This window comes from Bordetella sp. (assembly GCF_051960075.1).
GTDB lineage: Bacteria > Pseudomonadota > Gammaproteobacteria > Burkholderiales > Burkholderiaceae_B > Bordetella.
Genome location: NZ_JBQCER010000011.1, coordinates 54,373 through 94,981 on the forward strand (window position 1 = coordinate 54,373; position 40,609 = coordinate 94,981).

At 65.7% G+C, this 40,609-nt stretch carries 38 protein-coding genes (1 of these 38 cut by a window edge); 28 read left to right on the plus strand and 10 right to left on the minus strand.

What is annotated here, in order from left to right; genetic code table 11:
- The 3 genes from ruvC to ruvB form a co-directional block, all read left to right on the plus strand.
- Positions 1 to 169: the 3' portion of a crossover junction endodeoxyribonuclease RuvC gene (gene ruvC, locus ACTHJ1_RS01380; RefSeq protein WP_440186649.1), read on the plus strand. Its footprint begins 374 nt before the window's first position; the window shows 169 of its 543 coding nt (coding positions 375-543); its start codon lies beyond the left edge, outside the window; it ends in the stop codon at positions 167 to 169.
- Positions 170 to 210: 41 nt separating this feature from the next.
- Entirely contained in the window at positions 211 to 783 is a 573-nt protein-coding gene (gene ruvA / locus ACTHJ1_RS01385; RefSeq protein WP_440186651.1) for a Holliday junction branch migration protein RuvA, read from the plus strand.
- A gap of 410 nt (positions 784 to 1,193) precedes the next feature.
- Complete coding sequence (gene ruvB / locus ACTHJ1_RS01390; protein WP_440186653.1) at positions 1,194 to 2,273, plus strand: Holliday junction branch migration DNA helicase RuvB; 1,080 nt, start codon at positions 1,194 to 1,196, stop codon at positions 2,271 to 2,273.
- A gap of 37 nt (positions 2,274 to 2,310) precedes the next feature.
- Here ruvB and ACTHJ1_RS01395 read toward each other — a convergent pair whose 3' ends face one another.
- Together ACTHJ1_RS01395 and ACTHJ1_RS01400 are read right to left on the minus strand one after the other, a co-directional pair.
- Complete coding sequence (locus ACTHJ1_RS01395; RefSeq protein WP_440186655.1) at positions 2,311 to 3,714, minus strand: ATP-binding protein; 1,404 nt, start codon at positions 3,712 to 3,714, stop codon at positions 2,311 to 2,313.
- Positions 3,714 to 4,412 carry a response regulator gene (locus tag ACTHJ1_RS01400; protein WP_440186657.1) on the minus strand — a complete coding sequence of 233 codons (699 nt, stop codon included), beginning with the start codon at positions 4,410 to 4,412 and terminating at the stop codon, positions 3,714 to 3,716. The genes ACTHJ1_RS01395 and ACTHJ1_RS01400 overlap by 1 nt, the downstream gene beginning before the upstream one ends.
- Positions 4,413 to 4,858: 446 nt before the next feature.
- Here ACTHJ1_RS01400 and recQ point away from each other — a divergent pair, with 446 nt between their 5' ends.
- Positions 4,859 to 6,670, plus strand: a complete 1,812-nt coding sequence (gene recQ, locus ACTHJ1_RS01405; RefSeq protein WP_440186659.1) for a DNA helicase RecQ — start codon at positions 4,859 to 4,861, stop codon at positions 6,668 to 6,670.
- A gap of 23 nt (positions 6,671 to 6,693) precedes the next feature.
- Here the strand turns inward: recQ and ACTHJ1_RS01410 are convergent, their stop codons facing one another.
- Both ACTHJ1_RS01410 and ACTHJ1_RS01415 read right to left on the minus strand, forming a co-directional pair.
- The gene (locus ACTHJ1_RS01410) at positions 6,694 to 7,728 is read right to left on the minus strand and encodes a cytochrome d ubiquinol oxidase subunit II (protein WP_440186661.1); all 1,035 of its coding nucleotides are present in this window, start codon (positions 7,726 to 7,728) and stop codon (positions 6,694 to 6,696) included.
- Positions 7,725 to 9,065: a cytochrome ubiquinol oxidase subunit I gene (locus ACTHJ1_RS01415; RefSeq protein WP_440186663.1), complete on the minus strand. Its 1,341-nt coding sequence runs from the start codon at positions 9,063 to 9,065 to the stop codon at positions 7,725 to 7,727. Before ACTHJ1_RS01415 ends, ACTHJ1_RS01410 begins: the two co-directional genes overlap by 4 nt.
- 130 nt (positions 9,066 to 9,195) lie before the next feature.
- On the opposite strand from ACTHJ1_RS01415, the gene ACTHJ1_RS01420 reads away from it, so the two are divergent.
- From ACTHJ1_RS01420 to minE, 4 genes are all read left to right on the plus strand, one after another.
- Entirely contained in the window at positions 9,196 to 11,031 is a 1,836-nt protein-coding gene (locus tag ACTHJ1_RS01420; RefSeq protein WP_440186665.1) for a glutamine--tRNA ligase/YqeY domain fusion protein, read from the plus strand.
- On the plus strand, positions 11,031 to 11,807 hold the full coding sequence (gene minC, locus ACTHJ1_RS01425) for a septum site-determining protein MinC (protein ID WP_440186667.1): 777 nt from the start codon (positions 11,031 to 11,033) through the stop codon (positions 11,805 to 11,807). Before ACTHJ1_RS01420 ends, minC begins: the two co-directional genes overlap by 1 nt.
- Before the next feature lie 138 nt (positions 11,808 to 11,945).
- Positions 11,946 to 12,761, plus strand: coding sequence for a septum site-determining protein MinD (gene minD, locus ACTHJ1_RS01430; protein ID WP_440186669.1), 816 nt, complete (start codon positions 11,946 to 11,948; stop codon positions 12,759 to 12,761).
- Positions 12,762 to 12,764: 3 nt separating this feature from the next.
- Positions 12,765 to 13,028, plus strand: a complete 264-nt coding sequence (gene minE / locus ACTHJ1_RS01435; protein ID WP_440186671.1) for a cell division topological specificity factor MinE — start codon at positions 12,765 to 12,767, stop codon at positions 13,026 to 13,028.
- A 9-nt stretch (positions 13,029 to 13,037) separates the two neighbouring features.
- Here the strand turns inward: minE and ACTHJ1_RS01440 are convergent, their stop codons facing one another.
- Positions 13,038 to 13,961 (minus strand): LysR family transcriptional regulator, encoded by a 924-nt coding sequence (locus ACTHJ1_RS01440; protein ID WP_440186673.1) that lies wholly within the window; start codon positions 13,959 to 13,961, stop codon positions 13,038 to 13,040.
- 145 nt (positions 13,962 to 14,106) lie between these two features.
- On the opposite strand from ACTHJ1_RS01440, the gene ACTHJ1_RS01445 reads away from it, so the two are divergent.
- Positions 14,107 to 14,865, plus strand: coding sequence for an SDR family NAD(P)-dependent oxidoreductase (locus ACTHJ1_RS01445; RefSeq protein WP_440186675.1), 759 nt, complete (start codon positions 14,107 to 14,109; stop codon positions 14,863 to 14,865).
- A 65-nt stretch (positions 14,866 to 14,930) separates the two neighbouring features.
- Here the strand turns inward: ACTHJ1_RS01445 and ACTHJ1_RS01450 are convergent, their stop codons facing one another.
- Positions 14,931 to 15,149 carry a hypothetical protein gene (locus ACTHJ1_RS01450; protein ID WP_440186677.1) on the minus strand — a complete coding sequence of 73 codons (219 nt, stop codon included), beginning with the start codon at positions 15,147 to 15,149 and terminating at the stop codon, positions 14,931 to 14,933.
- 105 nt (positions 15,150 to 15,254) lie between these two features.
- Complete coding sequence (ettA, locus tag ACTHJ1_RS01455; protein ID WP_440186679.1) at positions 15,255 to 16,928, minus strand: energy-dependent translational throttle protein EttA; 1,674 nt, start codon at positions 16,926 to 16,928, stop codon at positions 15,255 to 15,257.
- Positions 16,929 to 17,088: 160 nt separating this feature from the next.
- Between ettA and ACTHJ1_RS01460 the strand changes: the two genes are divergently transcribed.
- The 3 genes from ACTHJ1_RS01460 to ACTHJ1_RS01470 are packed head-to-tail and all read left to right on the plus strand — an operon-like array spanning position 17,089 to position 19,617.
- Positions 17,089 to 17,958 carry a metal ABC transporter solute-binding protein, Zn/Mn family gene (locus tag ACTHJ1_RS01460; protein WP_440186681.1) on the plus strand — a complete coding sequence of 290 codons (870 nt, stop codon included), beginning with the start codon at positions 17,089 to 17,091 and terminating at the stop codon, positions 17,956 to 17,958.
- Complete coding sequence (locus ACTHJ1_RS01465; protein WP_440186683.1) at positions 17,959 to 18,792, plus strand: metal ABC transporter ATP-binding protein; 834 nt, start codon at positions 17,959 to 17,961, stop codon at positions 18,790 to 18,792. It abuts the gene before it with no gap.
- 33 nt (positions 18,793 to 18,825) lie between these two features.
- A complete protein-coding gene (locus tag ACTHJ1_RS01470; RefSeq protein ID WP_440186685.1) occupies positions 18,826 to 19,617 on the plus strand; it encodes a metal ABC transporter permease in 792 nt (263 codons plus the stop codon).
- Positions 19,618 to 19,621: 4 nt separating this feature from the next.
- Here the strand turns inward: ACTHJ1_RS01470 and ACTHJ1_RS01475 are convergent, their stop codons facing one another.
- A complete protein-coding gene (locus ACTHJ1_RS01475; RefSeq protein WP_440186687.1) occupies positions 19,622 to 20,332 on the minus strand; it encodes a FadR/GntR family transcriptional regulator in 711 nt (236 codons plus the stop codon).
- A gap of 98 nt (positions 20,333 to 20,430) precedes the next feature.
- On the opposite strand from ACTHJ1_RS01475, the gene ACTHJ1_RS01480 reads away from it, so the two are divergent.
- The 5 genes from ACTHJ1_RS01480 (at position 20,431) to ACTHJ1_RS01500 (ending at position 26,769) form a co-directional block, all read left to right on the plus strand.
- Positions 20,431 to 21,453, plus strand: coding sequence for a zinc-binding alcohol dehydrogenase family protein (locus tag ACTHJ1_RS01480; RefSeq protein ID WP_440186689.1), 1,023 nt, complete (start codon positions 20,431 to 20,433; stop codon positions 21,451 to 21,453).
- A 15-nt stretch (positions 21,454 to 21,468) separates the two neighbouring features.
- On the plus strand, positions 21,469 to 22,593 hold the full coding sequence (locus ACTHJ1_RS01485; RefSeq protein WP_440186691.1) for a mannitol dehydrogenase family protein: 1,125 nt from the start codon (positions 21,469 to 21,471) through the stop codon (positions 22,591 to 22,593).
- A 71-nt stretch (positions 22,594 to 22,664) separates the two neighbouring features.
- A complete protein-coding gene (locus tag ACTHJ1_RS01490; protein WP_440186693.1) occupies positions 22,665 to 23,915 on the plus strand; it encodes an MFS transporter in 1,251 nt (416 codons plus the stop codon).
- A gap of 59 nt (positions 23,916 to 23,974) precedes the next feature.
- Positions 23,975 to 25,522: a UxaA family hydrolase gene (locus ACTHJ1_RS01495; protein WP_440186695.1), complete on the plus strand. Its 1,548-nt coding sequence runs from the start codon at positions 23,975 to 23,977 to the stop codon at positions 25,520 to 25,522.
- Between the two features lie 50 nt (positions 25,523 to 25,572).
- Positions 25,573 to 26,769, plus strand: coding sequence for an alpha-hydroxy acid oxidase (locus ACTHJ1_RS01500; RefSeq protein ID WP_440186723.1), 1,197 nt, complete (start codon positions 25,573 to 25,575; stop codon positions 26,767 to 26,769).
- 54 nt (positions 26,770 to 26,823) lie between these two features.
- On the opposite strand, the gene ACTHJ1_RS01505 is transcribed toward ACTHJ1_RS01500, so the two are convergent.
- Entirely contained in the window at positions 26,824 to 27,441 is a 618-nt protein-coding gene (locus tag ACTHJ1_RS01505; protein ID WP_440186697.1) for a TetR/AcrR family transcriptional regulator, read from the minus strand.
- Positions 27,442 to 27,649: 208 nt separating this feature from the next.
- Here ACTHJ1_RS01505 and ACTHJ1_RS01510 point away from each other — a divergent pair, with 208 nt between their 5' ends.
- From ACTHJ1_RS01510 to ACTHJ1_RS01520, 3 genes are all read left to right on the plus strand, one after another.
- Positions 27,650 to 28,216 carry an isochorismatase family protein gene (locus tag ACTHJ1_RS01510; protein WP_440186699.1) on the plus strand — a complete coding sequence of 189 codons (567 nt, stop codon included), beginning with the start codon at positions 27,650 to 27,652 and terminating at the stop codon, positions 28,214 to 28,216.
- Positions 28,217 to 28,288: 72 nt separating this feature from the next.
- Positions 28,289 to 29,521 carry an MFS transporter gene (locus ACTHJ1_RS01515; RefSeq protein ID WP_440186701.1) on the plus strand — a complete coding sequence of 411 codons (1,233 nt, stop codon included), beginning with the start codon at positions 28,289 to 28,291 and terminating at the stop codon, positions 29,519 to 29,521.
- 14 nt (positions 29,522 to 29,535) lie between these two features.
- On the plus strand, positions 29,536 to 30,003 hold the full coding sequence (locus ACTHJ1_RS01520) for a hypothetical protein (protein ID WP_440186703.1): 468 nt from the start codon (positions 29,536 to 29,538) through the stop codon (positions 30,001 to 30,003).
- An 18-nt stretch (positions 30,004 to 30,021) separates the two neighbouring features.
- On the opposite strand, the gene ACTHJ1_RS01525 is transcribed toward ACTHJ1_RS01520, so the two are convergent.
- Positions 30,022 to 30,471 (minus strand): MarR family winged helix-turn-helix transcriptional regulator, encoded by a 450-nt coding sequence (locus ACTHJ1_RS01525; protein ID WP_440186705.1) that lies wholly within the window; start codon positions 30,469 to 30,471, stop codon positions 30,022 to 30,024.
- Positions 30,472 to 30,684: 213 nt separating this feature from the next.
- Between ACTHJ1_RS01525 and ACTHJ1_RS01530 the strand changes: the two genes are divergently transcribed.
- From ACTHJ1_RS01530 to ACTHJ1_RS01565, 8 genes are all read left to right on the plus strand, one after another.
- On the plus strand, positions 30,685 to 32,895 hold the full coding sequence (locus tag ACTHJ1_RS01530; RefSeq protein WP_440186707.1) for a thiamine pyrophosphate-dependent enzyme: 2,211 nt from the start codon (positions 30,685 to 30,687) through the stop codon (positions 32,893 to 32,895).
- Positions 32,896 to 32,924: 29 nt separating this feature from the next.
- Positions 32,925 to 34,490 carry an indolepyruvate oxidoreductase subunit beta family protein gene (locus tag ACTHJ1_RS01535; RefSeq protein WP_440186709.1) on the plus strand — a complete coding sequence of 522 codons (1,566 nt, stop codon included), beginning with the start codon at positions 32,925 to 32,927 and terminating at the stop codon, positions 34,488 to 34,490.
- Between the two features lie 22 nt (positions 34,491 to 34,512).
- Positions 34,513 to 35,475: a PDR/VanB family oxidoreductase gene (locus ACTHJ1_RS01540; RefSeq protein WP_440186711.1), complete on the plus strand. Its 963-nt coding sequence runs from the start codon at positions 34,513 to 34,515 to the stop codon at positions 35,473 to 35,475.
- Positions 35,476 to 35,493: 18 nt separating this feature from the next.
- On the plus strand, positions 35,494 to 36,819 hold the full coding sequence (locus ACTHJ1_RS01545) for an aromatic ring-hydroxylating dioxygenase subunit alpha (RefSeq protein WP_440186713.1): 1,326 nt from the start codon (positions 35,494 to 35,496) through the stop codon (positions 36,817 to 36,819).
- Positions 36,816 to 37,307: an aromatic-ring-hydroxylating dioxygenase subunit beta gene (locus ACTHJ1_RS01550; RefSeq protein ID WP_440186715.1), complete on the plus strand. Its 492-nt coding sequence runs from the start codon at positions 36,816 to 36,818 to the stop codon at positions 37,305 to 37,307. The genes ACTHJ1_RS01545 and ACTHJ1_RS01550 overlap by 4 nt, the downstream gene beginning before the upstream one ends.
- A 16-nt stretch (positions 37,308 to 37,323) precedes the next feature.
- Positions 37,324 to 38,958 carry an AMP-binding protein gene (locus ACTHJ1_RS01555; RefSeq protein WP_440186717.1) on the plus strand — a complete coding sequence of 545 codons (1,635 nt, stop codon included), beginning with the start codon at positions 37,324 to 37,326 and terminating at the stop codon, positions 38,956 to 38,958.
- Positions 38,958 to 40,124, plus strand: a complete 1,167-nt coding sequence (locus ACTHJ1_RS01560; RefSeq protein ID WP_440186719.1) for a thiolase family protein — start codon at positions 38,958 to 38,960, stop codon at positions 40,122 to 40,124. Before ACTHJ1_RS01555 ends, ACTHJ1_RS01560 begins: the two co-directional genes overlap by 1 nt.
- On the plus strand, positions 40,121 to 40,609 hold a 489-nt coding region (locus ACTHJ1_RS01565; protein ID WP_440186721.1), incomplete at its 3' end, for a Zn-ribbon domain-containing OB-fold protein. The genes ACTHJ1_RS01560 and ACTHJ1_RS01565, both read left to right, overlap by 4 nt.

Genomic DNA, 40,609 nt, shown 5'->3' on the forward strand with positions numbered 1-40,609 from the left:
GGTGCAGCGCCTGCTGTCCCTGAACGGCACGCCCGCCCCCGACTCGGCGGACGCCCTGGCCTGCGCCATTTGCCACGCTCACGTGGCGCCCATGCAGCAGCGGCTGACTCAGGCGCAAGGCTCGCCCAGTTCGCGCGCCCGCGTACGGGCCGGGCGGCTGCGCGGCTAGGCATACGACCGAATCGCCGGGTCAGCGTAGAATCTCGCCGCATGATCGGACGCATCACCGGAACCCTGCTCGAAAAGGCCCCACCCACCGTCTGCGTGGACGTCGGCGGCGTGGGCTATGAAATCGACGTGCCCATGAGCACGCTCTACACCCTGCCCGAGAACGGCGCGAAGGTGACGCTCTACACCCATCTGGTTGTTCGGGAAGATGCGCATTTGCTGTTCGGCTTCGCCAGCGCCGGCGAGCGCGGCGCCTTCCGGCAATTGATCAAGGTCACCGGCATCGGCGCGCGCATCGCGCTGGCGGTGCTCTCGGGCATGTCGGTGGCCGAGCTGGCCCAGGCCGTCACGCTGCAGGAATCCGGGCGGCTCACGCGCGTGCCCGGCATCGGCAAGAAGACCGCCGAGCGCCTGCTGCTGGAACTGCGCGGCAAGCTGGGCGCCGACATCGGCGCCGTCGCCCACGCCGTGCCCGACAACCAGACCGACATTCTCAACGCCTTGCTCGCCCTGGGCTATTCCGACAGGGAATCCGCGGCCGCGCTCAAGCAGTTGCCCGAAGGGGTGGGCGTGTCGGATGGGATCAAGCTGGCCCTCAAGGCGCTGGCGCGCTGACTACGGCCTTATAAGCAGAGGCCGCAGAACTGCCGGGTCAAGTCCGGCGGACAATCAGCCCGCAAGCAGCATGCCGTAAGCAGCCAGGTCTACGTTGCCGCCGCTCAGGACCACGCCCACCCGCGCACCGGCAGGCAGCGGCTTCGACATCGGCATAGCTGGGCAACGCGGGGAACGACATGGAAGGTTCCTCGAAAATGGCATGGCAGCGATTTTCGAGCCTACCTGATTGCCCCGTGGCTACCGCCTCGCGTTTATCTATGGCGTGGCGCATCTGGCCGCCCTTGTTGCGTCGGGGTGCGACGTCTTGCTGCGGTTCCGGGCCGGGATCCGCATGCCCACGCCCTGCGCAAACCGCGGACGACATCGCCGACAAAATCCAGGCGCGCAAGGGTGCGGTACGATGCGCCATGGCCATCCAGAACGACTCGCTCAGCTCTCTGCCCGAACCCGCGCGCCTGGTCGCGCCGCAGCCCGTTTCGCCCAACGAGGAATCCATCGAGCGGGCTCTGCGCCCGAAGGCGCTGCAGGAATACGTCGGACAATCCCGGGCGCGCGAGCAACTGGAAATCTTCATCGCCGCGGCGCGCCAGCGCAGCGAGTCGCTCGACCACGTGCTGCTCTTCGGCCCGCCCGGCCTGGGCAAGACCACGCTGGCCCACATCATCGCCCACGAGATGGGCGTGCAACTGCGCCAGACCTCGGGCCCCGTGCTTGAGCGCCCAGGCGATCTGGCCGCGCTGCTGACCAACCTCGAACGCAACGATGTGCTCTTCATCGACGAGATCCATCGGCTCTCTCCAGTCGTCGAAGAAATCCTCTATCCCGCGCTCGAAGACTTTCAGATCGACATTCTCATCGGCGAAGGCCCGGCTGCCCGCAGCGTCAAGCTCGATCTGCAGCCCTTCACGCTGGTGGGCGCCACGACGCGCGCCGGCATGCTCACCAATCCGCTGCGCGACCGCTTCGGCATCGTCTCGCGGCTCGAGTTCTACACCGCCGAAGAGCTCTCGCGCATCGTCACACGCAGCGCGGGCCTGCTCAATGCAACGATCACGCCCGAAGGCGCGCAGGAAGTGGCGCGCCGTTCGCGCGGTACGCCGCGCATCGCCAATCGCCTGCTGCGCCGCGTGCGCGACTACGCCGAGGTAAAGGCCAGCGGAATCATCGACGCCGACGTGGCCGGCCGCGCGCTAGCCATGCTGGAGGTCGATCCGCAGGGCCTGGATCTGATGGACCGCAAGCTGCTCGAAGCGGTGGTGCACAGGTTCGACGGCGGTCCGGTGGGCGTGGAAAGCCTGGCCGCAGCCATCGGCGAAGAACGCGACACCATCGAAGATGTGATCGAGCCCTATTTGATCCAGCACGGCTATCTGCAGCGGACGCCGCGCGGGCGCATGGCCACGCAGACGACCTGGCGCCATCTGGGGCTTACGCCGCCGGCGGGACGAGGCAACGGAGATGGCGGCGATAGCCGCGATCTGTTTTGATTTTCTGATTTGTCTTTCGGGCGCCGGCGTTTGAGTTTTAGACCGACGCCGGAATAGGCAGCCTGATCCGCACCAGCAGGCCGCCACCGTCGGCGTCGAGCAGTTCCAGCTTGCCGTGATGCGCCAGCGCAATGGCCTCGGCCAAGGCCAGGCCCAGACCCACATTGCCCGAACGCGTACGTGCGCCATCCAGCCGGGCGAAGGGACGCAGCGCTTCCTGGCGGCGTTCGGGTTCGATGCCCGGGCCGTGATCGGACACGTCCAGCACGGCCGCGTTGCCTTCCTGGCGCAGAACCACATTGATGGGCGTGGCGCCATGATGCAAGGCATTGCCGACGAGATTGTCGAGCAGGCGTCCCAAGGCCACGGCGTCGCCGTTGATGATCATATTGGCATCGTCGGGCGCTTCCAGCGTGATGTCGGTGCCGGCGTCGCTCCAGGCATGCACGCGCTCGGCCAGCCACTCGGGCACGGAGAGCGGCGCGTAGTTGTAGCCGGCCGGGTCGGTGCCGCGCACGAAGCCGATGAACTGGTCGACCATGTACTGCATGTCCTGCAAGTCTTTGCGCAGCCCCTCTTTGATGGATGAATCCTCGGCCATTTCGATGCGCAGCCACATGCGCGACAAGGGGCCCTTGAGGTCGTGCGGCAGGCCTGACAGCAGGGTACGGCGCACGGAATCGGATTCGGCCAGGGCATCGAGCATGGCGTTGAAGCGTTCACCCACCACGCGGATCTCGCGCGGGCCGGCTGGCTCGACGCGCTGCGGCTGACCGGCGGCCAGATGGTCGGCGGCCTCGGCCAGGCGTGTCATGGGCCGGGTAATGTGCCAGGAAAACCCCACTGACAGGATCAGCACCAGCCCCATGCCGCCCAGCCAGATGGCCAGGAGGGAGGTGGAGAACGCGGGCGTCAGGCGTTCGATGGGGATGACCAGCCACTCGTGCAGCTGCGGCATGTCCTCGAAGGTGGGATCGGGCGCCAGCGAAATGAAGACCTCGGGTCGCGGGCCGCGCGACAGGGCCACCCGCGTGCCGTCGTTGAGCCGCTGATTGAGCATGAGCAGAGGACCGCGCATGGCATCGCGGATGCCGTCGTATTCGGGCGGCAGCGGCGGCGGCTCGTGGTCGTGCCAGCGGCGATCGGGGCGCCGCTGCAGACGGGCTTCCGGCGGAAGCAGACGCGACCACAGGTGCCATTGGCCCTGCGAGGCCACGCGCACGAAACTGGATCGGTCTTCGGCGGGAATCTGCGCCAGGGCGGCGCGCAAGGTGCGAATGGTGGTGGCCACGTACTCGATGGCCACTTTGTCCAGAAACTGATTACGCAGATACGTGACCGTGGCCAGCGTTGCCGCCTGGGCCAGCAGCGCCGAGCCCAGAACCAGCAGGATGAGGCGTGCGCGCAGCGACCGCGGCACCAGAAAACGCAGAAAACCCATCAGGGAGAGAACCGATAGCCGATGCCCCAGACGGTCTGGATCCAGCGCGGTTGCTTGGGGTCGTCTTCGATGGCGCGCCTCAGCCGCAGGATGGCGATATCGATGGCACGATCGTTGCGCTCGCCATCGTCGTCGCGCGCCAGTGACAGCAGGCGCTCGCGCGACAGGGGCTTGCCGGCGTTCTTGACCAAGGCTTCGAGCAGGTTGATTTCGCCCCCGGTGAGTTTGACCAGCGTGTCGTCGCGCGTGAGCTGGCGCGTGGCCGGGTCGAACACGAAGGGGCCGAAAGGCACAGGCGCATCTTTGGTGAGCGCCGAGGGGCCGCGCTTGCGGCGCAGAACGGCCTCGATGCGCGCCAGCAGTTCGCGCGGATCGAAAGGCTTGCCCAGGTAATCGTCGGCGCCCGCCTCCAGGCCGATGATGCGATCGACGGCTTCGTCGCGCGCGGTGAGCAGGATGACGGGAATGTCCTCGCCTTGCTCGCGCAGGCGGCGGCAGGCATCGGCGCCGTCACCGCCGGGCAGCATGCGATCCAGGACCAGCAGATCGGGCGAATAGCGGGCGATGCGCGCCGGCAGGTCGCTGGCGTCGGGGGCCAGCAGCGTGTCGTAGCCGTGCCGATTGAGATAGTCGGCCAGCAGCTGGCGCAGGGCGGGGTCGTCGTCGACGACTAGCAGTTTGGTGTGAGTCGATTCCATGGACCGAATAGTCGCGCCTGGGCTTGATAGGCGCAAGGGGGCGGGTAATGTATTGAAAATATTACCGTCTTCGGAAACGGGCTTGAATTATCAACCTGTCATCGGGTTCTTGGAATTGTCATTTTTCTTGAGGTTTTTGTTCCTTTCTTTCTTAACCCGTCCTGTGTCCAATGGGTATGCCCTGCTCGCTTCGAAGTGCCGGGTTTGGCCGCCGCCTTAGGCGGCCAAAGTCCGCTACGCGGACTGCCCCGCCACTTAGGCGCTCCCAGGGCATACCCATTGGACACAGGACTACATCAGAGGTGATGCCGGCAGAAACGGCGACAACGCAGCACTTTGAGACGCTGTGAGCACCTGCGCCGCGGGCGTAGAGCGCCGGTGCGGCTAAAGAACCCGCAATCGATAAATGCGTAAAATTTCCCCCATGCACTCCTCCCGCTTCCCTCATGTCTGACTCCCGCGCCCTGGACGTTCTGCGGCGCGTCTTCGGTTACGAATCCTTCCGCGGTGAACAGCAGGCCATCGTCGATCACGTGATCGGCGGCGGCGATGCCCTGGTTCTCATGCCCACCGGCGGCGGCAAATCGCTCTGTTATCAGATCCCGTCGCTGGTGCGCGAAGGCACCGGTGTGGTGGTGTCGCCGCTCATCGCGCTGATGCAGGATCAGGTCGATGCGCTGACCGAACTGGGCGTGCGGGCAGCCTTTCTCAATTCCACGCAGGATTGGCAACAGGTCAAGGACGTCGAGCGTGCCTTCCTGACCGGCGAACTGGATCTGCTCTACGTGGCGCCCGAGCGCCTGATGACCGACCGCTGCCTGCAACTGCTGGAACGCGGCCGGATTGCGCTGTTTGCCATCGACGAAGCGCATTGCGTGTCGCAATGGGGGCATGATTTCCGGCCCGAGTATCTGCAGCTTTCCATGCTGCACGAGCGCTGGCCGGAAGTGCCGCGCATCGCCCTCACCGCGACGGCCACGGCCATGACGCAGGCGGAAATCGCGCAGCGCCTGGCGTTGGATGCGGCGCGTCATTTCGTGGCGAGTTTCGATCGACCCAATATCCGCTATCGCATCGTCGAGAAGAACGAGGTGCGCAAGCAACTGCTGGAGCTGATCCGCGGCGAGCATCAGGGCGATTCAGGTGTGGTGTATTGCCTGTCGCGCAATCGGGTTGAAGAAACCGCGGATTTTCTCTGTGAACACGGTATCGACGCCCTGCCCTATCACGCCGGGCTGAGCGCCGCGGTGCGCGCGGCCAATCAGTCGCGTTTTCTGCGCGAGGACGGCGTGGTGATGGTGGCCACCATCGCTTTCGGCATGGGCATCGACAAGCCGGACGTGCGCTTCGTCGCGCACATCGACCTGCCCAAATCGGTGGAAGGCTACTACCAGGAAACCGGCCGGGCCGGGCGCGACGGCCTGCCCGCTTCGGCCTGGCTGGCCTACGGCTTGCAGGACGTGGTGCAGCAGCGCCGCATGATCGACGAATCGCCGGGCGACGAGGTGTTTCGCCGCCGCCTGGGGCAGAACCTGGATGCCATGCTGGGCCTGTGCGAGACGGTGGAATGCCGACGCGTCCGCCTGCTGGCCTATTTCGGTCAGACGATCGCCGCCTGCGGCAATTGCGACGTCTGCCTGGAACCGCCCCAGGCCTGGGACGGCACGGTCGCAGCGCAGAAGGCCTTGTCGGCGGTGTATCGCCTGCAGCAACGCGGACAGCGCTACGGCGCGGGACACCTGATCGACATCTTGCGCGGCAAGAGCACAGACCGCACAAGGCAGCACGATCACGAATCCTTGAGCGTGTTCGGCGTGGGTCAGGATCTATCCGAGCAAACCTGGCGCGGCGTGCTGCGCCAGTTGCTGGCGCAGGGTTTGCTGATGGTCGATGGCGAAGGCTACGGCACTTTCGGCCTGACCGAGGCCAGCCGGAACGTGCTCAAGGGCGAGCAGAAAATCATGCTGCGCCGGGATCTCGAAAAAAAGGAAAAAGCGCCGCGCGGCAACTCGCGCGCCAAGATGCCGGCGGCGGACTTGCCGCCCGAAGCGCTGCCGCTGTTCGAGACGTTGCGCGCCTGGCGCGGCGAAGTGGCCAAGAGCCACGGCGTGCCGGCCTATGTGATTTTTCACGACGCCACGCTGCGCGAGATTGCCCTGGCGCGGCCGGCTTCGCTGGACGAACTTGGCCACATCAGCGGCGTGGGCGCACGCAAGCTGGAGGCCTACGGCGCGGACATACTCAGCCAGGTCCGCTGAGCGCCCGGGGCTTGCCGCTTCTTTTAAAGAGTACCGCGCGCCTTGCCGAACACGGTGCGGTAGGCCAGCACGTTGAACACCAACACCACCGGCACGCCGACGATCACGCCGGCCAGGGTCATGCGCATCGAGGCCACCGACCCTGCGCTGTCCCAAAGCGTCATATCGTCCAGCACCAGGTACGGGAAAAAGCTGTAGGCCAACCCGCTCAGCATCAGCAGATAAAGCCCCACGCACAGCGTGAAGGGCAGCCAGCTGCGATGCTGGTCGGACTTGGACGCCAGCCGGGCCAGTGCGATTTCCATGCCGACGAAGCACATCAGCATCACGACCCAGATCGTGGCCGAAATACCCAGATGCTGCACGTCGCTCCATTTTGCGAACACGCCCGAGTTGACCAGACCCAGCGTCACGGCGATCGCCACCATGCCCACCGCCGTCCAGCGCACCGTGTGGCGCGCCCAGGCGATCGCGCGGCGCTGCAGATCGCCTTCCACCCGCATCACCAGCCAGCAGGCGCCCAGAAGCGCATAGGCCGCCACCGCGCACAGACCCACAAACAGCGAAAAACCCAGATAGCCCGGATCTGTCTGGTAACTGGTCACGACGCGGCCCAGGGCAGCGCCCTGCCCCAGCGCCGCCAGCAGCGACCCGAGCCAGAAGCCCAGCATCCAGCGCGGCTTGTGCCTGGCGCTGGCGCGCAGGCGAAATTCGAAGGCAACGCTGCGCAGCATCATGCCCAGGGTCATGCAGGCCAGCGGCGCGTACAGGTTGCCCAGCACCTGCCCCCAGGCAAAAGGGAAGGCCGCGCAGAACAGGCCCACGCCCAGAAGCGGCCAGAACTCGTTGGCATCGCGCCAGGCACTGAGCATGGACAACATCTGCGGCCGCGATTCCGCCGGCGCCAATTGCAGCAGCAGCCCCACGCCGATGTCGAAGCCGTCGAACACCAGGCCCGCCGCGAGCAGCAGAAGCAGAATGGCCAGAAAGACCAGCGGCATCCAGAAAGCGGGATCGCTGATCGCGAGCCCTTGCGAAGCAGCCAGTTCCGCGATCATGCCGCGCCTCCTGTCGTCTTGCGCACAGGCACCACGCCATAGCGCACCGCGTGCAGCAGCATGCCGAGAAAGGCTGCGATCAGCACCACGTACAGCGCGGTATAGCCCGCGATGCTGAGCAGCAAGGTGCTCGACGTCGCCTGGCTGAACACGTCGCTCAGATTGATGCTGCGATTGACCGCGTAGGGCAGCAGCCCGACCAGCGACACGCACCAGCCCAGAACCACCAGCAGGCTGCCCGAGAAACTCATGCCCACCAGGACTTTTCGCCAGAACAGTCCCAGGGCGGCCAGATCCATGCGCCGCCTGAGGGTGCGCATCAACGTCAGCACCGATGCGACACTCATCATCAGGGCCAGCAGCGCCGAAACGCGCAGCAGCCAGAAGGACAGCGCCACCGGCGGGCGCGGGCCGGTGAATTTGTCCAGCCCCAGATAGCCCTTGCTGTCGTGGCCCAGCCAGCGGCCGCCTGTATCGTGTATGGCCAGCAGGACCCGGTTGGTTTGCGTGGCGGCGTCGGGCCAGCCCAACAGGATCAGTTCGGGCTCGTCGCCGCTATGCCAATAGCCGGCCAGCGTGGCGGCCTTGACGGGCTGATAGCGGCTGATGACGTCGCCCATGCCCGAAGCCGCCAGGGCCTGCAGCAGGGAGGCCAGCACGGCCACGATCAACGCCGTCTTGAAGGCGCAGCGCTCGCCGTCGCCGGGCGGGCGGCGCAGCGCCTGCAGCGCCGTGACGCCCATGATGAGGAATGAGGCCGCCAGCGCCGCGCCGAGCACGGTCAGCGACAGACTCCAGCCGAAGGAGGGATTGAAAATCACCTGGAACCAGTCATAGACCTGGTAGCGCCCGTCTACCATGGCGACGCCATCCGGCGTCTGCATCCACGAGTGCACCGCCGCCATCCAGGCCGTGGCCAGAAGCAGGCCCAGGGCCACCATGAAGACGGACAGGGTATGGACGGTGTCGGACACCCGGCGCTGGCCGAACAGCATCACGCCCAGAAAGCACGACTTGAGGACGAAGACCGACAGCACGGCGTAGCCCAGAAGCGGCCCGGCCACATTGCCTATCTTGTCCATGAGACCGCCCCAGAGACTGCCCAACTGGGCCAGAACCGGCAGGCAGGCGGCCAGGGCCAGCGCAAAGCACAGGGCGAATATGCGCACCCAGAACCGGTAGGCCGCCGTCCAGCCGGCGTCGCCGGTCAACCGGACGCGCAGCTTGAAAAACAGCAGCATCCATGACAATGCCAGGGCCAGGGCCATGAACAGGGCCAGAAAACTGAAGCTGGCGAGGAATTGGATCTCGGCCAGCAGGAGCGGGGTCATATCCATGATGGGCGCTAGTGTAGAGCCTGTTATGTCGCGCGAAAGACCCAACTGCGCGATTCCCCGATCGATCTGTCACCGCCCTCGGGGCGCGGACGTGGCAAAATTGACCCTTTGTTGCCGTTTTTCTAAAAGCATGACCCATCCTGGCAAACCCAGCGAAGCAAATCCGACGCCCGGCGCATCGACGCCCGGCGCATCCGACAACGCATCTGCCCATGCATCGGTCAATCACGCGGCCAGCAACTATCTGCGCCCCATCATCGAGGCCGACCTGGCAGCCCAACGCTACCGGGACAAGCGCTGGTCGGGCCGTCCGGGCCCGGCCTCTGCGCAAAACCTGGGTCAGCCCGACCCCGCCAGGATCCGCACCCGCTTCCCGCCCGAACCCAACGGCTATCTGCACCTGGGCCATGCCAAGAGCATCTGCCTGAACTTCGGCCTGGCCGGCGAGTACGGCGGCGTCTGCCACCTGCGCTTCGACGACACCAACCCCGAGAAGGAAGATCAGGAGTACGTCGACGCCATCGCGGAGGCCGTGCACTGGCTGGGTTTCGACTGGAAGGCCGACGGCAACGACAACCAGTATTACGCCAGCGATTACTTCGGCTGGATGTACGAATTCGCCGAAGCGCTGATTCAGGCAGGCCACGCCTACGTCGATGCCCAGACGCCCGAGGAGATCCGCGCCAACCGCGGCACGCTCACCGAGCCGGGCGTGAATTCGCCCTGGCGCGACCGCCCCGCCGCGGAGTCGCTGGCCTTGCTGCGCGAAATGCGCGACGGCAAGCATCCCGACGGCAGCCTGGTGCTGCGCGCCAAGGTCGACATGGCATCGCCCAACATCAATCTGCGCGACCCGGTCATCTACCGCGTGCGCCATGCCCACCATCACCGCACGGGCGACGCGTGGTGCATCTATCCCATGTACACCTACGCGCATCCCATCGAAGATGCGCTCGAAGGCATCACGCACAGCGTCTGCACGCTTGAATTCGAAGATCAGCGCCCCTTCTACGACTGGCTGCTGGCCCGCCTGGCCGAAATGGGCAAGCTGAACCAGCCCCTGCCGCGCCAGTACGAATTCGCCCGGCTCAACGTGACCTATGTGGTCACCAGCAAGCGCAAGCTGCTGCAGCTGGTCAAAGAAGGGCATGTCGACGGCTGGGATGATCCGCGCATGCCGACCCTCTTCGGCCTGCGCCGGCGCGGCTACACGCCGTCGGCCATCCGCCTGTTCTGCGACCGCACCGCCGTGACCAAGTCCGATTCGCGTATCGACTACAGCCTGCTGGAGCAGGCCGCGCGCGACGATCTCGATCCTGTCGCGGCGCGCTCGGTAGCGGTGCTGGACCCGCTCAAGCTGGTCATCACCAACTACCCCGAAGGCCGGTTCGAGATGTGCCAGGCTCCACGCAATCCGCATGCGCCCGAAGCCGGCAACCGCGAATTTCCCTTCGCGCGAGAACTCTGGATCGAGCGCGACGACTTCCGCGAAGAAGCACCCAAAAAGTACTTCCGCCTCTTCCCAGGCAACCTGGTGCGGCTGAAATACGGCTATGTGGTCAAGTGCACCGGCTACGCCAAGGACGCCGCGGGCAACATCACCGAAGTGCATGCCGAATACCTGCCCGAAACCCGCAGCGGCACGCCCGGCGCCGACAGCGTCAAGGTCAAGGGCAACATCACCTGGGTCAGCGCGGCGCATGCCGTGCCGGCCACCGTGCATCTGTACGACCGCCTTTTCGCCGATGCCACGCCCGACGCCGGCGACAAAGACTTCCTCGCCTGCCTGAACCCCAATTCGCGCCAGACCGTGCAGGCCTGGCTCGAACCCGGCACGGTCGCCACGCCCGGCGCCACGTGGCAGTTCGAGCGCCTGGGCTATTTCACGGCCGACCGCATCGACTCCACGCCCGAAGCCCCAGTGCTCAATCGCGTCGTCACCCTGCGCGATTCGTGGGGGGCGTGATGAGCGAAGATCCCGCGTTGGATTTCAAGAGCGCAACGCTTTATGCGGTACGCCTGGTGCTGCACAGCGCCGACCCGCAGCGTCTTGAAGAAGCGCTGGCGCAGCGCATGAAAGACGCCGGCGGTTTTTTTGAAAACGAGCCCGTCGTCATCGACGCCAGCCGCCTCGAAGAAACCGTCGACTGGCCGCGCCTGCTGGCCGCCCTCAAAAACCACAACCTGCCGGCCATCGGCGTGGTGGCCGAAAGCGGCAATCTGGATGCTGCCCGCGCGGCGGGTCTGGCGCCGGTTGATCTGTCCACCACGAACCGTGCCGCGCCTGCAAGCGCGGCTCAGACGACTGCAGTCGAGCTGACCGAAGCCGATGCCGCGCCCGTCGCCGCACAGTCTCCGGCCGCGCTGGAACTCGCCGTCGAGGCGGCGGCGACGCCCGCTGCCGCCACCCCGGCCATGATCGTCAACCGCCCGCTGCGTTCGGGTCAGCGCATCTATGCGCGCAGCACCGATCTGATCGTGATAGGCATGGTAAGCCAGGGTGCCGAGGTCATCGCCGACGGCAATGTGCACGTATACGGACCACTGCGCGGCAAGGCCATGGCCGGCGCGCGCGGAGACACCTCGGCCCGCATTTTCACCACGCATCTCGATCCCGAACTGCTGGCGGTGGCCGGCGTCTATCGCGTGATCGAGGACAGGCTCGATGCCCAGGTGCACGGCAAGCCCGCGCTGGTCTCGCTGCTCGGCGAGACGCTGAAGATCGAAGCGCTGGGCGAGTAGGAGGCAATACCTCGCGCTGCGCCGGCGAACAGAAGGTATGCCCGTCACACATTTGGAAAAAAGCCCTGCGGGCTTTTTGCTTTACGATAACGCGGTTTTTCATCATCGAATTTCATAATTAAAAAGGATCCAACGGCCATGACACGTATCGTGGTGGTGACTTCCGGCAAGGGCGGCGTGGGCAAGACCACGACCAGCGCCAGCTTCTCTTCCGGCCTGGCCATGCGCGGCCACAAGACCGCCGTCATCGATTTCGACGTCGGCCTGCGCAATCTGGACCTCATCATGGGCTGCGAACGCCGTGTGGTGTACGACTTCGTCAATGTCATACAGGGCGAGGCCTCGCTCAAGCAGGCCCTCATCAAGGACAAGCAACTCGAGAACCTGTTCGTGCTGCCCGCCTCGCAAACCCGCGACAAAGACGCTCTCACCCAAGAGGGCGTGGGCAAGGTCATGGACGACCTCAAGGAAATGGGCTTCGATTACATCGTCTGCGACTCGCCGGCCGGCATCGAGACGGGCGCGCTCATGGCCGCCTACTTCGCCGACGACGCGCTGGTGGTGACCAACCCCGAGGTCTCCTCGGTGCGCGACTCCGACCGCATCCTGGGCATCCTGGCCGCCAAGTCCAAGCGCGCGATCGACGGCGTCGAGCCGGTCAAGGAATACCTGCTGCTCACCCGCTACAACCCCAAGCGCGTCAGCGAGGGCGAAATGCTCTCGCTCACCGACATCGAAGACATCCTGCGCATCAAGCTCATCGGTGTGATTCCCGAGTCCGAATCGGTGCTGCAGGCGTCCAACCAGGGGGTGCCCGCCATCCACCTGAAAGGCACCGACGTAGCCGAGTCCTACCAGGACGTGGTCGCCCGCTACCTGGGCGAAGAACGTTCCCTGCGCTTCACCGACTACAACAAGCCGGGACTGCTCAAGCGCCTTTTCGGGGGGAAATGACCCATGGCTTTTCTGTCTCTGTCCAGCCTGTTCGGCCAGAAGAAGAACACCGCGTCGGTCGCGAAAGAGCGCCTGCAGATTATTCTGGCGCACGAGCGCACGGCGGGCCAAAGCGCCGCGCCGGACTATCTGCCCCAGCTGCAGCAGGAGCTCATCGCGGTGATCTCCAAATACGTCAAGATCAATCCCGAAGACATCAAGGTCAACGTCGAGCGGCAAGACAACCTCGAGGTACTCGAGGTCAAGATCGAAATGCCGCAGGCCTGAGCCGGCCCCTCACGGCCGCCGCGCGCCTCGCGCGGCGGCCGGATAAGTCTGGCCGATCAGATCCGCCAGCCATTGCATGAATACGCGCAGCCGCAGAGGCGCGTGACGCCGGTCGGCATAGAGCAGCGTCACCGGCAGCGGCGCGGCCCGCCATTCGGACATCACTTCCCGCAACGCCCCCGAAGCCAGGTGATTGCACACGCCGTAGGCGGGCACCTGGATCATGCCCAGCCCGGCCAGGCAGGCCGCCTGGTAGGCATCCACGCCGTTGACCGTCAGCACCCCGCCCATCGGCACGTGCGCGTAGCGCTCGCCGTCGAAGTACTGCCAGCCCGGGTCGCGTGCGCCCGGCGCGGCGGCATACATGACCAGCCGATGCGCGCGTAGATCGTCCAGGGTGCGCGGTTCGCCGAATTTTTCGAGATAGTGCGGGCTGGCGCAATTGATCTGCGGCAGCTCGCCCAGTGGCCTGGCGATCAGCGACGAGTCGCGCACCGCGCCGACGCGCAGCACACAGTCGAAGCCCTCGCGCAGCAGGTCCACCGCCCGGTCGGTGGTCGACAGGTCCAGCTCCAGATCGGGGTGCTGCGCGAGAAAGCCCGGCAGATTGGGGATGACCGCCGCACAGGCCAGCGCATGCGGCATGTCCACCCGCAGCTTGCCGCCAACGGTCTTGCCCGCGGAAAACAGCGAGTCCAGCTCGTCCATGTCGGCCAGGATGTCCTTGCAGCGGTCCAGGCACATGCGGCCTTCCTGCGTCAGCGTCACGCGCCGCGTAGTGCGCGTGAACAGGCGCGCACCCAGCCTGGTCTCCAACTGTTTGACGGCGTTCGACACCGACGCTTTGGGCACGCCCAGGATGCCGGCAGCCTGTGTGAAACTGGCCGTTTCCGCGGCCTGGACGAAGAGCCGCATAGCGTCGTAGTGATTCATGGTTTCGGGGACATCGCAGCAGGATTATTGTTATTTTTTCTTGAACAGAAAAAACATTTTTACCTGATTTATCGCTTTATATCACCCAATTAAGATGCACTCCATCGCGCTCCGGTCCGGAGCGCATCCCCTCAAGGAGCCCTCCATGTCTCGCAAGATTCTGCTCATCACCGGCGCCAGTCGCGGCCTCGGCAAAAGCACCCTGCTCCATGCCGCCCGCCGCGGCATCGACGCCGTCTTCACTTACAACAGCAACAAGGCGGAGGCCGACAAGGTCGTGGCCGAGGCCGCCGCTTTGGGCGCGCGCGCCGTGGCCTTACAGCTCAACGTGGAGGAGACCGGCTCTTTCCCCGCCTTCGCTCACCAGGTCAAGGAGACGCTGGCCCGGCACTGGCAGCGCGAGAATTTCGACTACCTGGTCAACAACGCAGGCTCCGGCGTCAACGCCAGCGTGGCCGACACCACCGAGGCGCAGTTCGACGCCATGCTGCGCCAGCATCTGAAGGGGCCGTTCTTCCTCGTCCAGGCCCTGCTGCCGCTCATCGCCGACGGCGGTCGCATCGTCAATCTGTCCAGCGGCCTGGCCCGCTTCTCGCTGCCGGGTTTTGCGGCCTACGCCTCCATGAAGGGCGGCGTGGAAGTGCTCACCCGGTATCTGGCCCTGGAACTCGGTCCGCGCGGCATCGCCGTCAATACGGTGGCCCCGGGCGCCATCGAGACCGATTTCGGCGGCGGCGCGGTACGCGACAACGGGCAGATGAACGCTGCCATCGCAGCCCAGACGCCGCTGGGCCGCGTCGGCCTGCCGGATGACATCGGCGGCGCCATCTCGATGCTGCTGGCCGACGAGAACCGCTGGATCAATGCACAGCGAATCGAAGTGTCGGGCGGCATCCACTATTGAGTCGCCCTGAAAATCACAACGCCCGAGGCATGCGCCTCGGGCGTTGTTGTTTGAACCCTACCGTTTCAGTGGGTGAGCAGGTCGCCGACCAGGCCGCCGACCGCGGCGCTACCTACCGTGGCGACCGCGCCGCCGAAGATGACGGCGCCGGCAACGGCGCCGATGGCGGCGCCGCCCAGGGTGGCTCGGGCGTTGGGGCTCATGTTGTTCCAGGTGGCGCAGCCCGACATGGATGCCGCCAGCAGAACGACAAGACTCAGCCGGGAAAAAGTACGGACGGACATGGTGGGAACTCCTGCTTAACCTCGATACTTAAAGTATTACATTAAGTTCGATCGCAAGCCAGCTACCGTGTCCGTAATTTGTATCTATCTCTGTACTTTTAACAACTATTTCAAGGCTTTGTAGCGCAAACGCCGCGGTTTGGCGCCCTCTTCGCCCAGTCGCTTTTTCTTGTCGGCCTCGTATTCCTGGTAGTTGCCGTCGAAGAACACCACCTGCGAATCCCCCTCGAAGGCCAGGATGTGCGTGGCGATGCGGTCCAGGAACCAGCGGTCGTGGCTGATGACCATGACGCTGCCGGGAAACTCGAGCAGGCCGTCTTCCAGCGCGCGCAGGGTTTCCACGTCCAGGTCGTTGGAGGGTTCGTCCAGCAGCAGCACGTTGCCGCCGGCGATGAGCGTCTTGGCCATATGCAGGCGGCCGCGTTCGCCGCCGGACAGCTGCCCCACCACCTTGCTCTGGTCACTGCCCTTGAAGTTGAAGCGGCCCAGGTAGGCGCGCGAAGACATCTCGAACTTGCCCACGGTGAGCAGGTCGGCGCCGTCGGCGATGGCGTTGAACACCGTTTTCTTGTCTTCCAGATCGTCGCGCGACTGGTCGACGTAGGCCAGCTTGACCGTCTGGCCGATCTTGACCTCACCCGAGTCGGGCTGCTCGCGGCCGGCGATCATGCGAAACAGCGTGGACTTGCCCGCGCCGTTGGGGCCGATGATGCCGACGATAGCGCCGGGGGGCACCTTGAAGCTGAGGTTGTCGATCAGCAGGCGGTCGCCGTAGGCCTTGCTCACGCCGTTGAACTCGATGACCTCGTTGCCCAGTCGCTCGCCCACGGGAATGAAGATTTCCTGGGTTTCGTTGCGCTTCTGGTATTCGTAGGACGACAGCTCTTCGAATCGGGCGATACGCGCCTTGGCCTTGGCTTGGCGGCCCTTGGGGTTCTGGCGCACCCACTCCAGTTCTTTCTTGATGGTCTTCTGGCGAGCCGATTCGCTGGCCTCTTCCTGCTTGAGGCGCTCGTCCTTCTGCTCCAGCCAGGAACTGTAGTTGCCCTTCCAGGGGATGCCGTGGCCGCGGTCCAGTTCCAGGATCCACTCGGCCGCGTTGTCCAGGAAGTAACGGTCGTGGGTCACGCCCACCACGGTGCCCGGGAATTTGTGCAGGAACTGCTCCAGCCACTCGACGCTTTCCGCATCCAGGTGGTTGGTGGGTTCGTCGAGCAGCAGCATGTCGGGCTTGGACAGCAGCAGGCGGCACAGCGCCACGCGGCGCTTCTCGCCGCCGGACAGCACGCCCACGTTGGCGTCCCAGGGCGGCAGGCGCAGCGCATCGGCGGCGATTTCCATCTGATGCTCGATGTCGTCGGCGCCGCTGGAGGCGGCCGCGGCGATGATGGCTTCCAGTTCGCCCTGTTCGGCGGCCAGCGCGTCGAAATCGGCATCGGGCTCGGCGTAGGCGGCGTACACCTCGTCCAGGCGCTTCTTGGCGGCCATGGCCGCGCCCAGGCCCTCTTCCACTGCCTGGCGCACGGTGTGCTCGGGGTTGAGCTGCGGCTCCTGCGGCAGGTAGCCGATGTTCAGGTTCGGCATGGGAATGGCCTCGCCTTCGATTTCCTTGTCCACGCCGGCCATGATCTTTAGCAGGGTGGACTTGCCCGAGCCGTTCAGGCCCAGCACGCCGATCTTGGCGCCGGGAAAAAAGGACAGAGAAATGTCGCGCAGGATCTGCCGCTTGGGCGGAACGATCTTGCCGACGCGATTCATGGTGTAGACGTATTGGGCCATCGCGGATCGGTAGGAAAAATTCGGTTAAGGCCGCATTTTAGGCGGTTCGCCGGCCCGGGCATGCATTGCGCCGATTTACGGGATTTTCGAGCCTGTAGCTGGCGCATAAAGGAATGATATAATATTCCAAATACGATCTTCTCACCTTCGACCACTCCCTATGCCCCGCCTGCGCCTCATCATCGTCTGGTTCGCCGCCTGCCTGAGTCTGCTCCCCGTCGGCGCCTGGGCCGCGCCCGTCGCCATCGTCGCCGCCGAGAACTTTTACGGCGACATCGCCCGACAGATCGGCGGCAGCGAGGTGACCGTCTCCAGCATTCTGCAATCGCCCGACCAGGATCCGCACCTGTTCGAAGCCGCGCCCTCGACGGCGCGCGACATCGCCGCCGCGCGCATCCTCGTGCAAAGCGGCATCGGCTACGACGACTGGATGGGCAAGCTGGCGCACGCCTCGAAAGGCGGCGCAGACAAGCTGCTCGTGGTCGCTTCCCTGGCAGCGCGCAAAGACGGCGACAACCCGCACATCTGGTACGACCCGCAGACCATGCTGGCCTATGCCGCCGTGCTGACCGAAAGACTGGTCGCGGCCGACCCCGCCCATGCCGCCGATTTCCGCAAGCGGCTGGCCGACTTTCAGGCTTCCATGCACCCTGTGCTGGCAAAGATCGCCGCGCTGCGCGCGCAGTATTCGGGCGTGCCCGCCACCGCCACCGAACCCGTGTTCGGCTATCTGATGGACGCCGTGGGCCTGCGCAACCGCAATGCCGCTTTTCAGGTCGCGGTGATGAACGACACCGAGCCTAGCGCCTCGGATCTGGCCGCCTTCGAGCAAAGCCTGAAAACGCGCGCCGTTAAACTGCTGGTCTACAACAGCCAGGCCACCGACAAACTGGCCGATCGCATGAAGACCCTTGCCCAACAATCCGGCGTGCCCGTGCTGCCCGTCACCGAGACCGAACCCGAAGGCATGGCCTATCAGGTCTGGATGATGAACGTGCTCGACGCGCTTCAGCGGGCCCTGGCGCAATAAATGCCGAGCCCCGCCATCGAGCTGGAGCACCTGCGCCTGGTCCTGGGTGGCCGCGCGATTCTGGACGACGTGAGCCTGGCGATCGGCGCGCGCGAATTCGTCGGTGTGCTGGGCGCCAACGGCGCCGGCAAAACCACGCTGATACGTGCGCTGCTGGGCCTGATCGCGCCCGCAGGCGGCAGCATCCGCGTGCTGGGCGGCCCGGCGCAACGCGGCAATCCGGCCATCGGCTATTTGCCGCAGACACGCAGCGCCCTGCCCGGCGTGCGCCTGAGCGGCTGGCACATGGTGGCCTGTGCGCTGGACGGACATCGTCCGGGCCTGGCGCTGCACAGCAAGGCAGCGCGCGTCGAGATCGACCGCGTGCTGGATCTGGCCGGCGCACGCGAACTGGCCAGCCGCCCCATCTCCGAACTGTCGGGCGGCGAGCGCCAGCGCCTGCTGCTCGCCCAGGCGCTGCTGGGCCGGCCTCGTTTGCTGCTTCTGGACGAGCCCTTGATCAGCCTGGATCCGCGTCGCCAGCAGGACTTGATCCGCCAGGTGAAGACCTTGCAGACCGAGCTGGGCATCACGGTTCTGTTCAGCGCGCACGAACTCAATCCGTTGCTGGGCGCGCTCGATCGCGTGCTGTACCTGGGCCAGCGTCATGCCGCCCTGGGCACGGTGCAGGAAGTCATCACCGGTCCCGTGCTGTCGCGCCTGTACGGCACCCCCATCGAAGTCGTGCGCGCAGCGGGCCGCATCTTCATCACGGCCGACGGCATGGATGCCGACGGCGGCGCGCACCAGCACGACGATGAAGCGCACGAAGACCACGCCCGCCACGTTCACTGACGCGATCGCTCAACCCCCAACCGAATATTCATCGTGTTCGCCTACGAATTCATGCGCAATGCCTATGCGGCGGCCGGCATCGTCGCCGTGGTCGCCGCCATGGTCGGCTACTTCCTGGTGCTGCGCGGCCAGACTTTCGCCGGCCACGCGCTCTCGCACGTCGGCTTTTCCGGCGCCACCGGCGCCGCGCTGATCGGCCTGGCGCCGCTGCAGGGCATGCTGGTCGCGGCCCTGGCGGGAGGGGTCTGCATCGGCATGCTGGGCGAGAAACTGGCGCAGCGCGACGTGGCCATCGGCATCGCCCTGTCGTTCTCGCTGGGGCTGGGCCTGCTGTTCCTGCATTTCTACACCTCGCACGCCACGCAGGCCACCGCGCTGCTGTTCGGCAACGTGCTGGCCGTCTCCGCGCACATGGTGCACGTACTGCTCGGGCTGGGCCTGGCCTGCCTGGCCGGACTGGCCCTGATATCCCGGCCCCTGCTCTTTGCCAGCCTGCAGCCCGAGCTGGCCCAGGCCAAGGGCGTGTCGCTGCGCCTGTACGCCTCGCTCTTCATGGCCGTCGCCGCGCTGGCCACGGTGCTGAGCACGCAAGTCGTGGGCGTGCTGCTGGTCTTCTCGCTGATGGTCGGCCCGCCCGCCGCGGCGCAGCGCCTGACGCACCGCGTGGGCACCGGCTTGGCGCTGTCGGCTGCGCTGGCGCTGGGCTCGGCCTGGCTGGGCATCGCCCTGGCCTATTGGACCGACTGGCCCTGCAGCTTCTGGATCACGGCGCTGAGTTGCGCGGCCTACCTGGCTGCCACGATGCGGCGCCGACCCGCGCACTGAGGCTCTAGTCCGTCCGCTGTCCGTCGGCGATGACCCGCTCCAACGAGTGCCTCAGGTGGCGTTGCATGGCTGCCTGAGCCTGTATCGGGTCGTGTTCTTCCAGTGCTTCCAAAATGGCCAGATGCTCGTTGTGCGTCGAGCGCCAGGTGCTCTCGTCTTCGAAATGGCCGCGCAGTTTTTCCGATAGCGGACTGTGCCGGGCATCGAAGAGCGATGTCACCGTGCGCACCAGCACTTCGTTGCCGGACATCTGCGCGATGGCGATGTGAAAAGCCCGATCGGGAGCGACCGGAATTTTCCCTGACTTCACCTCGCGCACCATGTCGTTGTAGATGCCGCGCAGCGCTTTCAGATCCTTGGGTTTGCAGAACGGCGCAACGCTGCCGGCGATCGCGCCTTCGATCACGCAGCGCGCACCCATGATGTCCAGCAGGCTGTCGCCCAGTTCAGCCTGGGAAAAGGCCGATGCGCCCGGCTCGGGCGGCGTCGAGCACACATACACGCCCGAGCCCATCCGAATCTCCACCAGACCTTCCAGCTCGAGCGCCACCAGGGCCTCGCGCACCGAGGGCCGCGACACGCCCAGCGTCTCGGCCAGAGCGCGCTCGGGCGGCAGGCGCCCGTTCGGCACGAACTCCGGCCGAGTGATCAGATCGCGCAGCTTGTCGGCGATCTGGAGATAAAGACGGCGGGGGTCGGAGGGTCTGGCTGTCATGTCCGGAATTTCCCGATGTTCATAAAAATTGGCTTGACCAATTTTCGCAATAATTTTAACTTTCGCAAATTGGTAAGACCAAACTGGCAATACATTCAATGAAGACTGTCATCTGCGAACAACCCGGTCAGCTCGCGCTGACCGAACGCCCCGTACCGAACGCCGGCCCCGACGACGTGCTGATCCGCATCCGGCGGGTCGGCGTCTGCGGCACGGATCTGCATATTTTCACAGGCAACCAGCCCTATCTCGCCTATCCGCGCGTCATGGGACACGAGCTCGCCGGTATCGTCGAGTCTGCCCCGGCCGGCGCGCGCGTCACGGCGGGAGACCAAGTCTACGTGATGCCTTATCTGTCGTGCGGGCACTGCATCGCGTGCCGCGCGGGCAAGGGCAACTGCTGCGTCAACATCAAGGTGCTGGGCGTGCATACCGACGGCGGCATGACCGAGTACCTGGCGGTGCCGCAGGCTTTTGTATTCAAGGCCGACGGCGTCACGCTCGACCAAACGGCAATGATCGAATTTCTCGCGATCGGCGCCCATGCCGTATCGCGCGCCGACCCCAGGCCCGGACAGCGTGTGCTGGTCGTGGGCGCCGGCCCGATCGGCATGGCAGTGGCGATCTTCGCCAAACTGGCCGGCGCGCAGGTCAGCGTGCTCGACGGCCGGCGAGACCGGCTCGCGGTCTGCGCCCAGGCCTTGGGAGCCGATAACACCGTGCTGCTGGACACCACCGAGACGGCCGCCGACGCGGCCGAACTGGCCAGAATCACCGACAACGAATTCTTCGATGCGGTGTTCGACGCGACCGGCAATATCAAGGCCATGGAGCGCGGCCTGCAGTTCGTCGCGCACGGCGGCAAATATGTGCTGGTTTCCATCGTCAGCGACCGCATTTCGTTTGCCGACCCGGAATTCCACAAACGCGAAACGACCCTGCTTGCCAGCCGCAACGCCACGGTCGCCGATTTCGAAAAAGTGCTCGAGGCCATGCGCGCGGGCAAGATTCCGACCGCGGCGCTCAATACCCACACGCTCGAACTGGACGCGCTTCCTGCAGAATTTCCCAAGCTCCTGGATCCGAACGCCGGCGTCATCAAGGCGCTTGTCGCCTGCTGAGCCGGCCTCCCGACGATGGGCAATCCGATTCTTCAATTCGGCACGAGCCGGTTCCTGCAGGCGCATGCCGACCTCTTCATTTCCGAAGCGCTGGACGCCGGCCGCGCGCTGGGCCGCGTGACGGTCGTGCAGACGACGTCCAACCCCGAGAGCCGCGCCCGCATCCAGGCCGTGCGCGCGCGCAAGGCCTACGAGGTGCGCATCCAGGGCCTGCGGCGCGAATCGGTGATCGACGCCACGGCGCAATGCCGCGCCATCGACGAAGCGCTCAGTGCCCATGACGATTGGCCCGTAATCATGGAGCGCTTCGCCCGCGACGCCAAGGTCGTCATCTCGAACACCGGCGACAGCGGCTACGCCTGCTTTGCCGACGACACAGCGGACCTGCTGAACGACGGCGCGCGCGTTCCGCGCGGATACGCGGCCAAGCTCGCCGTGCTGCTGCATGCACGCTTTCGGGCGGGCGCCGAGCCTTTGACGCTGCTGCCCTGCGAATTGATATCGAGCAACGGCGACACCTTGCGCGGCATCGTCGCCGATATCGCCCGCGCGTGGGGCTGCGATCCTGCGTTCAGCCGCTACGTCGAGCATGGCTGCATCTGGGTGAATTCGCTGGTGGATCGCATCGTCTCCGAGCCGATCAGGCCTGTGGGCGCTTACGCCGAACCCTATGCCCTATGGGCGATAGAACGGCGCGCGGGCATGGTGTTGCCTTGCGAACACGAGGCGATCGTCGTCACCGAAGATCTGCCGCGCTACGAGCGCCTGAAGCTGCTGCTGCTCAACCTCGGTCATACCTGGCTCGCCGAGCGCTGGCAGGTCGACGGCCGCGACGCGCGAGAAAACGTGCTTCACGCGATGCGCGACCCCGCCCTGCGCGCCAGTCTGGAATCGCTGTGGCAGGACGAAGTGCTGCCGGTGTTCGATGCGCTCGGCGAGGGTGCGGACGCACGCGCCTATCTGCAGGACGTGCGCGAGCGCTTCGAAAACCCTTTTCTCGATCATCGCCTGGCCGACATCCACCGCAGCCACGAACAGAAAAAGCAGCGGCGGTTCAGGCCGGTGATCGATATGGCGCGCGAACTGGGCCTGCAAATCGGGCAGCCGCGCCTGAGCCGCGCGCTGGAGCCATACGCATGACACGATAAATCGCCTGCAGGCATCAAGGCGGGATTTTTGACAATACAGATGCCGAAAAGAGGAGACATTTCATGAGAAAAATGCGTTGGATGGTGATATTTCTTTGCTTTCTCGCCATCGCCATCAACTACATCGATCGGGCCAATCTGGCGGTGGCCGCCCCGTTCATCGAGAAAGAGCTGGGCATCGGCCCGGCCCAGATGGGCTTCATCCTGAGCGGGTTCTTCTGGACCTACGCGTTCATGCAGATACCGTTCGGCTGGTTCGCCGACCGCGTCGGCGCGCGCATTGCGCTGCCCATCGCCGTAGGCTGGTGGTCGATCTTCACGGCGGCGACCGCCACGGTGTCGAGCGTGGCGGGCATGTTCGGCTGCCGGCTGTTGCTGGGCATCGGCGAAGCCGGCGCCTATCCGTCGTGCGCCAAGCTCGTGAGCCAGTGGTTCAAGCCGCAGGAGCGCGCCATCGCCACCAGCATCTTCGACAGCGGCTCGCGTGTCGGCTCGGCGCTGTCGATTCCGGTCGTGGCCCTGATCATCAGCCAGCTCGGCTGGAAGGCGGCCTTCGTCATTACCGGCCTGCTCGGACTGGTATGGATCATCGGCTGGTTCGCCATCTACCGCAGCCCGGCGCACGGCGACATGACCGGCGAGCAAGACACCGCCCCCGCCCCCAGAGCGGCGAACAAGGTGTCGCTGGGCTCGCTGTTCCGCCACCGCACGCTGTGGGGCATGATGCTCGGCTTCTTCTGCCTGAACTTCGTGATCTACTTCTTCATCACCTGGTTCCCCAGCTATCTGGTGCAGGCACGCGGCTTCTCGCTGTCCTCGCTCGGCACGCTGGGCATGATCCCGGCGCTGATGGCCATCCCCAGCGGCTGGCTCGGCGGCTGGGTTTCCGACGCGCTGTACCGCCGCGGCTGGAGCCTGACCGCCGCGCGCAAGACCTGCATGGTCGGCGGCATGCTCATGTCCTCGATCATCACGCTGTCGGCCTTCACCAGCAATACGTATTTGATGCTGGTGTTCTTCGGCATCGCCTACGGCAGCCTCGCATTCGCCGCAGCCAGCATCTGGTCGCTGCCCAGCGAAGTCGCGCCGACCCCGGACTATGTCGCCTCGATCGGCGGCATCCAGAACTTCGCCTCGAACCTGGCCGGCATCGTTATCACCACGTTCACGGGCGTCATGCTCGCGCTGACCAAGGGCTCCTTCACCATTCCGCTCGTCGTCGCGGGGGGGTTCTGCTTCCTAGGCGCGTTCAGCTACCTGGTCCTTGTGGGCCGCGTCGAACCGCTGCCCATCGATCCGGCAGGCGACCGCTAGACCACGACTGCGGGGGCCGTCGTCGCCGGCCCTCGCCCCTCCTGTTTTCGAGAACATCCATGTCGACTCAAGTTTCCGTCAAGCATGCGGCCATCCGCCTGCATCCCAACGACGATGTCGTCATCGCCACGCGCCAGCTCATGACAGGCACACGCATCGAGCCCGAAGATCTGGCCGTCTCGGGCCTGATACCGCCCGGGCACAAGATCGCCACGCGCGCGATCAAGGCGGGTGAACCGGTCAAGCGCTACAACCAGATCATCGGCGTGGCGAGCCAGGACATTGCGCGCGGGCAGCATGTGCACACGCACAATCTGAGCATGTCCGAGTTCGAGCGCGACCACGCTTTCGGCGCCGACGCGCATCCGACCGCCTATGTGGACGAGCCGGCCCATTTCATGGGCATACGCCGCGCGGACGGACGGATCGCGACGCGCAACTACATCGGCGTCCTGACCAGCGTGAACTGCTCGGCGACGGTCGCGCGGGCCATCGCCGATCACTTCCGGCGCGACGTCAACCCCGAAGCGCTCTTCGACTACCCGAACGTGGACGGCGTCATCGCGCTGACCCACGGGCTGGGCTGCGGTATCGACATGCAGGGCGAAGGCATCGGCATACTGCGCCGCACGCTGGCCGGCTACGCGGTGCACCCGAACTTCGCTGCGGTGCTCTTCGTCGGCCTGGGTTGCGAAACCAACCAGATCGACGGCGTGCTCGAGTCCGGCGGGCTGAGCGACACCGATCTCAAGCTGCGCAGCTTCACCATCCAGGACACCGGCGGCACGCGCAAGACCATCGCGCGCGGCATCGCGATGGTCAAGGACATGCTCGAGCAGGCGAACCGGGTACGGCGCGAGCCGGTATCCGCGGCACACTTATGCGTCGGCCTGCAATGCGGCGGCTCGGACGGCTATTCGGGCATCTCCGCCAATCCGGCGCTGGGCGCGGCGGTCGACCGGCTCGTGCGGCACGGCGGCACGGCCATCCTGTCCGAGACCCCCGAGGTCTACGGCGCCGAACATCTGCTGACGCGCCGCGCGGTGAGCCCGGCCGTCGGCGAGAAGCTGCTCAAGCGCATCGCCTGGTGGCAAGACTACTGCGCGCGCAACGGCGGAGAGCTCAACAACAACCCGTCGGCGGGCAACAAGGCAGGCGGCCTGACGACCATCCTGGAGAAATCGCTCGGCGCAGTGGCCAAGGGCGGCACCACCAATCTGGTCGACGTCTACGAATATGCGCAGCCGATCCAGGCCAAGGGATTCGTGTTCATGGATTCGCCCGGCTACGATCCCGTCTCGGCCACGGGGCAGGTCGCCTCGGGCGCCAATCTGATCTGTTTCACCACGGGACGCGGGTCCGCCTACGGCTGCGCGCCGTCGCCGTCGCTCAAGCTCGCGACCAACACGGCCCTGTGGATGCGCCAGGAAGAAGACATGGACATCAATTGCGGCGGCATCGTCGACGGCACCGCCAGCATCGACGAGCTCGGGCAAGCCATCTTCCAGATGATGCTGGCCTGCGCCTCCGGCCAGCGCTCCAAAAGCGAGCTGCACGGCTACGGGCAGAGCGAATTCATTCCCTGGCAGGTCGGCGTGGTGACCTGAGACCGATCGGGCGATACACGTCGGACACAGGGCACACGAGGAGCATGCAATTGAACCGCCGCTATTACTCGGGGTGCGACGTCGATCGCGCCCATGGCATCGACGATCTGCGGGAAATGGCGCGCCGTCGGCTGCCGAATTTCTGTTTTGAATACATCGAGGGCGGCACCGACGACGAAGCCACCCTGCGGCGCAACCGCGATGTCTTCGGCGAAATCTTCTTCGTGCCGCGCACCCTGGTCGACGTCGAAAAACGCAGCACGGGCGTGGACCTTTTCGGCCGGCGCATCGAGGCGCCCTTTCTGATCGGTCCGACCGGTTACAGCGGCATGATGTTCCGCGAAGGCGACGTCAAGATGGCCGGCGCCGCCGCAGCAGCCGGCGTGCCTTTCGTGCTGAGCAACGTATCGACCGTGGCGCTGGAAGAGGTCGTGCGGCGCGCGGGCGGACGCATATGGATGCAGGTCTATCTGTACCGCTCGCGCGATGCCGTCGCCAAGCTGGCCGAGCGCGCGCGGGCCGCGGGCGTCGAAGCGCTGGTGGTGACCACCGACAGCGCCGTCTTCGGCAAGCGCGAATGGGACCTGCGCAATTACGCCAGGCCCCTGCAGCTGACTTTACGCAACAAACTCGACGTGCTGCGCCACCCGCGCTGGATGGCCAATGTGCTGTGGCCGAGCGGTATGCCGCGCTTCGCCAATCTGGGCGATCTGCTGCCGCCCGGGCAGAACAGCGTCAAAGGCGCCACGATCACCTTGGGCCGGCAGTTGGATCCCTCCCTGTCGTGGAACGACATCGCCTGGCTGCGCGACCTCTGGCCTGGCAAATTGCTCGTCAAGGGCGTGATGTGCGCGCCGGATGCGCAGAAAGCCGTGGACGCCGGACTGGACGGCATCGTGCTGTCCAATCATGGCGGCCGCCAGCTCGACGGCGCGGTGTCGGCCATGGACGTGCTGCCCGATGTCGTGCGCCAGGTCGGCGGCAAGCTGGCCGTGATGCTCGATGGAGGTTTTCGCCGCGGCTCGGACATACTCAAGGCCGTGGCCCTGGGCGCGAGCGCGGTTCTGGTCGGCCGCGCGACGACCTACGGCCTGGCCGCCGCCGGTCAGCCGGGCGTAGAACGCGCCCTGCATATCCTGAAGACGGAAATCGACCGCACGCTCGGCCTGCTGGGCTGCTGCAGCGTCGCCGACCTGGACAGGACGCAGCTGCGCCGGGTGAGCGGCCTGCATGCTGCGTGGGATTGATCGACGCGGCGGGCGGCCGAACCCGCGACCGGCGCAGCGTGGCGCGGCCGATCGCTATCGCACCGACAGCAAATAAAGCCTCACCAGCTCGCGGATCTCGCCCGTGAGCGAGGCCTGGACGGCAGGCTCTTCGTCGCGGGCCAGGGCCACGCCCTTGAGCAGGTGCAGCAGCACCGGCGCCATGGCCCGGGCCCGGGCCGGGGTCAGCGTGTCCGAAACCTTGCGCAGGATGGCCGCCAGGCCCGACCTTATTGCACGCCGGAACTGCACGCGACGATCGCCGCTGCCGCCGCGCGCATCCAGCAGTACCAGGGCGTAGCGACGCTGTGCCTGCAAAGCCACCATGAAATCCACCAGCAAACCGGCCACGCTCTCGGCCGACAGGCCGGGCAACTGACGCTTGATTTCCTCCAGCCCCTGCTCCGCGTGCTGGGTATAGCGCAGCAGCAACGCGTCGGCCAACGCTTCCTTGGAAGAGAAGAATCGATACAGCGAACCGACGGCGGTACCGGACCGCGCCGCGATCTCGGTCATCGTCGCGGCATCGAACCCCTTTTCGGCGAATACATCCATGGCTGCCGACATGATGGCCTGCACGCGCCGGCGGCCGCGTTCGTGCTTGGGCGCCAACGTGCCGGCGGCGACGGGATCGGAACTTGCGGCAATGGCCATGGCGGTCGGGCAGCGTATGTACGGGGGACGGAAATTTGAGAAAAATTGAATTTATCCTCGCATTTTATCAAGGAAGGCAAATTTTCCATAAGCATTCTGTAATCAAAAACGCCTTGAAATCATTGTCCGATGTCTTGATTTGAAATATGCGAGGACATTCTCTACTATTTTGGAACTCGCCTGAACGAATCGGATATCACTGCCTGCCATGCCGCTCACCACGCTAGACTCCAACACCGCCCTGGTCGTCATCGATCTGCAGAAGGGCATCGTCGCCCTGCCCACCGTCCCGCATCCGGCCGCACCGGTCGTCGAGCGCTGCGCCAAGCTGGCCGAAGCCTTTCGCAGGCGCGGCCTGCCCGTGGCGCTGGTCAATGTGGCGGGCGGCGCCCCTGGCCGCACCGAACAGCCTCGGCGCGCCGGCACGCTCCCCCTCGACTGGGCCGAACTCGTCCCCGAAATCGCGCGCCAGCCGCAGGACCGTCTCGTCACCAAGCGCACCTGGGGCGCCTTCATGCACACCGACCTCGATGCCCAGCTCAGGAGCCTGGGCGTCACCCAGATCGTGCTGTGCGGCATCGCCACCAGCATCGGCGTCGAATCGACCGCGCGCCAGGCCTACGAGCTGGGCTACAACGTGACGCTGGCCGTCGACGCCATGACCGACCTGAACGCCGATGCCCACCACAACAGCCTGACGCGCATCTTCCCCCGCCTGGGCGAAACCGGTTCGACGCGCGACGTCCTGGATCTGCTCGAACGCACCCGGGCCTGAGGAAATGGCCACGACGCTCGCTGCAATTCTCCGAATAGGCGCGCCGGCGCCATGCAACCCGGCGGAGCCGGCATGAAACCCATGTTCCGCTCGCTGCTCGTGCGCAACTATCGCCTGTGGGCCGGCTGCTCGATGATTTCCAACATCGGCTCCTGGATGCAACGTACCGCCCAGGACTGGCTGGTGCTGACCGAACTCACGCATCACGACGCTGCCGCCGTCGGCATCACCATGTCGCTGCAGTTCGGCCCGCAGGTGCTTTTGCTCGGACTCACCGGCTACGTCGCCGATCATTTCGACCGCCGCAAGGTGCTGTTCTGCACCCAGGGCCTCATGGGCCTTCTAGCCCTGGGACTGGGCCTGCTCACGCTGAGCGGCGCCGCGCAGCTCTGGCACGTCTACGGCTTTGCGCTCGCACTGGGCTGCACCGCCGCCTTCGATACGCCGGCGCGGCAGACCTTCGTGTCCGACCTGGTCGGCGAGCAGGACATCGGCAACGCGGTGGCCCTGAACTCCACCTCGTTCAACATGGCCCGCATGGTGGGGCCCGCGCTCGCGGGCATGATCATTTCGGCCGCGGGCACGGGCTGGGCTTTCATCCTGAATGCCGCGTCCTTCGTTGCGGTGCTCGTTGCCCTGCGCCGGCTCGACCTATCCCAGCTTCACATCCAGAAAGAGCGTGTCGCAAAACGCAGCGGCAGCCTGATCGCGGGCCTGCGCTATGTGTGGCAGCGCGAAGACCTGCGCGCCCTCATGCTGACGATTTTCCTGATCAGCGCGTTCGGCCTGAACTTTCCCATCTTCATCTCCACCATGACGGTCACCGCCTTTCATGGCGATGCCAGCGGCTATGGCCTGCTCACCACCATGATGGCCGTGGGTTCGGTCTGCGGCGCGCTGATGGCCGCGGGGCGAGACAGGCCCAGGCTGCGCTGGATCTACGCGGGCGCCATCGCGTTCGGCGCGGGCTGCGCGGTTGCCGCGCTCATGCCGACCTACTGGCTCTTCGGCGCCGCGCTCGTCCTGCTTGGCGTCGCGGCCCAGACCATCACGGTCTCGACCAACAGCCTGGTGCAGCTGTCGACCGAGCCGGCCATGCGCGGCCGGGTCATCGCCATTCTCATGGCCGTGCTCATGGGCAGCACGCCTGTGGGCGCGCCCTTCGTCGGCTGGATCGCCAATGAATTCGGGCCGCGCTGGGCCCTGGGCGTAGCCGCGCTCGCCGGCTTCGGCGGGGCGCTGGTGGGCTGGCGCCTCTGGAAGCGGCAACGGCGCACTACAATGAACGCCCCGGTTTCTTCATGACTTTGCCGCGCTCCATGTCCGTCACCCCCGCCTCCTCCGCCCCGCTGCGCTTCACACAAGCCGAGCTGGACATGCTCGCCAAGACGGCCGATGCCCTCACGACCTACCTGGGCCGGCCGGTGTTGGCCGAGGTGGACGTGGACGAAGACGGCGCCGAATGGGTCACCTTCGGCTCGACGCTCGACGAGAAAGAAAAATCCGCCCAGGACGAAGACCGGCTGCACGTGCAACTGGGCGGTCGGGACTCGCGCCTGTTGGGCCAGAGCGGAGGCCTGCCCGAAAGCGCCGACGCCTACGACTGCCTCTACCTGCTGGCCATCCAGCTTTCGCCCAACGAGGGCGAACGTTTCGTCAAGATCGACGACGACGGCGAGGAATCCGCCTGGTCGGACGTGCTGTCCGACGTGCTGCCTTTTTCGCTGGAAGAAGAAGAGCTGCCGCCGCTGGAAGACGACGAAGACGAGAACGAAGACCAAGCCTGACCCGGCTCGGCTCTCGTTTCACTTGGGCGGAAAGGCGTGCGACAGCATCAGCGTGCGCAGCATCTCCATGAGTTCTGCAGCGCGCGTTTCGCCGAAGGGCTGAAGCACGGCCATCTGATGCCGCATCGCCTGTTCGCATAAAACCTCGACCATCCGGCCGCCCTTGGCGGTCAGCAGCACCCGTGTCTGGCGCCGGTCGGCGCGCACTTCGGTGCGCGACACCAGACCGTCGACCGCCATGCGCTGCACCACCTTGCTCAACGTGGGCTGCTTGGTGACGGTATGGAAAGCCAGTTCGCCTATCGTCATGCCGCCGTCGCTGCTGCGCAGGCTGCTCAACACCCGCCATTGCGTCACCGACAGGCCGGCCTCGTGAACTTGGGTATGAAACTCGGCCGAGATGCTGTGGCTTACCTGGGCCAGCAGATAAGGCAAATAGCCGTCGATAAACGGAGGCACCCTGTTCATGCCCTGTTGTGGCCCATCTTTCATCCGGGTTTACCCCTAAAAATCACGAAAAAGGTGCATGTAGAGAACCCTGCGATGCAACATTTTGCGCATGGATAACGAGTATATACACCCTTGTTTTATTGGACTAATTTTTTATTTTCATGAAAATTCATCTTTTTGATTGACATCTAAATAGTTGACTCCTAAAGTAGTTTTCCGGGAGAAAAAACCATGGCTGAGCGATCGTTCAAGAAAGAAGTCGAGCAACTGCGCATCGGCGCCGGCGAGGAATTCCGCGGCGAAGGCATTCTCGCCATTACCAAGGCGTTGTTGCAGTCGGGCGTCGCCTATGTGGGCGGCTATCAGGGTTCGCCCATTTCGCATCTGATCGACGTGCTGTCCGATGCCAACGACATTCTCGAAGAGCTCGGCGTGCATCTGGAGACCAGCGCCTCCGAAGCCACGGCGGCGGCCACGCTGGCCGCTTCGGTCATGTACCCCGTGCGCGGCGCAGTGGCCTGGAAGTCCACCGTGGGAACCAACGTGGCCTCCGACGCGCTGGCCAACCTGGCTTCGGGCGGCGTCACCGGCGGCGCGGTCGTGATCGTGGGCGAAGACTACGGCGAAGGCTCCTCCATCATGCAGGAGCGCACCCACGCCTTCGCCATGAAGTCGCAAATGTGGTTGCTCGACCCGCGTCCCAACCTCGAAACCATGGTCAAGTCGGTGGAAGACGCTTTCGAGCTGTCCGAAGCCAGCAATACCCCGGTGATGATGCAGGTGCGCGTGCGCGCCTGCCATGTGCACGGCCGCTTCATCGCCAAGGACAACAAGCGCCCCGCCTACACCCTGGCCCAGGCCATGGAATCGCCCAAACGCGACGTCAACCGCATCGTGCTGCCGCCGGCCGCCTACGTGCACGAGCACGAAAAGGTCAAGACCCGCTGGCCCGCCGCGGTCGAGTTCATCAAATCGCGCAAGCTCAATGAATTCTTCGACGGCGACATGCAGGACATCGGCCTGATCGTGCAGGGCGGCGTCTACAACAACGCCATCCGCGCGCTGCAGCTGCTGGGCCTGGCCGACCACTTCGGCAACAGCCGCATTCCGTTGTACGTGATGAACGTGGTCTATCCCGTCATCGACAGCGAGATCACCGAGTTCTGCCGCGCCAGAAAAGCCGTACTGCTGCTCGAAGAAGGCCAGCCCGACTACCTCGAACAGAACATCCACGCCATATTGCGCAAGGCGAACGTGCCCACGCCGCTGTGGGGCAAGAACGTCCTGCCCATGGCCGGCGAATACACCACCACCGTTCTGCGCAACGGCATCGAGGCTTTTCTCAAAGAGTGGAAGGTCGAGGCCCTGCACGCGCACCAGGCAGTAGCCGCCGACGCCACCGCGCGCAATCAACTGGAAATCACCGAAGTCTCGCGCCCGCGTCCGGCCGAGCAGCCCATCACGCTGCACAAGCGCATCGCCGACCTGGCCAAGGTCGTGCCGCAACGCCCCGCCGGCCTGTGCACGGGCTGCCCCGAGCGGCCCATCTTCTCGGCCATCACACTAGTGCAGGAAAAGCTGGGCGAACATCACATCAGCTGCGACATCGGCTGCCACCTGTTCTCCATTCTGCCGCCCTTCAACCTGGGCGCAACCACCATGGGCTACGGCCTGGGCGCGGCCAGCAGCGCGGCCTTCAACGTCAAGGGCGCCAAGCGGGCCATCTCCATCATGGGCGACGGCGGCTTCTGGCATAACGGCCTGACCTCCGGCATCGGCAACGCGGTGTTCAACAAGTACGACGGCGTCATCGTCATCGTCGACAACTATTACTCCTCGGCCACCGGCGGCCAGGACATTCTCTCTTCGCGCGCGCAGAACGCAATGCGCGTCACCAACAACCCCATCGAAGCCGCGGTGCGCGGCGTGGGCGTGCAGTGGCTGCGGGTCATCGACCGCACCTACGACGTGAACCGCGCGCGCGCCGTCCTCGAAGAGGCGCTCACGACCGATGCCGTCGGCCCCAAGGTCATCATCGCGCAGTCGGAGTGCATGCTGAACAAGCAGCGCCGCGTCAAGCCTGCCTTCAATAAAGCGGTCAAGGAAGGCAAGCGCGTGGTCAAGGAGCGCTTCGGCGTCGATGCCGACGTGTGCTCGGGCGACCACGCCTGCATCCGCCTGTCGGGCTGCCCGTCACTGTCGGTCAAAGACAGCGGCGATCCGCTGAAGGTCGACCCCGTGGCCTCGGTGGACAGCAGCTGCGTGGGCTGCGGCAATTGCGGCGAGGTGGCCGACGCCGCCGTGCTTTGCCCGTCGTTCTACCGCGCCGACGTCGTGCACAACCCCACCAAGTGGGATCTCTACGCCGCACGCGTGCGGGGCGCGGTCATCGGCTTCCTGCAGCGCCGCCGCGCGGCCCGGCTGGCCCGCTACGCGCTGTAAGCGCTGCACGCAAGGACATCGAAGTCATCATGGATTCCCCGGCAAAACTGATTCCCTCCAATCCGATCAAGATCGCCGTGCTGGCCATGGGCGGCCAGGGCGGCGGCGTGCTGGCCGACTGGATCGTCGACATGGCCGAGCACGCCGGCTGGTGGGCGCAGACCACCTCGGTGCCCGGCGTGGCGCAGCGCACCGGCGCCACCATCTATTACCTGGAGATCGTGCCCGGCGAAGACATCGCGCGCGCCGGCCATGGTCCGACGCTGGCCCTCATGCCTACGCCCGGCGACGTCGACCTGATCGTCGCGGCCGAGCTGATGGAAGCCGGCCGCGCCATGCAGCGCGGCCTGGTCACCCCCGACCGCAGCGTACTCATCAGCTCCTCGCACCGCAGCTACGCCATCGACGAGAAGACCGCGCCCGGCAACGGCATCGCCGATCCCAATAAAGTCATCGAAGTCGCCCGCGACGCCGCCAAGCGCTTCATCTGCTTCGACCTGCAGGCCACAGCGGAAAAAGCCGGCAGCGTGATCAGCGCCAGCATGTTCGGCGCCATCGCCGGCAGCAAGGCCCTGCCTTTCGCGCGCGACGCTTTCGAAGCCACCATTCGCCGCGCCGGCGTGGGCGTCGAAGCCAGCCTGCGCGCCTTCTCGTTGGGCTACGACGGCGCCGCCAACGCGCCCGCCCAGGCGCCGTCCGTCGATCTCGCCCGCCCCGAGCCCGACGTCCCCATGACGGCCTCGAACAAACGCGTACAGGCTCTGCTCGATCGCGTGCACACCGGTTTTCCGGCGCAGGCTCGTCCCATGCTGGTGGCCGGCCTGCGCCGCCTGATCGACTATCAAGACCTGGCCTATGCCAGCGAATACCTCGAGCGCATGGCCGCCATCCGCCAGCTCGACGTGCAGTACGGCGGCGAGAAGGCAGACTGGGCCTTGACCCGCTCGGCCGCGCGCTACGTGGCGGTGGCCATGAGCTACGACGACGTGATCCGCGTCGCGGATCTCAAAACTCGCGGCGCGCGCTTCGAGCGCGTCGGCCAGGAAGTCGGCGTCAAGGAAGGACAGCAGCTCTACATCGTCGATTTCATGCATCCGCGCCTGGAAGAAATCTGCGGCACCCTGCCCGTCAAGATGGGCCGCTGGCTGGAAAGCGCCCCGCTGGGCAAGCTCATCGAGCGCCGCCTCGTGCGCGGCAAGCGCCTGCAGAGCGGCAAGCTCCTGGGCTTTCTCTCGCTGTATTGCATGGCCGGCATGCGCCGCTGGCGCCGCAGCACGCTGCGCCACCAAGCCGAAGCGGCCAGTCTCGCGCAATGGCTGGATCTCGTCGCTCGCATTGCGCCGCGCGATTACGCGCTGGCCGTCGAAGTGGTGGAATGCCGTCGCCTGGTCAAAGGCTATAGCGACACCCACGCGCGCGGCGGCGGCAAGTACCGCACGCTGATCCAGACCGCCGAAGCGATGCTGGGCCAGCCCGACGCCGCGCAGGCCTTGCGCGAACTGCGCGCCACGGCCTTGGCCGAAGTGCAGTGCGCCCCGCTTGAGCGCCAGGCCGCTGAAAAGCTGCAGTCGCCGCCGGCCGCCGAGGCGGCCTGAGCGCACTCACGGAATCATCGCCATGCAAACCCTCATGCTCATCGTCCGGGAAGTCCGGCAAGAATCCCCCCTGATCCGTTCTTTCCGCCTGGAAAGCGCCGACGGCGGCGCCCTGCCCGCCTACAGTCCGGGCTCGCACATCAAGGTCCAGATACCCGGCCTGCACGATCCGCGCAATTACTCGCTCATCAACGCCGGCGGCGACAGCTTCGGCACGCCCAGGCAATACCGCCTGGGCGTGCGTCTAGAAGAAAACAGCCAAGGCGGCTCGCGCTATATGCACGGGCTGAAAGAAGGCGACGTCATCACCGCGCAAGGCCCGGCCAACGAATTTCCGCTGGCAGACCATCCCGGCAGCACCGTGCTGATCGCCGGCGGCATCGGCATCACGCCCATCGCCAGCATGGCGGCCTCGCTCGCCGGCAAAGGCAGCCACTACACCCTGCACTACAGCGGCCGCAGCCGCAGCCAGCTGGCCTTCATCGACGAACTGCAGGCGCTGGCCGGCGACAAGCTGGTCGTTCATGCCGACGACGAACCCGACAGCGCCTTCAAGCTCGACGCCCTGCTCGACGCCGCCCCCGCCGGCGAGCACATTTACGTATGCGGCCCCAAGGGCCTGATCGACGCCGTCATCGCCGGCGCCAAAGCGCGCGACTGGGACAGCAAGCGGGTGCACTTCGAGCTCTTCACCGCCGCCGTGCCGCAAGCCGGCGACGGCGCTTTCGAAGTCGAACTCAAACAGTCCGGCAAGGTGTTCACCATCCCGGCCGACAAGACCATCCTCGACGTGCTTGAAGAGGCCGGCTGCGATCCCATGTACGACTGCAAGCGCGGCGAATGCGGGGTCTGCCAGGCCACCGTGCTCGACGGCACGCCCGATCACCGCGACTATTACCTGTCCGAAGCCGAACGAGCCAAGGGCAACGTCATCCAGATCTGCGTCTCGCGCGCCAAGTCGGCGCGCCTGGTGCTCGACCTGTAAGCCTTGAGGAGCCTTCCCATGCCTCAATCTTTCTACCGCGACAATCCCCAGGCCATCCGCGATCTGGTGCAGGACACCCAGGTCCACAAAGATATCTTCATCAGCCAGGAGCTCTACGAGATCGAGATGGAGCGCCTCTTCGCCGCGACCTGGGTCTATGTGGGCCACGAGAGCCAGGTGCCCAAGCCCGGCGATTTCTACGCCACCACCGTGGGCGACCAGTCGGTGGTCATGGTGCGCCACAGCGACCAGAGCATCCGCGTGCTGTACAACCGCTGCGCCCACAAGGGCGTTCAGGTGGCGCCGGAAGGCCATGGCAATACCGGCAAGTTCTTCCGCTGCCCCTATCATGCCTGGACCTTCAAGACCGACGGCAGCCTGCTGTCGGTGCCGCTCAAAAAGGGCTACGAGAACACCGGCTTCGAAAACACGGAAGCCAGCCGCGGCCTTGAAGCGGTGGCCAACGTCCGCGATTATCGCGGCTTTGTCTTCTGCCGTCTGAGCGCAAGCGGCGAGTCTTTCGAAGACTTCTTCGGCGAGTCGCTCAGCACCATCGACAATATGGTCGACCGCTCGCCCGAGGGCAGGCTGGAGGTGGCCGGCGGCGTGTTGCGCTACATGCACCGCTGCAACTGGAAGATGCTGGTCGACAACCAGACCGACACCTGCCACCCCATGGTGGCGCACGAATCTTCGGCCGGCACTGCCGTGCGTGTCTGGCAAGAGGCGCCCGAAGGCACGCCCAAGCCCATGGCCGTGGAGCTCTTCGCCCCCTTCATCTCGCCCTACGAGTTCTACGAGAACACCGGAATCCGCGTCTGGAAGAACGGCCACGGCCACACCGGCGTGTCGGGGTCGATCCATTCCAACTATTCGCACATTCCCGGCTATTGGGATTCGATGGTCGCCGCCTACGGCGAAGCGCGCGCGCACCAGATCCTGGGCGAAACGCGCCACAACACCATTTTGTTCCCGCACATCATGGTCAAGGGCCCCATCCAGATCCTGCGCATCTTCAGGCCTCTGGCGGCCGACCGCACGCTGGTGGAATCGTGGACCTTCCGCCTGGTGGGCGCGCCCGACATGCTGCTCGAGCGCACCACCATGTACAACCGGCTCATCAATGCGCCGACTTCCATGGTCGGCCACGACGACCTCGAAATGTACGAACGCGCCCAGCAAGGCCTCGCGCATGCCCGCGCGCGCGACTGGGTCAACGTGGCCCGCCTGCTCGAACCCGGCGAGACCGAACGCGAAAACGACGTCGTCAACGGCACCAGCGAATGGCAGATGCGCAATCAGTACCGAGCCTGGGCCCGCTACATGACGGAGGGCGCGAAATGAGCCGCACCGACCAACAACTCATCGCCTTCGTCTATCGCGAAGCGCGCCTGATCGACGAGCAAAAATTCGACGCCTGGCTCGACCTCTACAGCGAAGACGCCTGGTACTGGATGCCGCTCACGCACGGCCAGCCCGACGCGCGCCTGCATACCTCGCTGATGCACGAAAACAAGTTGCTGCTGCGCGTACGTGTCGAACGACTGGCCGGGCAGCGCACGTTCTCGCAGCAGCCCAGGAGCCGCTGCCACCACCTATTGCAAATGCCTACCGTCGAAACCGATCACGTCGAGCACAAGCCCGAAGAAGGCCGCTACGTGACGCGCACCGCGTTTCACTATGTGGAGACGCGCGGCGACGAGCAGACGCTATATGCCGGCTGGGCCACGCACCACCTGGCCGACGAAGCCGGCCAGCTCAAGATCCGCTTCAAGCAGGTCGACCTGGTGAACTGCGACGCTGCATTCGGCAATATCCAGCTTTTGATGTAAGACGGTATTCAAGGGAATGTCTGTGAGCGCCAAAACGGTCTACGAGGTTTTTTGCGACACCACGGCCAAGTGGGGCAAGAATCCTTTTCTCTGCGTCCTGCCTGAAACCGCCGAGGCCTACGGCATCGCGGCCGGCGAGTTGAGCTATGCGGACGCCCTGGTTCAAATCGATCGCCTGCGCGACGCCTATGCCGCCGCGGGCTACGGCCACGGCCACCGCGTGGGCCTGCTGCTGGAAAACCGTCCGGCCTTCTTCCTGCACTGGTTCGCGCTGAACGCGCTGGGCGCCTCCGTCGTGCCCATCAACGCCGACCTGCGCGCCGCCGAACTCGAATACCTCATCGGCCATTCCGAACTGATCCTGGCCGTGGCCCTGCCCGGCCGGCATGCGGGCCTGCAGGAAGCTGCGCAGCGCGCCGGCCGCCCGCTGCACACCATGGCGGCGGACGACACGCCTCCGCCTGCGCTGACGCCGGCGCCGCTGGCGGGCCAGCCGCTGGGCGCCGCCACCGAGTGCGGCCTGCTCTACACCTCGGGCACCACCGGCCGCCCCAAGGGCTGCATTCTTACCAACGAGTACTACCTGCAATGCGGCAAGTGGTACGCCACCATCGGCGGTCTGTGCACCTTGCGCGCAGGCCAGGAGCGCATGATCACGCCTCTGCCCGTGGTGCACATGAACGCCAAGGCCGTTTCGACCCTGGCCATGATCACCACCGGCGGCTGCCTCATCGTGCTCGACCGCTTTCATCCCAGAACTTGGTGGGACAGCGTGCGCCGCTCGCGCGCCACCGTGGTCCACTACCTGGGCGTGATGCCGGCCATTCTCATGAAGGCGCCCGTCAGCCCCGACGACCGCAAGCACGACGTGCGCTTCGGTTTCGGCGCCGGCGTCGAGCGCTCGCTGCATGCCGCTTTTGAAGCGCGCTTCGGCTTTCCGCTGATCGAGGCCTGGGCCATGACCGAGACCGGCAACGGCGCGGTCATCGGCGCCACCCGGGAACCGCGCTACGTGGGCACCAGCAGCATCGGCACGCAGGAGCCCGAGGTCGAAGTGCGCATCGTCGCCGACGACGGCCAGGACGCCGCCATCGGCGCGCCCGGTGAACTGCTGGTGCGCCACGCCGGCGCCAATCCGCGCTTCGGCTTCTTCGCCGGATACCTCAAAGATCCTCAGGCCACCGACGAAGCCTGGGCGGGCGGCTGGTTCCACACCGGCGATCTGGTGCGCCGCGACGCCGACGGCATGATCCGCTTCGTCGATCGCAAGAAGAACGTCATCCGCCGCAGCGGCGAGAACATCTCGGCGGTGGAGGTCGAAACCATTCTGCTCAACCACCCCCTGGTCAAGACCGTGGCGGTGGCAGCCGTGCCCGACGCCATCCGCGGCGACGAGGTGCTGGCCTGCATCGTGCCCGAGTCCATGCCCGTCGACATGCCGGCAGCGGCGCGCGAGTTGGTGCAATGGAGCCTGGGCGAGCTGGCTTACTACAAGGTGCCCGGCTATATCGTCTTCGTCGACGCCCTGCCACTGACCACCACCAACAAGATCCAGCGCGGCGAGATGAAGAAACTCGCGCCCGGCTATCTGGGCCAACCCAACTGCGTCGATACTACCGCGCTGAAGAAACGCCAAGAGGAGGTGCACTGATGGCGCGCCAGAGCTACGACGGCGTCGTGGCGGCCCTGCCCGTCACCATTCCCTACGAACGCTATTCGACGCACGCCGCACACTGGTGGCTGGGCCGTGCGCTGGGCGCGCTGGTGCGCCGATCCGGCCTGCCCAAGGACGCCGTCGACGGCGTCTGCGTCTCGAGCTTCACGCTCGCCCCCGACACCGCCGTGGGCCTGATGCAGCACCTGGGCATGAGCCCGCGCTGGCTCGACCACATTCCCACGGGCGGCGCCAGCGGCGTGATCGGCCTGCGCCGCGCGGCCCGCGCCGTGCAGGCGGGCGATGCCGGCGTGGTCGCCTGCATCTCGGGCGACACGAATCACGTCGACTCCTTCCGCAACACGGTCAGCCAGTTCTCGCGCTTCGCGCAGGACGGCGTGTACCCCTACGGCGCAGGCGGCCCCAACGCCAGCTTCGCCCTGCTCACGGCGCACTACATGCGCACCTACGGCGCCACGCGCGAAGACTTCGGCAAGCTCTGCGTGGCCCAGCGCGACAATGCGCTGCGCTTTCCGCACGCGCTCATGAAAAAGCCGCTTACGCTGCAGCAATACCTGGAAGCGCGCGTCATCACCGACCCCATCCACCTCTTCGACTGCGTGATGCCCTGCGCCGGCGCCGAAGGGTTCCTGGTCATGGAAGAAACGCGCGCCCGGGACCTGGGTCTGCCCTATGCCCGCATCCTGGGTACCATCGAGCGTCATAACGCCTGGCACGAAGACCCCATCCAGACGCGCGGCGGCTGGACCCTGGACATCGACGATCTATATGCGCAGGCCGGCGCCGCGCCCGCCGACATCGACTTCATGCAGGCCTACGACGACTACCCCGTCATCAACTTCATGCAAATCGAAGACCTCGGCTTGTGCGCCAAGGGCGAAGCCACCGACTACGTGCGCCGCAACACCTTCACGGTGGACGGCACGATGCCCTTCAATACCAGCGGCGGCCAGCTGTCGGTGGGCCAGGCCGGCGCCGCCGGCGGCTACCTGGGCATGGTCGAAGCGCTGCGCCAGCTCAGCGACACCGCGGGCAAGACGCAGGTGGCCGACGCCCGCATCGGCCTGGTGAGCGGCTTCGGCATGATCAACTACGACCGCGGGCTGTGCACGGCGGCCGCCATCCTGGGGAGCGCGAAATGACCGAAGCTCTGCGCAATCCCCCTAAAAAAGATCCGGTCGCCCGCAGCCGTCAGCCCACGCGCCCGCCCGGCATACGCAGCCGCAGCGCACTGGGCCTGACCGCCGCCGCGGCCGAGGGTCGATTCGAATTGCAGCAATGCGCCGAGTGCGGCACCGTGCAGTACCCGCCGCGCGAGGTCTGCGTGCACTGCCTGTCCGAGCACCTGCCCTGGAAGCCGGTTTCGCCCCAGGGCAAGCTGCTGGTGAGCACGACCCTGCATCACAGCAACGATCTGTACTTCCGTGAACGCCTGCCCTGGCGCGTCGGCACCGTGCGCATGCAGGCCGGCCCGTCGGTGGTGGCTCACGTTCATGGCGATCTGGCCGACGGCGACGACGTTCGGCTGGCCTTGAAACTCGACCGCTCGGGCCAGGCCGTCATGCTGGCCCTGCCCACACAGAACACACCGCATATGGAAGACGACAAGATCCTGCGCGAAACCGCC

Coding starts and splice junctions, on each gene's coding strand:
- ruvA (WP_440186651.1), top strand. CDS start 211: ATGATCGGACGCATCACCGGAACCCTGCTCGAAAAGGCCCCACCCACC.
- ACTHJ1_RS01395 (WP_440186655.1), bottom strand. CDS start 3,714: ATGGGTTTTCTGCGTTTTCTGGTGCCGCGGTCGCTGCGCGCACGCCTC.
- ruvB (WP_440186653.1), top strand. CDS start 1,194: ATGGCCATCCAGAACGACTCGCTCAGCTCTCTGCCCGAACCCGCGCGC.
- ACTHJ1_RS01545 (WP_440186713.1), top strand. CDS start 35,494: ATGCCTCAATCTTTCTACCGCGACAATCCCCAGGCCATCCGCGATCTG.
- ACTHJ1_RS01480 (WP_440186689.1), top strand. CDS start 20,431: ATGAAGACTGTCATCTGCGAACAACCCGGTCAGCTCGCGCTGACCGAA.
- ACTHJ1_RS01415 (WP_440186663.1), bottom strand. CDS start 9,065: ATGGATATGACCCCGCTCCTGCTGGCCGAGATCCAATTCCTCGCCAGC.
- ettA (WP_440186679.1), bottom strand. CDS start 16,928: ATGGCCCAATACGTCTACACCATGAATCGCGTCGGCAAGATCGTTCCG.
- ACTHJ1_RS01515 (WP_440186701.1), top strand. CDS start 28,289: ATGAAACCCATGTTCCGCTCGCTGCTCGTGCGCAACTATCGCCTGTGG.
- ACTHJ1_RS01560 (WP_440186719.1), top strand. CDS start 38,958: ATGGCGCGCCAGAGCTACGACGGCGTCGTGGCGGCCCTGCCCGTCACC.
- recQ (WP_440186659.1), top strand. CDS start 4,859: ATGTCTGACTCCCGCGCCCTGGACGTTCTGCGGCGCGTCTTCGGTTAC.
- ACTHJ1_RS01555 (WP_440186717.1), top strand. CDS start 37,324: ATGTCTGTGAGCGCCAAAACGGTCTACGAGGTTTTTTGCGACACCACG.
- ACTHJ1_RS01440 (WP_440186673.1), bottom strand. CDS start 13,961: ATGAATCACTACGACGCTATGCGGCTCTTCGTCCAGGCCGCGGAAACG.
- ACTHJ1_RS01400 (WP_440186657.1), bottom strand. CDS start 4,412: ATGGAATCGACTCACACCAAACTGCTAGTCGTCGACGACGACCCCGCC.
- ACTHJ1_RS01530 (WP_440186707.1), top strand. CDS start 30,685: ATGGCTGAGCGATCGTTCAAGAAAGAAGTCGAGCAACTGCGCATCGGC.
- ACTHJ1_RS01420 (WP_440186665.1), top strand. CDS start 9,196: ATGACCCATCCTGGCAAACCCAGCGAAGCAAATCCGACGCCCGGCGCA.
- ACTHJ1_RS01485 (WP_440186691.1), top strand. CDS start 21,469: ATGGGCAATCCGATTCTTCAATTCGGCACGAGCCGGTTCCTGCAGGCG.
- ACTHJ1_RS01490 (WP_440186693.1), top strand. CDS start 22,665: ATGAGAAAAATGCGTTGGATGGTGATATTTCTTTGCTTTCTCGCCATC.
- ACTHJ1_RS01525 (WP_440186705.1), bottom strand. CDS start 30,471: ATGAACAGGGTGCCTCCGTTTATCGACGGCTATTTGCCTTATCTGCTG.
- minE (WP_440186671.1), top strand. CDS start 12,765: ATGGCTTTTCTGTCTCTGTCCAGCCTGTTCGGCCAGAAGAAGAACACC.
- ACTHJ1_RS01535 (WP_440186709.1), top strand. CDS start 32,925: ATGGATTCCCCGGCAAAACTGATTCCCTCCAATCCGATCAAGATCGCC.
- ACTHJ1_RS01495 (WP_440186695.1), top strand. CDS start 23,975: ATGTCGACTCAAGTTTCCGTCAAGCATGCGGCCATCCGCCTGCATCCC.
- ACTHJ1_RS01520 (WP_440186703.1), top strand. CDS start 29,536: ATGTCCGTCACCCCCGCCTCCTCCGCCCCGCTGCGCTTCACACAAGCC.
- ACTHJ1_RS01510 (WP_440186699.1), top strand. CDS start 27,650: ATGCCGCTCACCACGCTAGACTCCAACACCGCCCTGGTCGTCATCGAT.
- minC (WP_440186667.1), top strand. CDS start 11,031: ATGAGCGAAGATCCCGCGTTGGATTTCAAGAGCGCAACGCTTTATGCG.
- minD (WP_440186669.1), top strand. CDS start 11,946: ATGACACGTATCGTGGTGGTGACTTCCGGCAAGGGCGGCGTGGGCAAG.
- ACTHJ1_RS01540 (WP_440186711.1), top strand. CDS start 34,513: ATGCAAACCCTCATGCTCATCGTCCGGGAAGTCCGGCAAGAATCCCCC.
- ACTHJ1_RS01550 (WP_440186715.1), top strand. CDS start 36,816: ATGAGCCGCACCGACCAACAACTCATCGCCTTCGTCTATCGCGAAGCG.
- ACTHJ1_RS01465 (WP_440186683.1), top strand. CDS start 17,959: ATGCCGAGCCCCGCCATCGAGCTGGAGCACCTGCGCCTGGTCCTGGGT.
- ACTHJ1_RS01460 (WP_440186681.1), top strand. CDS start 17,089: ATGCCCCGCCTGCGCCTCATCATCGTCTGGTTCGCCGCCTGCCTGAGT.
- ACTHJ1_RS01410 (WP_440186661.1), bottom strand. CDS start 7,728: ATGATCGCGGAACTGGCTGCTTCGCAAGGGCTCGCGATCAGCGATCCC.
- ACTHJ1_RS01505 (WP_440186697.1), bottom strand. CDS start 27,441: ATGGCCATTGCCGCAAGTTCCGATCCCGTCGCCGCCGGCACGTTGGCG.
- ACTHJ1_RS01475 (WP_440186687.1), bottom strand. CDS start 20,332: ATGACAGCCAGACCCTCCGACCCCCGCCGTCTTTATCTCCAGATCGCC.
- ACTHJ1_RS01445 (WP_440186675.1), top strand. CDS start 14,107: ATGTCTCGCAAGATTCTGCTCATCACCGGCGCCAGTCGCGGCCTCGGC.
- ACTHJ1_RS01450 (WP_440186677.1), bottom strand. CDS start 15,149: ATGTCCGTCCGTACTTTTTCCCGGCTGAGTCTTGTCGTTCTGCTGGCG.